We start from the raw sequence: 57,671 nt of genomic DNA on the forward strand, positions 1-57,671 counted from the left end.
ACCTTTCATCGTTTTTTCTGACGGAAGTGCGCGGTAGGTTCCCACCAACAGTCGCAGGGCATTGTTTGCCTGCGCCAGATCGCCTTCTCGTTTGGCTATCTCAGCGCGGGTACTTTCGATTTGTCCCCTGGCCTGTTCAAGCGCCAGAACGTTCGTACTCCCGGTCACCAGCTGTTGCTCAACGAAAGCATAAGACTGTTGATAATTTTTCAGCGTTTCCCGCGCAATACGGAGTTGTTCGTACGCCAGTTGCTGGCTGAAATAGCTCTGTGAAACGTTGGATACCAGCAGGATGTGTACGGCCCGACGGGCTTCTTCGCTGGCAAAATAGTTCTGGCGGTCAGCTTCACTCATGTTCTTAAGCTTGCCGAAAAAATCGAGTTCATAGCTGAGCTCCAGACCCGCGTCGTACTCCTGTGCGGTCGGCTTGTCATCTTTCAGACCAACGCGGTAGGTGATCCCGGATGAGGCATTCAACTGGGGATAACGGTCTGCATCCGTGACGTTGAACTGGGCCCGGGCCTCTTCAACCTTCAGGGCGGCCATTCTCAAATCACGGTTGTTTGTCAGGGCTTCATCGATCAGCCGGGTAACCTGGGGATCGACAAAAAAAATACGCCAGCCCGTATCCTGATAGCCATTTACCGCTGGCGTCAGGCTGTTGCGTGACAAAGAAAACTGCTGTGGTACTGGCGCTGCCGGCCGCTGATAGTCAGGTGCCAGCGAAACGCAGCCAGCCAGTATAAAAATCATGCTGATGCTTAATAGTTTTAATTTGAACATAACGCTTCTCTTCCAGGCAGGCCTGGTAAATGGTTCAAATGAAGTCCAGAGTATTGATAGGGGGATGTTACAGAATGCTCTCTGTTTGCCAGGTGACTGGATAATGACAATGCTGTCATTTTTAACGTAAGCCGTTGATTACATGCTTAGGCTAAATAGAATGAATGGCACGGGTAGTCAGCCAGGGGAGCAAGATGAAAATACTGATCGTTGAAGATGAAGTAAAAACTGGTGAGTACCTCAGTAAAGGGCTTACTGAAGCGGGATTTGTAGTTGATCACGCCGATAATGGTCTGACCGGATATCATCTCGCCATAACAGCCGAATATGATTTACTGATTCTGGATATCATGCTCCCGGATGTAAACGGCTGGGATATTATTCGTATGCTTCGTGCCGCAGGTAAAGGTATGCCTGTTTTGCTGCTTACGGCTCTCGGCACCATTGAGCACCGGGTTAAAGGACTTGAGCTGGGCGCGGACGATTACCTGATTAAACCATTTGCGTTTGCTGAGCTTCTTGCCCGAGTCAGGACACTTTTACGACGGGGTAACACAGTCATCACGGAAAGCCAGTTTAAGGTGGCTGATCTGATGGTAGACCTTGTTTCAAGAAAGGTTAGCCGCGCAGGGAAACGTATCTTGCTGACGAGTAAGGAGTTCTCTCTACTGGAATTCTTCATTCGTCATCAGGGAGAGGTGCTGCCCCGTTCGCTGATTGCATCGCAGGTCTGGGATATGAACTTTGACAGCGATACTAATGCTATAGACGTGGCAGTAAAACGCCTCAGGGCAAAGATAGACAACGATTATGAGCCTAAGCTGATCCAGACGGTCCGCGGCGTGGGATATATCCTGGAGGTTCCGGATGCGTTTTAATTTCTCAGGGCGCCCTTACTCTCTCGCACTGAGACTAACCTTCTTTATCAGCCTGTCCACCATAATTGCGTTTTTTGCTTTTACCTGGTTTATGCTGCATTCCGTTGAAAAACACTTTGCAGAGCAGGATGTGCGGGATCTGAAACAAATCAGTATCGCGATGAACAGAATACTGCAGACACCTGTAGCTCCGGACCAAAAAAAAATAAGTAAAATCAAAGAATCCATATCAGATTACCGCAACGTCGCTGTTCTTATTTTGACTGATGGGGGTGACGTGTTGTTCAGTTCACCACAAGGAGCGACGTTACGTTCTGTGGTCAATGCATCAAACTTTACAGCGCATAGTCGGGCCAGGGAAATATTCCTCTGGACAGTAAAAGAGCCAACTTTACTTATGCGCAACGGCTCTGACATGAAAATGGAGACTTACAGAATCGTTGCATCTTCAGGCAAAGCAACGCTTAACGGAAAACCACAGACGTATCAGATGATAATTGGGCTCTCGATTGACTTTCATCTTCATTACCTTGAAGCACTAAAAAAGAATTTAATTGCCATTGCCTTCGTAATCAGCCTGTTGATAATTTTCATTATCCGCATAGCGGTTCGCCAGGGTCATCTTCCTCTCCGCAACGTCAGCAAGGCCATTAAAAATATTACCTCGGAGAACCTGGATGTGAGACTGGAACCGTCCAAAGTTCCCATCGAGCTGGAGCAACTGGTGATATCGTTTAACCATATGATTGAAAAGATTGAGGATGTATTTACGCGACAGGCAAATTTCTCTGCTGATATCGCCCATGAAATCAGAACGCCCATAACCAATCTGGTTACACAGACTGAAATCGCGCTAAGTCAGCACAGGACGCAGAAAGAGCTGGAGGATGTGTTGTATTCCAGCCTTGAAGAGTATAACAGAATGACAAAAATGGTCAGCGATATGCTTTTTCTGGCACAGGCTGATAATAATCAATTGATCCCCGAACGGATAATGTTTGATCTCCGCACAGAAGTGGTCAAGGTGTTTGATTTTTTCGAAGCCTGGGCAGAAGAACTCAATGTTTCTCTGCAGTTAAACGGGTCGTGCTGCCTTATTAAAGGAGACCCACTTATGTACCGAAGGGCATTAAATAATCTTCTGTCTAACGCTCTGCGTTATACGCAGTCAGGGAAGACAGTGACTGTAACCATTGCGGGGAATGAGAATAGTGTTCAGCTTATAGTTGAAAATCCAGGGAAACCGATACCTGCAGAACACCTGCCACGTTTGTTTGATCGGTTTTATCGCGTCGATCCATCGCGGCAAAGAAAGGGAGAAGGCAGTGGGATTGGTCTGGCGATTGTAAAGTCAATCGTAAACGCTCATCACGGGAAACTGTGGGTCGAATCAGATACAGTTTCGACACGATTCATATTGCTATTACCCAGAATGGCTGCATAGTGTCCCGAATGTCTCCAGTTTTTTCGATGAATAATAAATATATTACAGAGATGTCATTAAGCTGTCATGCCTTCAACAGAATTAAGCAGGTAGAATCGTCCTCACTAAGCAGGCGGAACAGTCTTTATGGATCAATATCAACGGAATACAGGCACTGAGTTACGCATATTATCTTTTTTTAAGATGAAATCAGTCTGGCTTGTAAGTTCTTTAGTTGATGACATCTTTGACAGTCCGTTATTTATTCCATTATCAACGGGAAACTTATTATGAAAAGTTTAATCTTCGCTTCCTCTGTCGGACTTAGCTTAATTCCTTCAGCCTGGGCGGATGGAAATATCAACATTCATGAGCATGTTAATAATGCCCAGGCGGCAGCGCATCAGCAACAGTTTTCATCCGTTCCTGAATCTGTCAGGGGGGAAGTATTACAAATGAAGAGTATGGATCAGCATGAACAGGCCCTTAATGTTCATAATTCCATGAAAAATGGTGCTTCTGATGCCCATCAGAAAATGGCGAAGAACCATCAGAAAATGTCAGATGATATGGCCGGCATGAAATCAAGTACCGCGCCATCTTTTGCAGAAATGGATGAACATGAAAGCGCCGCCGTTGCCCACGAAAATATGAGTAACGGCCAGTCAGAAGCACACCAGTCAATGGCTGCAATACATCGCGGTATGAAGTAAAACTGACGGAAGCGGGTTGCTATATCAGTCCTTAATGTTTTTGCAGATGTAGATATTCTTACCTTAAAGATACGATCCCTTTATTCAAATTAGCCCCTATATGGGGCTTTTTTGCAACGCTTACAAAAAATAAACATCTTTTTTATAAGATTTAATTTTTATTTTCCTGCTGCAATTGAAGATGTTATCGCTTTGAACTAATGGCGAGGAGTTCTGTTGAAGCTGTTTCAATCAGCTTAGTTTTTTTACATGGCTGAGTGTGATGTTTCTCAATAAATAATTTGCTTAATGTCGCTTGTTTTTTGAGTGATGCCAAATCACATTAATCAATTCCTCTGGCAATTATTTTAAATATTCACGACTGAAGCAAGAGCACACCTTTCTGAACGGTTTAGAGTTTTTCATTATGCATAATAGCGGCGTATACGACATGAAATGTAAAAAACTGACTTACAAAATCTATAGGCTCTGATGATATCCTGTAAGCGGTTGTATATTCATTTTGATGCTTTCTACCGTTTCAACATGAGGCCTTTCAGGCTTAACCTGAAGATAAATCGCAGATTGCAGTGCAGGTTAGGGCGATTAGCTGGCAGACAAGACCTGAACCGGGTGAAAAAAGGGAAATACAGTTACACCTTACTGCACGTTGAGTAAACCGGGGGCTGCGGTAAAAAGAATGTTTAAAATATAAAAATGTAGCCCGCCACAGTCAGCGGGCCGGCTGAAATCAGCCTGAAAGAAGATTTACCGGAAATACATTAATGATGAGGGTAATACACAACACATCCCGGATGCAGTGGCAAGGAAGAACAGAAAACTCCGGGCGAATTTTCTGTCCACATACTATCCGTTATTTCTCTTCCAGCATCATTTTACGGTGCATATCGATAATGCTCTGATGCGCAGCTGAGTTTGCATTATCCATGCTCTCATGCGCAAGAATGGCACGTTCATGCTCATTCATCGCAGAGACAGAAACACGGTTATCAGTGTTATCTAGTACTGTTTCAGGATGCTGCTGTGCCCATGCGGACGAAGCGGAAATCAGGATCACAAGAGGGATAAGCTTTACTTTTTTCATGGTGGCAGTCCTTAACGTTGAATGTAAAATAAGAATAAACAATTACCGGCCGGGTTTACCTGTGGCCTTAGTGATGTTCATCGTACAGAAGAAAAAACGTTACGGCGAAAAATGACAGAAATGTAATTTATAAACAGTGCGTTCCAACATTACACAATTGTAATCACACAAAGTCTGTAGCTGTGGTAGCTTTCCGGTAACAAAAAACTTTTCATCCTGAACGGTAAGCACGGCTTGTGCTTCCGGAGCGGAGAGAGCCATTCTCCCGGGATAACAGAAAATTGCCGGAGTTCAGTCATGCAGCTTAAAAGTTCACGACGTAATTTCATTAAAGGGATCACTGCCGCTGGCATTGTGGGCGGACTGGGCCTGCGAACATTCGATGCATTCTCGGCGGTAAGCCTGATGCAGTCCCGCACACTTACCGGCACAGACTTTGATCTGTTTATTGGCGAGACGCCGCTAAATATCACCGGTAAAACCCGGTATGCAAAAACCATTAATGCCGGCCTGCCAGGCCCTCTGTTGCGCTGGAAAGAAGGCGATACCGTTACATTAAGAGTTAAAAATCGCCTTTCTGAACCGACATCAATTCACTGGCATGGCATTCTTCTGCCGGCGAATATGGATGGCGTACCGGGACTGAGTTTTCATGGTATTGAGCCGGACGATACCTATGTTTACTCCTTTAAGATAAAGCAGAACGGTACATACTGGTATCACAGCCATTCCGGCCTGCAGGAGCAGGAAGGTGTCTATGGCCCGATTATTATTGATGCAGCTGAACCAGAACCGTTTGTCTGGGACAGCGAACACATAGTCATGCTTACCGACTGGTCTGATGAAAAAGCATCAGACATTCTCGCCAAACTGAAAAAGCAGTCCGATTATTACAACTTTGCGAAACCTACCGTTTCTGACTTTTTCCGTGACGCCAGGGAAAAAGGTCTAGGCAGTACGTTGTCCGATCGGAAAATGTGGGCGGAAATGAAGATGAATCCGACGGATCTGGCTGACGTCAGTGGTGCCACATATACCTATCTCATGAACGGGCAGGGCCCTGGAAAAAACTGGACAGGGCTGTTCCGTAAAGGCGAGAAGGTACGCCTGCGTTTCATTAACGGTTCCGCCATGACCTACTTTGATGTGCGCATTCCGGGGTTGAAAATGACGGTCGTGGCGGCTGATGGCCAGTATGTCACGCCTGTTGCTGTTGACGAGTTCCGCATCGCTGTGGCCGAAACTTACGATGTAATCGTGGAGCCGGCTGAAGATGCCTACACTATTTTCGCGCAGTCTATGGACAGAAGCGGCTACGCTCGCGGCACGCTGGCTGTCCGTGAAGGGCTTTATGCTCCGGTACCGGCTCCCGATCCTCGCCCCTGGCTGACTATGGACGATATGGGTATGGGCGGCATGGATCATGGCAGCATGGGCGATATGGATCACAGCCAGATGCAGAGCATGAATAACGACACCATGACGGGCATGGATGGTAATGCTATGCAGGCTATGGATGGCTCTGGTGTCTCCGGAGCAGCAGAAAGTATGCCGGAAATGGACCATAGCGCCATGGCCGGGATGGATCACGGCAGTATGAGTGGCATGGGGGACATGCAGAAACATCCTGCATCTGAAACAGACAATCCTCTGGTTGATATGCAGGCCATGATGCCGGCGCCTAAATTAAGTGACCCGGGCATTGGTCTGCGCAATAACGGCAGAAAAGTCCTTACGTATGCCGATCTGAAAAGCACATTTGACGATCCGGACGGGCGTGAGCCATCGCGTACCATCGAGCTACATCTCACCGGACATATGGAAAAATTCGCCTGGTCATTCAACGGTATTAAATTCTCCGATTCAGAACCGGTTACGTTGCGATATGGCGAACGCGTGCGTGTGGTGCTGGTTAACGACACGATGATGACGCACCCCATTCACCTGCATGGTATGTGGAGCGATCTGGAGGATGAGGACGGTAATTTCCTGGTACGCAAACACACTATCGATATGCCTCCGGGTACCCGCCGAAGCTATCGGGTAACTGCCGATGCACTCGGGCGGTGGGCTTATCACTGTCATCTTCTTTTCCATATGGAAACCGGCATGTTTCGTGAAGTCCGGGTTACAGAGTGAGGTAGCGATAATGTCAGTTTCAGGATGGAATGATATGACAAAGTATTTTTCACGTTCCGCTGCAGGTTTGCTGGCCTGCACTGCGTTTGCCGGAGCGATAGTGATGCCCGCGTTTGCAGCACCTACGGGACCATCTGACAATTTACAACAGCATGATATGTCAGGCATGGACCATTCTGCTATGCAGGGAATGGATCATGCGTCTATGGAAGGAATGACGCCTGGGACATCCGGTATGGGGGGTATGGAATCCATGCAGCCCGCGGCGCCAGCAGAAAGCCGTACACCCATTCCGCCGGTTACGGAGGCGGACCGTAAGGCAGCATTCCCGGACGTACATGGGCATAAGGTTCATGACAACAGCATAAATTACTTTGTGCTTGCCGATCAGCTTGAATGGCAAAAAAACAACGATCCGGGTGGCTTCAGCTGGGATGTAAGCGGCTGGGCTGGCGGGGATATCAATCGACTCTGGTTACGTAGCGAAGGTGAAACCACCCGAGATAAAGCCGAATCCGCAGAAGTTCAGGCTTTATGGGGACATGCTCTGACACCCTGGTGGGACGTGGTTGCCGGTGCCCGGCAGGATTTCAGGCCCGGAAAACCGCAAACCTGGCTGGCTGCTGGTTTTCAGGGCATGGCGTTGTACAACTTTGAAAGTGAGCTGACTGCGTTTGCCGGCGAGCAGGGACGGACAGCGCTCAGGCTGGAAGCCGAATACGATGTGCTGCTGACCAATCGCCTGATCCTGCAACCTTCCTTTGAGGCGAATATTTACGGGAAAGATGATGAGGCACGGGAAACCGGTAAAGGCCTTTCCAGTACCGAACTTGCTCTTCGCCTTCGCTATGAAGTGAAAAGAGAATTTGCACCTTACGTAGGGGTTTCGTGGAGCCAGCTCTATGGCAATACTGCTGATATGGCTGCCCGTGAAGGTGAAAAAGATAACGAAGTGCGCTTCCTCCTCGGGGCTCGCATGTGGTTCTGATGCAGTTAATTCAAACAAAACAGGTATTATTATGAAACATTCATCTGCCAAATATTTCTTCGCTTTAATTGCTTCTGGCGCGGCTTTTGCTGCACAGGCGCATCCGGAACTGGCGTCTGCTGTCCCTGCTGATAAGTCTCAGATAACGGCACCGTCTAAACTGGAACTGCATTTCACCGAAAATCTGGTAACGAAATTTTCCGGCGCCCGTCTTGTAATGACCGCCATGCCGGGCATGTCTTCTCATGCGCCAATGCCGGTTGCGGCTAAAGTCTCAGCGGGCAGCGATCCGAAAACGATGATTATCACACCGGCAAAAACTCTGCCTGCAGGAACCTATAAAGTGGAATGGCGGGCGGTATCTTCTGATACTCACCCCCGGACCGGCAACTACAGTTTCAGCGTGAAGTAATACCATGAACGATCAGACTTTTATTATCATCCGTTTTTTTCTTTACCTTGATCTTATGCTTCTTTTTGGCCTGCCTTTATTCGAAATTTATGGGGTAAAGGGAGTATTGAAGAAATCGGTATCGTTGTTCAGCGTCTGGTCGTTCTTTTTTACGCTCATCTCTGCTGGCATGGTTTTGTCCCTTGCAAATATGCTGCTTGTCGCTCAGGCCATGAGTGGCGTCAGTGATCCCGGCGAACTGACTCTCCATATTATGGAGATGGTTGTCGGGGAAACTGCAGTGGGCATGAGCTGGGTTATCCGCTTCGCTGCACTGGTCATGGCGTTTATCGGGCTTGGCCTGCGGCTCAGGCATGTCGGGCTGTCACGTTATGTGCTTACCCTGTCCGGCGGTATAGCACTTGCTACACTGGCATGGGGCGGGCATGCGGCAATGAATGACGGCATCAGCTACTATCTTCATCTTCTGAGCGATATCATTCATCTGACAGCGGCCGGGGCCTGGATCGGTGCACTGGCGGCTTTTACTCTGCTCTTATGCATCAAAAAGGCTGAAAAGGCTGTCTATGCCAGCCAGCTGGCCGCAGCGTTGTCGGGTTTTGCCCGTGCCGGCACGATCATTGTGCTGAGCATTGTCATCACCGCCGTGGTTAACTTCGTATTTATCGTTGAAAAGCCTCTGAGTACCCTGCCGGGCAGTGACTATGGTCTGCTGCTGCTGATAAAAACTGTTCTGTTTTTTCTGATGCTGCTGCTGGCCGCCGCCAATCGCTTCCGGCTTACACCGCGACTGGAAACGGCCCTGCTTCAGGGCCAATATAAGATGGGTATTTACCTGATGCGTAAAAGCATTATCACGGAATTTACTGTTTCGGTACTGATACTGGCAACCGTCGCCTGGCTGGGCACGCTATCGCCGGGTACCGGTATGGAATAACGACTAACCGTAGCCTGCAGGAAAGCTGCCCATGACCACTATGCTGATCGTTGAGGATGAACTGAAAACCGGTACCTACCTGAAACAGGGGCTTCTGGAAGCGGGATATGATGTAACCCTTGTAAACGACGGGCGTCAGGGACTGGAGCATATCCTGCGACAGCATTATGATCTCATTATTCTGGATGTAATGCTGCCCTCAATGGACGGCTGGGATATTCTTCAGCAGATGCGTATGGCCCGGCACGAAGAGCCCGTGTTGTTTCTGACTGCCCGGGATAACGTCAGTGAAAAGATTAAAGGTCTCGATCTTGGCGCGGATGACTATCTGCTCAAACCCTTTGATTTTGCCGAGCTCCTGGCGCGTATCCGCACCCTGCTCAGACGCAACCGTACGCAAACGTCCGGTACGCACCGCATTGCTGATTTGGTTATGGATGTCACCCGCCGGAGTGTGAGCCGTTCCGGCAAAAAGATACATTTGTCTGCTAAAGAATTTGTGCTGCTTGAGCTACTGTTACAGCGGACCGGAGAGGTGCTGCCAAGGAGCCTGCTTTCATCTCTGGTCTGGAATATCAATTTTGAAAGCGATACCAATGTGATTGATGTGGCCGTCAGACGACTTCGCAGTAAGGTGGATGATGACTTTACACCAAAGCTTATTCACACGGTACGGGGTATCGGATATGTGCTGGAGATACGGGAAGAGTGAAGCGTAACTGGTCCCTGACATCACGACTGAGCATAATCTTTGCCGGCGTGATGATGTCCGTCTGGCTTCTTTCGAGTGTGCTGCTTGTAGCCGCCCTCAGCAGTTATTTTCGTCATCAGGATGCCACATTGCTGACCGGAAAGCTTGAACTTGCCACAGAGCTTCTTGAGGGCGAGGTGCACGCCGGAAAGCTCGACAGCGCATCGCTTGCACGAAAGCTTTCGGATGCCATGGTTGGTCACAGCGGACTTTATCTTTCCGTTAAAACAACTGATAACCAGATGCTGGCCGACTATTCATCACCCGGTTTTTTGGTGCCTTATGAGCGCTTTAGCGGCGAAGCTACCCGTCCGGGTATTATGCAGACGGTAGAGGAAGATAGCTGGCGTTATAACGTTATGGTCAGAAAAATTAATGCGAAGAGCGCAGGAAAACTAAACGATGTACTGATTACGGCCGCCTATGATACCAGCCTTCATGATGAGTTTATCGGTCAGCTTAAAAAATGGCTGGTCTGGTTTAATGTCGCCCTGATATTTATCTCCGTTTTTCTGGGATGGCTCGTCACCCGGATGGGACTCAGGCCTCTGAATGAAATAAACCGGCTTGCCTCAGCAATTACGATTAACAGCCTGAGCAAACGTCTCCCTGGCCATAATCTGCCAGCCGAACTAAAGGTAACAGTAGCTGAATTTAACAGCATGCTTGAACGGCTGGAAGATTCATTCTGTCGTCTGTCTGAGTTCTCTTCGGATATCGCGCATGAACTGCGTACCCCTGTCAGTAATCTGATGATGCAGACTCAGGTTGCGCTGTCCCGTGAACGTGATGCCGAAAGTTACCGTGAGGTACTTTTTTCAAATCTGGAAGAGCTGAGCCGGCTCGCCAGAATGAGCAGTGATATGCTTTTCCTGGCTAAATCTGAAAACGGGCTGATGCCTCTGGAGAAACAGGACGTTTCGTTAAACGCAGAGCTGGAAGAGCTCCTCGATTTTTTTGAACCGCTTGCCGGTGACAGCGGCAAAACGCTTTCTCTGCAGGGGGAGGCAGTTGTCAGAGGCGATCGCCTGATGCTGCGTCGTGCAATGAGTAATCTGATAACTAACGCCATAAAATATTCATTACCGGGATCAGCTATTAATGTGCTGGCTGAACACCACGCCGGCAGGGTTTTTATACATATCTCTAACCCCACAGAAAATATCAACCGGGATAGTCTGAACCGGCTTTTTGACCGCTTTTACCGGGGCGACGCTTCCCGTCAGCATAATACGGACGGTGCCGGGCTGGGGCTGTCCATCACCCGTTCTGTTTTACTGGCTCATGAGGGCGATCTGCAGGTTTCCATGAACGATAATGTAATTACGTTCACGGCCATGATGCCGGCTCCCCGGGAGGTGTTTTAACGTTTTACCGGCAGGTCGGCAATTTTCATGGCCTTGTACTGCCTTAGTATCAGTAATAGGTTTCCCGGCACATTAAAGGATATCGGGAAAATCTGAAGTCTGAATCCAATACATGAAGGAGTGACGTTATGAAAAAAACGCAATTTGTTTTTGCTTCACTGATTTTTGCCCTGCCGGCTGCCGTTATAGCCCAGCAGCCGGACTCAAAGATGTCCCAGGATATGAATATGTCCCCGGCTTCAAAAGAGTACATGTCTGGCATGCAAAAGATGCACAGCGGCATGATGAATGCCATGAAGGAACAGGATGCTGACAGAGCGTTTGCCAGGGGCATGATTGAGCACCACAAAGGGGCTATTGCCATGGCCGAAACGGAACTGAAATACGGGAAAGATCCGGAAATGAAGAAGATGGCAGAGGACATTATCAAAGCGCAAAAAGGTGAAATTGAGCATATGGAAACGTGGCTGAAAAAATAATCATCTTCCGCTTTGGGGTCTGTTAACGTAAAGCAGGTTTCTGGCGGAGGACCTCTGGGAATCTTTAATGAGAAAGTAATATAACCTGTCTGAACCTTCGCCCCGGGTCCAGCATTCATTTTTCAGGCAAAATGCTTCTCCGGGGCGAAACAGGGTGCCTTACTGTTTTTTCAATGCATAATCCAGTTTTTCCATATCGTTAACGACAATTTCTTGCTCGTCAGCTGTCAGCGGAACTTCCTCCAGATAACGCTTCACTGAAGCCTTACTTTCCAGCAGCAGGCCTCTGGCGCTTTCTTTAGGTAGGTTAAAATCGCACCCGATACAGGCCATACGGTGAGGGCAGCTGCTCCAGAATGGGTTCGTACAGAAAGAATCCCCTAAATCGTAATAGGTTGCCGGTCCGGTCAGGCTGACAGCCTCCGGATCATGATCGATTAGCACGCTCATCATATGCGCCACCCGGTCCGCCTTCACAAAAGACGCAGCCAGCTGGGTAGGACGTATACGAATATAATGCATGGTGGACTGAGGCGTAGAATGACCTGACCACTGCATCAGCTCATACAAAGTCATGCCCTGTGGAACACTGGCCAGGGCTGTAACTGCTGAAGCGCGCCCCCGATGGCTGGTAATTGGCCCCCGGCTGTCTTGCGCAGGCACACCCGCTCTGGCACAGAGAACCGGGATGACAGTCCGGTTTATGACATCCCTGCCGACAGGTTTGCCCCGAAACTGAAACAGGAAGCGGACTTTTTCACCGGTACGCTCATCCGTAAGAGCTGCCTGTTCCTGTGGACGTTCGCTGAGCCAGATATCAACGTACTTTTTCACGACGGCAGAGATAGGTTTTACAAAGGCTTTAGACGTTTTTCCTGCCGGTACGCTGAGGTAGCAAAGCGTTCCTGCCGGAATGATGTTGCCATCCTCCCGCCTGATATCATCCGCCTGCAGAGTGATGCAGCCAGCAGTAAGACGCATTAACTCGTTCTGGCGCAGCCCGGCATGTGTCCAGATAACGGCCATCGCCTGCAACATGGACAGAGGATAGTGAATGTCACTCAGGAGATCTTCATGGCGCAGATTGAGGCTTGCCCAGATCAGCTTCAGCCAGACCGGATCATCAATGACGCGGGGATTTACACTCTGACGGAACAGTGGAGTGCCAGGCGTAGAGAGATGTCGTGCCGGACTGAATTTCAGTCGCCCCCAGCCCCAGTTTTCATAATCGATCATGAAACGGCGAACCGCATAAACAAATCCACTACGGGAATTCGGCAGCAAGGGCTCACCTATCCGGGCAGATTGCCGGGCACCTCCTTCGGTGCCCAGTGACAGCTCGCCCACCTTCATTCGTCCAACTGCCGCAATAAAGCTGGCACAGGTTTCCATTGTCCAGTCGGCCGGTTCGTGAATATCCGGATATTCACGGGCAAGCCACAGCCCACAGCGGAGAATAAAACTGTACTGGTTCTCCCGCGATCGGGGGCGAAGCACTGACGTATGCCTCCATTTCCGGCACCACCTGACCCAGTCTGCCGCGATACCTTGCGTGGGTTTTTCATGCCATTCTTTATAATTCCGCATACGCACAGAATTTTTTATGATGCCCATTGCGGCAAGTGCGTGTGAAACCCTGCCAGCTGTTTTTGCTATTCCCCGGTCGTGATAATTCTGCGCCCGCCACAGCAGATCGATCGTAAAGCTTTCAAGTTGAGGATTTTTATTCATCAGCATCAGTACGCCGAGTATGGCTGACAGAGCATTTTTCTGGTTCTGACTTTTATACCCAAGCGAAACCAGAACTTCAGTCAGACGGCTGAGCTCCTGACTGAAAATGTTCTGTCCAAAAATGGCTCGGGCATACAGCGACGGCGCGCCCTGATGCGGCAAACTGAACGGAGAAGAAAATGGGCCAAGATGAAAGGCAAAAGCGGCAAGCAGCGGCCTGCCTGATTCATGCTGCTGTAACAGATAAATCCATTTTTCCTGCGGCCACTGCCAGCAGGGTTTCCCTGTCCGGTGTGTTTCTGCCAGAACGGAAAGAATTATGATTCTGATCAGCCTGTCACTGGTTCCACTGCGAGTGGCAATATCCTGCAAAGGCATCAGTAACAATGACAAAGAATCCGGCTGTTCGAGAGCGGCTGATCTGCGATGGCCTGTACTTAGCGCTGCCCGTTCTTCAGCAGTGAGCACATCATTCAGCTGATAATCTGTACGTTCAAAGGGGCTATAAGTACACATGATTATTTCTTCTTTCATCAGCGAGTCTCCGTCTGAAAAATAAGGCCGGCAACTTTTCGATCAATTTCAGCTACTGCAGCGGCCATCCGACCAGCCAAATCAGAACCTGAAAGATGGATGTAAATCTGGGTAGTACGCGGATCGCGGTGTCCTGCGTATGCGGCTAGTTCATGGAGTTTCCATCCAAAGCGTGCCAGGTGCGTCAGACGAAGATGGCGGAAGGTATGTGTGGTGATTTGTGGAAGGCCGGCATCAAGTGCCCATTTCCGGACAGTTTTACTCCAGTTCCAGAAAGACAGGGGGGCACCGTGGTTACGATCAGAAGCCGAGCGAAACAATGCACCTTCTCGGTAACCCGCGAGCCGTAACTGCCGGAAATGATTTGTCAGCACCGGTGTTACGGCGGAACTGTAGCAGACTATCCTTTCCCGCCTGTTTTTCGTCGTTTCGGCGCGAACACGAATCAGACGATGAGCAGGATCAATATCTTCAAGCATGAGGGAGGCTACTTCTGCGCGACGAAGCGCACCGTAATACGCCAGGGCTAGCATCAGTCTGTCACGCAGGGAGGCGGCAGAGACATGCATCAGGAATCTTAGCCATTGCTCATCATCAGGAATAACGGGCAGACGTGTGATACGGGGAACCAGACCGCGTCCCGTATAAGCGCTCCCCGGCAAACCCGAACGGGGTAACGGGTTGAGACTGCAGATATCCTGATAAACCAGAAAGTCATACCAGAGACGGATCGCAGAAAGGCGCAGCTGGAGCGTGGCGCTGGCCGCGGGAAAAGGCATGCCGGGTAGCTGAGGGCTGATGTAGGCGGCCAGGTCTTCAAACCGGGCCTTTTCAGGTTCAATGCTGTTCTGGCTGCAGAACGCAAAATAATGGCTGAGGGCACTGCGGTAGGCGGAGAGTGTGGCCTGAGCCCTGCCCAGGTCGGACAGCAGTTTCAGCCAGCGCTCCGCCAGTACCAGAACGTCCTGATTTGGTGGAATCATCATTGTGTTTACCTCTGACAGCAGCATTGCTATTCAAAGTTTACCCAGTCAATGTTGCATTCCACTTAACTTACTACAATGCATAGTTAGACGAGAACACCACCACTTTATGGCGCATCAACTCTTCGCGATGTTTGAAGTAGGGCGCGCCCATCTTGATGCCCAGCGCCTTGGCTTCTCTGCTCAGGGAAATAATGCAGCCGTCGTTATTCGACAGCACCACAATCGGTTTGCCACGCAGATCCGGGCGAAACACCGTTTCACAGCTGGCATAAAACGAGTTCACATCCACCAGGGCAAACATCAGCGGCCTATAGTTTTAATCACGTGTTTAACGATGCCGAAGACTTCGAACTCATCGGCATCAGGAATGGCAATAACCGCATGCGCGGCATTCATCGGTTTGAGATGCAGGTAAGGCTGCAGCATCAGCTGTTTCACGGTGAACTCGCCGGAAAGCGAAGCCACCACAATGTCACCGTGTTTGGGTTTCAGCGAGCTATCCACCACCAGCATGTCGCCCTCATTGATACCAATGTCGATCATCGAATCACCGCTGACTCGGATGAAGTAGGTTGAGCTGGGGTGGTCGACTAAAAAGTCGTTGAGGTCGATGCGTTGTTCAACGTAGTCCTGCGCCGGGGACGGGAAGCCGCAGGGCACGCGGCTGATGAACAAGGGTAAGGCGAGAATGGCGCGGATTTCCGCGGGTTGATAAAACTGCATGGCTGCGATCTCAAATCATTACTGTATATGTATACAGTAATGTCGATTGGGCAGTTTGATCAAGCCAGAACCCGCAATGATTTGCAAAACAGTTGGCAACAAAGGAAATTTATTTTGTGCCAAAGGGCTTGCCGCTGCGCTTAAATCATCATTCCCATGATCTGCATCGTGCTCTGCTGCGAAGCGGTGACAAACGGAATGTCTTTGATGTGCTGCATACCAAAGGCTTCATAGAATTTACGTGCACGCACGTTATCGCCTAACACTTCCAGCCACAGATAGCCTTCACGCTTGTCGCGCGCCTCATTGATGATGCTCTCGAACATCCAGCGACCGTAGTTTTTGCCGGTTTCTTCCGGATTGAGATACAGCTTATTCAGCAGCGCGCCGCTCATGCCGGAATCCGGTACCGGCGTGTTCCAGGTGACTTTGGCAAAGCCAATCGGCTTGTCGGTCTCGGCGATCAGCCAGCTCTCGTTGGGCGCCGCCAAGCTGCTATTCAGTTCCGCCAGACCGTATTCCTTGTCGATAAAGGCATCCAGCTCTTCTGCGGAAACCCACATATGTTTAAAATGCGCGCTGTAGGTCATGCGGCCCAGCAGGTGCAGCAGCTCTGCATCCTCTGCCTTGGCTTTGCGTATGGTGAACTCCATGCCAGATTTCCTTGCTTCATTCTTGTTATTAATCACATCGTCGGTGCGAGCAGAGGCCACCGAAGGGCAGTTACCATAACGTGTTAGTAACAAAAACCCAAGATAACCAGAGCTTTCTGTTAACAAGGCACCACGCTGATGATCTATAGTGAGTAGTGAGAAGCAAGCGTAAGCCCATATTCTCAGGAGGTAGAAGATGTCAGATTCGCAACCTAAAATTATCGGCGAAGCGGCCTATGCGTTACTGCTACGTCGTGAGGATGTCAGCGTCTCCTCACTGCTGGCAGAACTCGCGTGCATGGCGAGAAAAGAGCAAAACACGCAACAGCAGCAGCGCATTAGCCAGGCTCAGCAATGGCTGCTCACGCACCGTCAACCGGCGGGCAGCGATAACCGCGTCCATTCCGCGTTGCGCGGGTTGAGTCGTCAGGAAGGCAGCGTCAGAATGCCTTCGGCCGATGCCGACGACAGTTGACTAGCCCAACAGGCTCACGCGTCGATGACTTTCGGCGCTGAGCGCACGGATTTGGAAACAAAAGCTTTCCAATTATCCTAATTCACCTTTATTAGCACTTTTTGCAACAAATCCCGCCTGCTAACTTGAGTAAGCTCCTTGTACAGCTTTTTGCTATCTGTACAACTTTACTTAGGTCAAATGACCTAACTTTTTTAATTATTGGGGTCAATTATGCGTCAGAACGGATACACGCCGAGTTCAGTCGAGGCCATTGCCAACTACTTCAGCAAAGCGTCGCTGCCATCGCAGCAGGAAACATTGGGTCAGATCGTGGTTGAAATCTTACGCGAAGGCCGTAATCTCAACCGCAAATCGCTCTGCACTAAGCTGCTGCGCAGACTGGAACTGGCCGCCAATGCCGAAGAAGAGCATCATTATCATCAACTGATTGGCTTGTTATTCGAACGCGAAAGCTGAGAGCCTGTCAGACGTCAAACTTGTACAAGTATTAAAATTTTACTCTGAATACGCTCCCACACTGGCTTCGCCCCGCACCGGGGCGAAGCGGCGATCAGAGATTCGTTATGAATGATTCGTTATGAATAGAAGTGAACAGCAGAAAATAATCGATGAAATTATTGGCGAAGCCGCGCTGGCGTTGCTGCAGCAGCCGGGTCCCGTTAATACTCAGGCGCTGATGGATCAGCTGACGCTGATGAAACAGCAGAGCACCGATGACGAACAGCGTGCAGCGATTACTGCCGCCATCACCGATGTGCGCAACAGCATTTCGGCGGGGAAAAAACTGCGCGAAGAGCAGCCGCAAAGAGATAACGTTCTCCAGCTGTTTGGTCATAACCAGCAGTCTGGCAACAATCGTAAACATTGACCGATTGGCTCGCGTTTAGGACATAGCAATGCGGGCACACACGCAATCACGGGACTGGAATCATGTCGGAAAATCACAACCTCTATGCTGCACTGCCTGATACCGAGTTGGCAGAGCATTTTCGCAATGCAGACAGTACGTTAAGAAACGAAGCTGCCGTATTGGATAGGGTTATCCGCCACGTGCTGGCCACGGAAGGGCGCGTCAGTAATAAATCGATTATTCTTTGTCTGATTATGGCGCTGGAAACCGCAGAAAGTGATGCTGAAGCCGATGTGCTGCGCAAAACGCTGGAAATTGTGGTGGGCTATACGCCTGACGACGCCTGATATTTTCCGCTGTCCCCCACGCGGGGACAATGTCATTACTCCTTCCCTGAGAGAGCCAACCGGCGTTTTGCTTTACCAATGTTAATTCTGTGTAACCAAGTGCGAAACTGTTTTAACTGAATATGTGACGCAATCTCAGTAGAAAGCGTGCAAATATAAAGTTGACTTTGGGTATGATTATTGGTGCCGGTGGCGTAAATTTCGCTTTTATTATCACGCTGTTGTAATTCTATTCCTGTGAAGTGTAAATCCCCCCACAGCTGAAGAGTGGCCTCGAACTTTTTAAAGTCCATCATGATTACCTTATTATTTTGACTTATTATGGAGTATTGCTGGCTCGGTACAACATAAATAATTAAGCCAGCATCTTTGATTATTAAATTATGGATAGTCGCGTTTAGGCGCAGACTTCCGGATCCATTTGCGTTTATTACCGCTTTGCTTATCCATGGCTAATGCGCTGGCGCTAGCCGGATCAAACAGCGACAAACTTTCTATTTGATGCACCATAATCACTTTGCGAAACTCAAGGGCACTTTTCGGTGACGAAGAGAAATCGATGTCGTGATTGTGGTACCACTTGCTGTAATTATGCTCGATCGCCAGATTGAGCGTGCGTGAATCGCGATAGCCGCTCAGCATCGGGATCAACACAATATTGGCGGTATTGGCATACTCAAAGGTCGCCGCGTGAATCATGCCGATATAGATACGGCGCGATTTCAGCGTAACCCACGCCAGTTCGCCTTCTTCCATACACTGCAGCAGCAACTGTTCGATGCCGTTGGAGCGTGAAAGGCGCTGATACAGCTCTTTGCGCCCACCGGCGTTGAGCCGGGCGCTCACCGCCCAATTGGAGCGATACATACAGAACAGAATGGCAAAGGCCAGCATCAAGACCACCGGCGCCTGAATGCCTAAAAAACTCCACGTCATGAAATCGACGTTCCAGTGCACATTTTCTGCCGAAGTCAGGGCAAAGGCATTGTTCACACCGGATGCGGCCAGCAGAATTAGCCAGATAATGGCGGTTGCCAGCACGCCTTGCAGTACAAATATGCAGCCATACAGTGCAATAAGAAAATAGACATCCCAGCCAAAAGAGCGCTTAATTTTCAAACGGCTCGACATGTCGCGGCTAGTATACCAATAACCGCATACCATCATTACCATAAATATCGCCGTGCCCATTTAAATATCCTTTAATGTGCTGACATGATGGGCAAAATCGCGCTGTACTTCAGGACTCAATGGATTAACCGAAGCGTTACCGTCTTCATCAATAATAATTCTGTCACCTTCCTCAATCGATTCCTGAATGTCCTGGCGCGTCATGACTTGCACTAATGATTCTGGACTACCAAAAAGAGAGGTTAAAAAGCCAAACATAGCAGGATCCTTTATATTTCATATCAACATGAACTATGGCACATCCTGCAAAGAGAACGCCTCACAACCGAATATTAAGCAAAATTTCCAGATTTATCTGCCGATAGAAGTCGCGTGATTGGCGATAAACAGGGAATAACCGATGCGGCTAATAACAGGCAATGCTGTTCATGCAGCATTGCCTAATTAACATTAATCAGAACAGTTCACGATAAAGCGATCTAATCATCTCAACGCTGCACTCACGTGGATTGCCCGGCGTACACACATCAGCGAAGGCGGCGGCGGCGAGCGCATCCACATCCTGCTCCTGCATACCGATATCACGCAGTCTGAGCGGAATACCGATATCGTGGTTCAGGGTGATCACCGCATCAATCGCCAGCGCACGTGCGTCGGCTAATGAACAGGCATAGGCACCTTCCATGCCAAGCGCATGCGCGATAGCGCGGTACTTCTCGCCGGTATGCTCAGCATTGAACGCCATGATGTGCGGCAGCAGGACTGCATTGGCGATGCCGTGCGGCGTGCCATAAAACGCGCCCAGCGGATGCGCCATACCGTGCACCAGACCTAATCCGACATTCGAGAAGCCCATTCCGGCGATGTACTGACCCAGCGCCATATCGGCAACGCCCGCCGGCACGCCTTTGACCGAGTCACGCAGCGAGCGGCCAATAATTTCGATTGCCTTGAGATGGAACATGTCGGTGAGCTCCCACGCACCGCGCGTGATGTAGCCTTCAATGGCGTGGGTCAGCGCATCTACACCGGTCGCCGCTTTCAGGCTGGCGGGCATGCTGGCCATCATGTCGGGATCGATGATGGCAATCGCCGGAATATCGTGCGGGTCGTAGCAGACGAACTTGCGCTTCTTCTCTTCATCGGTGATGACGTAATTGATGGTCACTTCCGCTGCGGTACCCGAAGTAGTCGGTACCGCAATGATCGGTACGGAAGGATTACGTGTGGCAGCACCGCCTTCCAGCATGCGCACATCGCTGAACTCGGGATTGGCAATCATCATGCCGATGGCTTTGCAGGTATCCTGCGGCGAGCCGCCGCCCACGGCGATCAGATAATCGGCACCCGAACGACGAAAAGCATCGACGCCCGCATGCACCACATCAACGGTGGGATTAGGAATCACTTCATCATAGATTTCGAAACTGAGGTCGTGCTGCGCCAGCAGATCGGTAATGCGGGTGGCGACCGAAAACTTGATCAAATCCTTGTCGGTGACCACCAACGCTTTAGTAAAACCGCGTTTGTGAATCTCATCGACAATCGAATTAATCGCGCCCGCACCGAAATAAGCGGTCTCATTGAGGATCATTCTGTTAATCATGTTAATTACCTTCACGTAGATGCCAGATTTAAGTTTTTTCGATTAAATTCATCAAGATAAGAAGATTTAACCTGATCTAGATCTACGGGGTAATCGGCGGGCAGGTATTGAGATTTCTCAATAAAAACGTGGTTTCCGCAGGGCTGGAATTTCGCGGGCAAACTTCCCCCAACGCGAGATCAGGGGAAGGGGAGAAATTAACGCATCAGAACAAATAGCGTACGCCCAGCGTAAACTGGTTCTCAACCAGATGGGCTTTCATTTGCTCATCCTTATAACCACGGGCATTGACGAAGTTGTTATAGCCGCTCTCAATCTTGCCCATATCTACGTAGCGATAGCCGACGTCGATGGCGATGCGATCGATCGGTGCGTAACTCAAACCGGCACCAATGCTGTAGGTGAGATTGTTTTGCGTGCTTGAGGCGTACTCACGCGATGGCACGCCTTGCCAGCCGCCCGCTTTGATTTTGCTCACGCCCACGCCAGCGGTGCCGTACAGCGAAATGTTATAGCCGAGCTCGATATCACGATAGAGGTTGAACATCAGGCGCTGAACGTCAGTTTGCAGATGGTTATAGCTGGTGGCGAAGGTGGATGAACCGCTGGTGAACTCCGCGCTTTGGCCAAAGGTGTATTCACCTTCGGTGCGCCAGCCGTTGCCCCATTGATAACCGAGCGCCAGCGCGGCAGTGGCCTGATGCGCCTTCTCGTTACCCGCAACAAACTGGCCCACGCCCGGACGCGCGCTGGTGTTCATCTCTTTAGCATTCTGTTGATTTTGCAGATATTTCGCCGAAGCGTAATAGCCTTGATTCACATCCGCCGCTATGGCCGAACCGGCGATGATCATCAAGGGCAGCGCGCAGCATAGTTGTTTTAATTTCATCTGAATCCATTCTCTTCGTCAGGTGGAAAGGAGGAACGTGGCTGTTCCTGATGACGAATCATAGGTAATGCGAGAGGGGGAAAACATGCGGTTGAATACGCAGGGAAATAGGTAGAACTACGCAGGAAACGCGCCGGCGAACCGGCGCAACAATCACAAACCTAAACGCAGGGTCTCGGCACGCTTTGCGGTGTCGTAGACATATTGCAGCATCGGTTCCAGATCGGTGTCGGGCCCGGAGCTGATGATCTTGGCGCGCAGCCACTCAATCTCGCTGGTGATATCCGGCGGGAAAATGGTGTTGTTCTGCGCATTACGCAGCCATTTCAGCAGGAAATTATTCTTGCCGCGCACGCCGCCAGACTTCTTAGTTTTGGCGTTGATTTTCAGGGCGACCAGAATGCAGTAATAGAAGTGAACGCGTTGGCTGTAACTCTGCGGGATCATCGTCGTTCACCCGCCATGACATATGAAAAATGTGATGTCGATCGGTTTTCCATCATCCGGATTCCTGCCTGAATGGATCTAAAAGCCGTGATCTATGCGGTTCAGGGCTCTATTTCCGCGCTGTAGCCGCACGGTAAACGCACCATATGATAATCCGCGCGGCGGATGCAAGTCGGCATAATCCGGGAATTGAGGCGGGAGAAGGGCGTAATACTGCCACAAATAAGCGAAGCGGTTGAAAAACCCGTGAGGCGATTCTTTTGCGGCATAACCCCTAAAACTGCCACTTATCCTATAGCGAAGCCGCATGAATCTGGCAATATCGTGATCTGCGTCTACACTTAAAGCTGACGATGTTCGCAGTCAGCCTGGCGAGTGAGTTCAAATGATGTTTGTTTGTGGAGAGTTATCTATCGAAATTCCGTGTTGTCTGCAAAACCTCCTCGCACACACTTCTGCGGTTGTAACCGCCTCGATCGCCCAGCCAGCCTCCGAACATCCTGTGATGGTAAATTCCACAAGACAGGAGAAGAGTCGTGACCCCCGCGGTTAATCAGAACAGCACCTTGCCGTCGTTAAGTGGCGGACTTTATGCCTTCTTTTTTGATGTCGACGGCACGCTGGCAGCGATTCAGTCGCAGCCCGAGTCGGTCTCCATTCCCGCCTCGGTACGCCAGCTCCTGCAACAAATTTCCAATCTCAGCCACGGCGCAGTCGCGCTGGTTTCCGGACGTCCGATTGCGCAACTTGATGCCTTAGTGGCACCGCTCGAAGCACCCGCCGCTGGCGTGCACGGTGCAGAACGCCGTGATGCGGCGGGACGTGTACATCGCCATAGCTTGCCGGGCGATGTGGCGCAAACGCTGCAAACCGAACTGCAGCAGACGCTGGATCAATGGCCGAATACGCTTTTAGAAGTGAAAGGCATGGCGTTTGCGCTGCACTATCGCAATGCGCCGCAGTATGAAAACGCCATCATGCAGCTGGCCGAAGACGCCGTCGCACGCTTTCCCGAGCTGGCGCTGCAGCCAGGCAAATGCGTGGTGGAACTGAAGCCGCAAGGCATCGATAAAGGTGCCGCCGTGCGTGAATTTATGCAGGAAGCGCCCTTTGCCGGACGCATTCCGGTATTTGTGGGAGACGACCTGACAGACGAAAAAGGATTCCTCGCGGTCAACGCCATGCAGGGCATTTCTGTCAAAGTCGGTGAAGGGGCCAGCCATGCACGTTATCGCCTCGACAGCGTTGAGGCCGTATGGCACTGGCTTGAACAACTATTATTACAACTAGAACATGACAATGTGGGTAAGGAGTTTAGGTTATGAGTCGTTTAGTCGTCGTATCTAACCGTATCGCGATTCCCGATGGTAGCAAGGCCAGCGCAGGCGGGCTTGCTGTCGGTATTTTGGATGCTCTGCGAGATACCGGAGGATTATGGTTTGGCTGGAACGGAGAGATCAGCGAATTCTCGGGCGAAGAGGAAGATGAAGAACTTTCGCAGATCGAAAAAGACGGCATTACCTATGCGTCACTGCCGCTGAATCAAAACGATTACGATCAATATTATCTCCAGTTCTCCAATACCGTGATTTGGCCGGCTTTCCACTATCGTCTCGATCTGGTGCAGTATCAGCGCGAAGCCTGGGATGGCTATTGCCGCGTCAACACCTTGCTGGCACAGCGCCTTAAACCGCTGCTCAAGCCTGACGATATTCTGTGGATCCACGATTACCATCTGCTGCCGTTTGCCGCCGAGCTGCGCAAACAGGGCATTAATAACCGCATCGGATTCTTTCTGCATATCCCGTTCCCAACGCCTGAGATCTTCAACGCGTTGCCGCCGCATCAGGAACTGCTGGAGATGCTGTGCGACTACGATCTGCTGGGTTTCCAGACAGAATCCGACCGCGTTGCCTTCCTCGATAGCCTGAGCCAGCTGACGCAGTTGCAGAATAAAGGAGAGAAGAAGCATCGCGCCTTCGGTAACACCTTTATGACCGAGGTCTATCCGATTGGTATTGAGCCGGACACCATTAAAGAGATGGCGGAAGGGCCGTTGCCACCGAAAATGGCGGCGATGAAACGTGATTTGGGCGATCTGCAGAACATCATCGCCTGCGAGCGTCTGGATTACTCCAAAGGATTGCCGGAGCGCTTCCTCGCCTTTGAAGCCTTGCTGGCGAATTTCCCGCAGCACCGCGGCAATGTTCGCTACTCGCAAATTGCGCCCACCTCGCGCGGCGACGTGCAGGCTTATCAGGACATCCGTCACCAGCTGGAAACGGAAGCGGGGCGCATCAACGGTAAATACGGCACGCTAGGCTGGACGCCGCTCTATTACCTCAATCAGCACTTTGATCGCCGTCTGTTAATGAAGATCTTCCGTCTCACCAACGTGGGCTTGATTACGCCACTGCGTGACGGCATGAATCTGGTGGCGAAAGAGTATGTGGCCGCGCAGGACCCGGATAATCCTGGCGTGCTGGTATTGTCTCGCTTTGCCGGTGCAGCCAATGAGCTGACGTCGGCGCTGATCGTTAATCCATATGATCGTGATGAAGTGGCAGCGGCGCTGGACCGCGCGTTGACCATGCCGCGTACCGAACGTATTTCGCGTTATAACGACATGATGGCGGTGTTGCGCAAACAGGATATTTCGCACTGGCGCGAAAGCTTCCTGAAAGATTTAAATACATTGCCGGTACGCAGTGACGATCACGGCACGGCAAATAAAGTCGCTACCTTTCCGAAATTAGCGTAACGCGCACTCAACAAGTAGGGTCGCCATTAATGGCGACCTTTTTTCCAAAAACTCCCAGCCATCAATGACAATCTCCTCACCAAAAAACTTCCCGCCATTACGCCACCGATCGCCACCGCATTTCTGCTTCACTGCACAGCGTTTTCACGCGCCATCCTAACTTCACGAAATCGATTTCATTTCTTTAAGCGCTAATGCGCTGACTCATCAGCAAAAAGCGCACATTTTGGTTAAAAAGCACGCAATCGAAAGGCCAAAAAAGCTTTTTTTCATCTCAACCCTAAAGATCTCAGGTGGTACGCCGATAGTAATCGCGTAGCAAACCGAAAAAACACCGATTCATTCATTTCTCTAATGTAACGCTCTGTTACATCCCCTGCCGTGCGCTAAACACTCCCTACAATCCATTGACAGTTCCCAGGCGCTCTACGCCCAGTCTTCACGCTTCGCTAGCGTCTCGCTTTACGGCACATGGGCAATATTCCCTGTAAGTGATTAATTTAGAAGCGAATAGTTTCGCGCTAATTCAGAGTATTATGCTGCATATAATTCTTTATATGGCGCGTTATAGCACTCTAATTCCAACAAAACAGATATCTGATCGTGTGGTAATGACAATCTTCCGCAGAGCCTAAAATCCGCCTTACTTCAGCAAAATATTAAAGAAATAATCAGAAATCGCGCAAAAAACAGACAACAGAAAAGCGATGCTGAAGGGTTAGCGAAAAAATTTGCCTTAAAAGTGTGACGCAGATCACACTTTATCTAAAATTTCGCGCCACTCACGTTGTATGTCGAAATCAGACGATATAGATTTGCCTTGTTTTCAGATTAGTCTTAAAAAACTGTAAGCAGACGTCACGGAAGATGGTTACTACTCAAGCAAAGAATGGCCTGGAGTTTTGATTACTACTGATCAGTGTCCTGACGGGAAGTGAAACAGTTAGGTACGCGTTGGCTCAAGCCTGATTATTTTTTGCCATCTTTAGATTTACCAACCAGCAGCCCGAACCATAGAACAATTTAATTCTGTGGCCGTATATGTGTCGCGTCTATCAGGATGGAAAAAAATGGGTACATCAGAATTACTAAAACATATATATGACATCAATCTGTCATATTTGCTTCTTGCTCAGCGTTTAATTAACCAGGAAAAAGCTTCAGCAATGTTTCGTTTAGGCATCGATGAATCGATGGCTGATGCATTGTCGCAATTAACCTTACCTGAAATGGTAAAATTAGCGGAAACCAATCAACTGGTTTGCCAGTTCCGTTTTACCGATCACAACCATATTAATCGTCTGACTCAAGAGTCACGCGTGGATGACTTGCAGCAAATCCACACCGGTATTTTATTATCCAGCCGCCTGCTGCGGAATGCGTCTAAAGATGACGTCTCCGCGAAGAAGAGGGCAGTTTAATGACCGAAAAAAGTATTGTTCAGGAAGCGCGCGATATTCAGCTGGCAATGGAGCTGATTACGTTGGGCGCACGACTGCAAATGCTGGAGAGTGAAACGCAGCTGAGCCGTGGTCGCCTGATTAAACTGTATAAAGAACTGCGTGGTGCTCCACCACCGAAAGGCATGCTGCCATTCTCTACTGATTGGTTCATGACCTGGGAACAAAACATCCACTCTTCTATGTTCTGTAACGCCTGGCAGTTCCTGCTGAAAACCGGCTTGAACAGTGGCGTTGAAGCGGTAATCAAAGCTTATCGCTTGTATCTTGAGCAGTGTCCGCAATCGGACGAGGGCCCGCTGTTGGCGCTAACGCGTGCATGGACCCTGGTGCGATTCGTTGAAAGCGGCATGCTGGAACTTTCTGACTGTAAGTGCTGTGGTGGAAGCTTTATTAACCACGCGCACCAGCCCGTCGGCAGCTTTGTCTGCAGCCTGTGCCAGCCGCCATCACGTGCCGTAAAAAGACGTAAACTTTCTGCAGATTCTGCCGATACCTTTCCACAACTGCTGGATGAACAGGTTAAACGCGCCGTTTAAGTTTGTTCGCATCGTGGAAAACATCCAGCAGCGGTTAATACCGCTGCTTTTTTTTTGCCTGCGATAAACGAATAACACCTGCGGCTCTCTGGCTTAACTTCCATCAACACGTTACGGACGTAAGGATTTTTTGTGCTGATAATTCTGGGTTATATCGTGGTCGTCGGCTCCGTGTTGGGCGGCTACGCGATGGTCGGCGGACATTTAGGCGCGCTATATCAACCGGCGGAGCTGATCATTATCGGCGGTGCCGGTATTGGTGCTTTTTTAGTCGGCAATAATGGCAAATCGATTAAGAAAACATTAAAAGCGCTGCCATTGTTAATGCGCGGCTCGAAATATAACAAAGCGGTATACATGGATTTAATGGCGCTGCTGTATCGCCTGATGGCGAAATCGCGTCAGCAAGGCATGTTGTCATTAGAACGCGACATTGAAGATCCCAGCCAGAGTGAAATTTTCGCTAACTATCCGCGTATTTTGTCCGATAAACAGTTAGTCGATTTTATTACCGATTATTTGCGTTTAATGGTCAGCGGAAATATGAACGCTTTTGAAATCGAAGCGTTGATGGATGAAGAGATCGAGACCTACGAGCACGAGTGCGAAGTACCAGCGCAAAGTATATCGGCGGTAGGTGATGGCTTACCGGCTTTCGGTATTGTCGCGGCGGTAATGGGCGTGGTGCACGCACTGGCATCAGCCGACCGTCCGGCGGCCGAACTGGGTGCGTTAGTAGCCCACGCGATGGTCGGTACCTTCCTCGGAATTTTGCTGGCTTACGGCTTTATTTCTCCGCTGGCGTCGGTGCTGCGTCAGAAATGTGCCGAAACCACCAAGATGATGCAGTGCGTGAAGGTGACGTTGCTCTCCAGCCTCAATGGTTACGCGCCGCAAATCGCCGTGGAATTTGGTCGTAAAACGCTGTACTCCGCCGAGCGTCCATCGTTCTCAGAGTTGGAAGAGCACGTGCGTAACGCCAAGAACCCGGCGAAACAAACTTCGGATGAGAATTCATGAAAGCAGGCAATCGCCCCATTGTGCTGGTTAAAAAGCGCAAACATAAAGGTCACCATGGGAGCCACGGTTCGTGGAAGATTGCCTATGCCGACTTTATGACGGCGATGATGGCGTTCTTTATGGTGATGTGGTTGCTCTCCATCTCCAGCCCCAAAGAGTTGGTCCAAATTGCGGAATACTTCAAAACGCCGTTGAAAGTGGCGTTAACCGGCGGTCAGCGCAGCAGCGACAGCGAAAGCCCGATCCCTGGCGGCGGAGACGATCCGACGCAGCAGAAGGGTGAAGTAAAGAAGATTGTCGATATGGATGCGCAGAAGAAGAAGCTGGAGGAGATCCGTCTGAATCGCCTGCGTGAAAAGCTCGACCAGTTGATTGAAGCCGATCCGCGTCTGAAAGCGCTGCGTCCGCACCTGATTATCAACATGGTGGAAGAGGGACTGCGCATTCAGATTATCGATAGCCAGAACCGCCCGATGTTTAAAACCGGCAGCGCGGACGTGGAGCCTTACATGCGCGACATCCTGCGCACTATCGCGCCGGTACTGAATGATATCCCGAACAAAATCAGCCTCGCGGGTCACACCGATGATTTCCAGTATGCCAACGGCGACCGTGGCTACAGCAACTGGGAACTGTCGGCGGATCGTGCCAATGCCTCACGGCGCGAGCTGGTGATTGGTGGCCTCGACGGCGCCAAAATGCTGCGTGTGGTCGGTATGGCCGACACCATGAAGCTGAAAAACCGTGGTGCTAATGATGCAGTCAACCGCCGCATTAGCCTGCTGGTGTTGAATCACGACACCGAAGCGGCGATTGAAAAAGAGAATGCCGAGAGCGATGCCGTTCAGGTAAGCGACCCGGCGCAAATTATTCCCGACATTACCGCACCCGCTGTACCGGCTGCGTCGACTGCCCCAACAGGTTCCACTGCGACACCGGCTGCGCCGGCTGCTGCAACGGCACCTGCGGCAGCGGCGACGCCCGCGGCGAGCGCGGTGACACCAGACCAACCCTCACAGCCGAGGTGATCCCGTGAGCATGGACATCAGCGATTTTTACCAGACGTTTTTCGATGAAGCCGATGAGCTGTTAGCGGATATGGAGCAACACCTGTTGGGACTTGATCCCCAGGAGCCCGATTCCGAGCAGTTGAATGCCATCTTCCGCGCCGCCCACTCCATCAAGGGCGGAGCCGGTACGTTTGGCTTTACGGTTTTACAGGAAACCACCCACATCCTGGAAAACATTCTGGATGGTGCGCGCCGCGGCGAGATGCAGCTCAGCACCGATATCATCAACCTGTTTTTGGAAACCAAAGATATTATGCAAGAACAGCTCGATGCCTATAAAACGGCGCAGGAGCCGAATGCAGAAAGCTTTAAATACATCTGCGAAGCGCTGCGTCAGCTGGCACTGGAAGCGAAAGGCATTGCGCCTGAAGTACCGAAAGTGGCCGAAGTGGTTGAGATTGCTGCAGCCGTTGTCGCCAGCGGTCTGCGCCTGCAACTGGTTGACCTGAAAGAGAAAGAGCCGGAGCTGATGCTGGAAGAGCTCGGCAATCTTGGCACCGTCAGCAACGTGGTGAAAGGCGCCAATTCGCTGGAAGTCACCATTGATGGCGTCGGCAAAGATGACATCGTAGCGGTGCTGTGTTTTGTGCTGGATGAAGCACAGATTCACTTCCCGACAGGCGCAGCGGCAGTTACCGAAGCGCCGGTAGCGGAAGTGGCTGCCGAAGCGGTGCAAACCGCCACCGTGACCGATATTACGCCAGCGGTGAAACGTGAACCTAAGCGTGCCGCCGCACCGGCTAAAGGCAGCGAATCCAGCAGCATCCGCGTGGCCGTGGAGAAAGTTGACCAGCTGATTAACCTGGTTGGCGAACTGGTGATCACCCAATCGATGCTGGCGCAACGCTCCGGCGCGCTGGATCCGGTGGCGCACGGCGACCTGCTGAACAGCATGGGTCAGCTGGAGCGTAATGCCCGCGATCTGCAGGAATCGGTGATGTCGATTCGTATGATGCCGATGGAGTATGTCTTCAGCCGCTTCCCGCGTCTGGTGCGCGATCTGGCCAGCAAGCTGGGCAAAGAAGTGGAACTGACGCTGCTCGGCAGCTCGACCGAACTGGATAAGAGCCTGATTGAGCGCATCATCGATCCGTTAACGCATCTGGTGCGTAACAGCCTCGATCACGGCATCGAAACCCCGGAAAAACGTCTGGCCGCGAATAAAACCGCCGTCGGCAACCTGACGCTGTCTGCGGAACACCAGGGTGGCAACATCTGCATCGAAGTGATCGATGACGGTGCCGGTCTGAACCGCGAACGTATTCTGGCGAAAGCGCTGTCGTCTGGTCTGCCGGTCAGCGACAGCATGAGCGACGAAGAAGTCGGCATGCTGATCTTCGCGCCGGGCTTCTCCACCGCCGAGCAGGTCACCGACGTGTCGGGCCGTGGCGTGGGCATGGACGTAGTGAAACGTAATATTCAGGAGATGGGCGGTCACGTCGAAATCTCTTCGAAGCAGGGCAAAGGCACCACCATTCGCATCCTGCTGCCGCTGACGCTGGCGATCCTTGACGGCATGTCAGTGCGCGTGGCTAACGAAGTGTTCATTCTGCCGCTCAACGCGGTGATGGAATCGCTACAGCCGACCGCCGAAGAGTTGAAACCGCTGGCCGGTGGCGAGCGCGTGCTGGAAGTGCGTGGCGAATATCTGCCGCTGGTGGAGTTGTGGAATGTGTTTGAGGTGCAGAATGCTAAAACCGACGCCACGCAAGGCATCGTGGTGATTCTGCAAAGCGCAGGCCGTCGCTATGCGCTGCTGGTCGATCAGCTGATTGGTCAGCATCAGGTGGTAGTGAAAAACCTTGAAAGCAACTATCGCAAAGTGCCGGGCATCTCTGCCGCCACCATTTTGGGCGATGGTAGCGTGGCGCTGATTGTGGATGTCTCAGCACTGCAATCGTTGAACCGTGAAAAGCGTGTGGCCGGTGCCGCAGCGTAATAGATAACGAAAGGGTAAAAAAATGACTGACATGGCAACCGTGACCAAAATCGCTGGCGAAACCGTGGGCCAGGAATTCTTAGTTTTCACACTGGGTGACGAAGAGTACGGCATCGACATTCTGAAAGTGCAGGAGATTCGTGGTTACGATCAGGTAACCCGCATCGCTAACACGCCGGAATTCATCAAAGGCGTGACCAACCTGCGCGGCGTGATCGTGCCAATCATCGACCTGCGCGTGAAATTCTCGCAGCCGGATGTGGTGTACAACGAAAACACCGTGGTGATCGTGCTGAATCTTGAGCATCGTGTCGTGGGCATCGTGGTCGATGGTGTTTCTGACGTGCTGTCGCTGACGCAAGAGCAGATTCGCCCTTCACCGGAGTTCGCCGTCACCATGTCCACCGAGTACCTGACCGGTCTGGGTGCGTTGGGTGAACGTATGCTGATTCTGGTCGACATCGAAAAGCTGCTGAGCAGCGAAGAGATGGCGCTGGTGGATAACCTGCGTACCGCATAATCCCCGCAACGGGCCGCGCTGCTGCGGCCCGTTATCATCACGCGAGTGAATTAATTCCTTACAAATCAACAACAAAACCGCCAAAAACCTCTGCAATACCCCTCAATATTCTCCGCCTTTGGTCGATAACTGATCTGTACCATTTTTCTTCATTTTCCAGGGCAAACTATGTTTACGAGAATCCGCGTGGTCACCAGCTTATTGCTGGTGTTGTTGGTGTTTGGCTTTTTACAGCTGGCATCCGGCTCACTGTTTTTCAAAGCGTTAAGCGATGACAAAAACAGTTTTAACGTTTCACAACTGGCGAGCAAAAACACTGCCGCCATCAACGACGCCTACATGAGCCTCAATCAGAGCCGTGTGGTGTTAACCCGCATTCAGCTGCGTATGGCAACCAGCAAACTCACCGGCAGCGAAGCGGATATCGCCGGTTTATATGACGACAGCAAAGCCTTCCAGAAAGACGCCGCCGATAACTACCAGCTGTTTAAAGCCACGCCGGACACGCCGGGACAGAATGCCGCGCTGAATAAACGTGTGGATGAAACCTATACCGCCTATGCCAGCGCGCTGGGCCAGTTGCACGATGCGCTGGTGGCAAAAGATCTCGATCAGGCAGCCAAAGCGCCGGTTGCGCCGAGTCAAAATGCCTTCCTGAAAGAGTATCGCCAGTGGCGTGCCGATCAGGATCGCCTGACCGCTGCGGGCGTCGAAGCCAACAGCTCAGCCTACGAACACATGATTTGGCTGCTAGGCGCGGTGTTGGCGATTGTGGTGGCGGTGATTGTGCTGTGCTGGTTTGGCATGCGCAAAATCCTCATCAAGCCGCTTAATGAGAACATCCAGCATATTCAGCACATTGCGCAGGGCGATTTGACGCAGAGCATCGCGGTTGAAGGGCGCAACGAAATGAGCCAGCTAGCGGAAAGCCTGCATGAGATGCAGCAGTCGCTGGTGCGTACGGTAAGTGATGTGCGTGACGGTTCGGATGCCATCTTTACCGGAGCAAGCGAAATCTCTGCGGGCAACAACGATCTCTCGGCACGTACCGAAGAGCAGGCGGCTTCACTGGAGCAAACCGCCGCCAGCATGGAACAGCTAACTGCCACCGTGAAGCAGAACGCCGAAAACGCGCGTCAGGCGTCGCAGCTGGCGCTGAGCGCCTCCGAAACCGCACAGAAGGGCGGCGACGTGGTGCAAGGCGTGGTGCGCACCATGAGCGACATCGCCGGCAGTTCGAAGAAGATCGCCGACATCACAAGCGTGATCGATGGCATCGCTTTCCAGACCAATATCCTGGCGCTGAACGCGGCGGTAGAAGCGGCGCGTGCCGGTGAGCAGGGCCGAGGCTTTGCGGTGGTCGCCGGTGAAGTGCGTAATCTGGCGCAGCGCAGCGCGCAGGCGGCTAAAGAGATTAAAGGGTTGATTGAAGATTCCGTCCAGCGTGTGAACAGCGGATCTGAACTGGTTGGCACCGCCGGTGAAACCATGAGCGATATCGTTAATGCGGTGACGCGCGTCACTGACATCATGGGCGAAATTGCCTCGGCGTCGGATGAGCAGAGCCGTGGTATCGATCAGGTCGGTCAGGCGGTAACGGAGATGGATCGCGTGACGCAGCAGAACGCCTCGCTGGTGGAGGAGTCGGCGGCGGCTGCAGCATCGCTGGAAGAGCAGGCCAGCCGCCTGAGCCAGTCGGTGGCAGTGTTCCGCGTACCGCGCGCGGCGCAGGAGCAGCCGCAGGCCAAAGCCGGCGTACGTCATCCGCAGATCGCACCACCAACGCTGGGCACACCGCGTAAAGCGGTGACTGCGGCGGCGGGGGACAGCAACTGGGAGACGTTTTAAGTTTTGGAGTTGTCGGTCCCTCACCCTAACCCTCTCCCACACGTGGGAGAGGGAACTGTCCGAGCCAGCATGTGGCAGCGTCTCCCTCTCCCGCCTGCGGGAGAGGGCCGGGGTGAGGGACAACCCACAACACCCAATGCGCCTTTATCGCTAACCCGATAAAAGGCGCATTTTTTTTACTGTTAATTTCTTTAGTTATAAAACACTGCAATCATGCTCAAACGCAGAGTTTTAATTCGTAAAGTAGCTTAAGCACCCTGAAATATTCAGATTACCGGTCGATAACTGGGGGAGCCGAAACGCATCCCTGGAGAACCCATGTTAAAACGAATCAATGTAGTGACCAGCCTCATCGCCGTATTGCTGGTTTTTGGCGCTTTACAATTACTGTCGGGTGGCCTGTTCTGGTCCGCCTTACAAAAAGATAAAGAGGCGTTTGCGGTAGCGCAGATCTCCTCCAACAACGTCGGCGCGATGTCTGATGCCTGGATTGAACTGAACCAAACCCGCACGGTGCTCAACCGCGCCATGTTGCGTATGCAGGGCACCATGGCCGCGCAGGCGAATGGCGGCCAGCTGGCGGCGTTAATTGCGCAAACTGAAAAGCAGCTCAATGTGGCTGCCGGTCACTATCAACGCTACTACGACTTACCGGCCACGCCGGGCTTGCCGGAAGCGCTGCGCGATAAGCTGGAAGCGAACTACGCTGCCTTTAACGACGGATTGAAAGCCATGCTGGATCGCCTGAAAGCCAACGATCTGCAAGGCATGTTTGCGCAGAACATCGAAGCGAAACAGGTGGCGATGAAAGCCACTTACGAAGAGTGGCGGACTGAGCAAAGCAAACTGGCGGCAGAAGGCGTGGCGCAAAACCAGCGCGCCTTCCAGACCATGATGTGGTTGCTGGCGTCCGTGGCGCTGGTGGTGGTGGCGGTGATTGTTGGCTGCTGGTTTGGTCTGCGTAGCGTGCTGATTCAGCCGTTGCATCAGCTGCTGGCGCATATTCGTCATATCGCTGCTGGCGATCTCACGCAACAAATCGTGGTGGAAGGGCGCAATGAAATGAGCCAGCTGGCCGGTAGCCTGCATGAAATGCAGCAGTCGCTGGTTAGCACCGTTGGTAATGTGCGTGACGGTTCCGATGCGATTTTCACCGGCGCCAGCGAAATCGCCGCCGGGAATAACGATCTCTCTGCGCGTACCGAAGAGCAGGCCGCCTCACTGGAGCAGACTGCAGCCAGCATGGAGCAGCTCACCGCGACGGTGAAACAGAACGCCGAAAATGCGCGTCAGGCATCGCAGCTGGCGCTTAGCGCGTCCGACACCGCGCGCAAGGGCGGCGAGGTGGTCGATGGCGTGGTGCGTACCATGCAGGATATTGCCGGCAGTTCGAAGAAGATCGCCGACATTATCAGCGTGATTGATGGCATCGCTTTCCAGACCAACATCCTGGCGCTGAACGCGGCGGTTGAAGCGGCGCGCGCCGGTGAACAGGGCCGTGGTTTTGCCGTGGTGGCAGGTGAAGTGCGTAACCTGGCACAGCGCAGTGCGCAGGCGGCGAAAGAGATCAAAGGCTTGATCGAAGACTCGGTGAACCGCGTCAACAACGGTTCGCAGCTGGTTGGCACCGCCGGAGAGACCATGAATGATATCGTCGGTGCCGTCACGCGCGTCACCGATATTATGGGCGAAATCGCCTCGGCATCGGATGAGCAGAGCCGGGGTATCGATCAGGTAGGACAAGCGGTGACCGAGATGGACCGCGTCACCCAGCAGAACGCCTCGCTGGTGGAAGAGTCCGCTGCTGCTGCTGCATCACTGGAAGAGCAGGCGAGCCGCCTGAGCCAGGCGGTATCGGTGTTCCGCATTCCACGCGCCGCGCAGGCGCAACCGAAGGCGAGCATGGTACGTCAGATCGCCAGCGCACCGCGCAAAGCGGCTGCCGCGCCGGTGAGTGACGGCAACTGGGAGACGTTTTAAGTTTTGAGTCGTTTGTCCCTCACCCCGGCCCTCTCCCGTAAACGGGAGAGGGAGACGCTGCCATATGTTAGCTCGATCAATTCCCTCTCCCGCCTGCGGGAGAGGGTTAGGGTGAGGGACAGCGAGCACCCATCTAACCCAAGCTGGTCCAACCCCTGCGAACACACATAAAGATCCCTCTTTGAGCGCCGATAACAGAGGCGATCCGCCAACCAATGAGGTGTTTATGTTTAGTCGTATTCGTGTTGTATCCGGCCTGCTGTGCGTGCTGGCGCTGTTTGCCTTACTGCAGCTGTTCTCCGGTGGAGTGTTCTACTCCACGGTCAAAGCCGATAAAGATAATTTTGCCTATAACCAGCGTCTTAGCACGCTGCAGCGGGCGATGGGCACCTCATGGGTATCGCTGGTTCAGGCGCGTAACACGCTGAACCGTGCGGGGATCCGTTACCTGCTGGACAGTCAGCAGGCTGGCTCAGGCGCAACCGTGAAAGATCTGGTGGCGCTGGCGAGTGAGGAGTTGAAGAACGCCGATCAGGGTTTTGCCGAATTTAACGCCAACCTGTCTGAAAAGGGCAAAAAGGCCGAGAACGTGCTAACGCTGCAGGCCAACTACAACGCCTATCGGGGTGCATTGGGTGAGTTGATCGATTTCCTCGGTAGCGGAAATTTCAAAGGATTTGTTGATCAGCCGACGCAGGGATTCCAGGACAAATTTGCCAAAGATTACAACGCGTGGCTGAGCTACAACATTGTGCTCGCCAATCAGGGCATTGAAGCCAATGACGCGGCGTATACCAAGTCCATCATGCTGGTGGTCGGCACGCTGCTGGTGACCTTGCTGGTGATTGCGCTGGTGTGGAGCGGCATGCGTACGGTGCTGATCCGTCCGCTGAAGCAGAGCATCGAGCACATTCGTCACATCGCGCGTGGCGATTTGACGCAGCAGGTCGACATCACGGTACGCAACGAAATGGGCGAGCTGCTCACCTCGGTGCAGGAGATGCAGCAAGAGCTGGCGCGGACGGTGCGTACCGTGCGTGACGGTTCCGATGCCATCTACACCGGTGCCAGCGAAATCGCCATGGGCAACAACGATCTCTCCTCGCGTACCGAGCAGCAAGCGGCCTCGCTGGAAGAGACCGCTGCCAGCATGGAGCAGTTGACCGCCACCGTGAAGCAGAACGCCGAAAATGCCCGTCAGGCGTCGCAGCTGGCGCTCACCGCCTCGGAAACCGCGCAGCAGGGCGGCAAAGTGGTAGATGGCGTGGTTACCACCATGAAAGAGATTACCGGCAGCTCGAAGAAAATCGCTGACATCATCAGCGTGATCGATGGCATTGCCTTCCAGACCAATATCCTCGCACTGAACGCCGCGGTAGAAGCTGCGCGCGCCGGTGAGCAGGGACGTGGATTTGCTGTGGTAGCGGGCGAGGTGCGCAGTCTGGCACAGCGCAGCGCACAAGCGGCGAAAGAGATTAAAGGATTGATCGAAGATTCGGTTAGCCGCGTCAACACCGGTTCTGTGCTGGTGGAGAGCGCCGGGAAAACCATGACCAACATCGTGAATGCGGTTACGCGCGTCACCGACATCATGGGCGAAATCGCCTCGGCGTCGGACGAGCAGAGCCGTGGTATCGATCAGGTCGGTCTGGCGGTGAACGAGATGGATCGCGTGACGCAGCAGAACGCCGCGCTGGTCGAAGAGTCTGCGACTGCGGCAGCGGCGCTGGAAGATCAGGCCAGCCGACTAAAACAGTCAGTTGCGGTGTTCAATATCGGTAAAGAATTTGTCGTTCAGGCCGTTAACGTATCTACAGCGGCAAAAAATTTGCGTTCCGGCACGCCAAAAGCACTGGCACCGGCAGGCGCACGTAGCACTGACGATAACTGGGAAACCTTTTAATCCTTATGGCCGCCGCAAGGCGGCCCATAAGAATGGCGCGACTGGCAGCACAGTAGCAACCGCAGTATCACAATTTAAACAGTTTGTTGCCGGGTGACCTGAAATGAAGAAATCGACGTTATTGGATCAAAATGAAGCGACCACGCTGCTGTCGCAAATGGTGCAGCGCTTACCGCTCTCAGATACGCATTTTCGTCGCATTAGCCAGCTGATCTATCAGCGCGCGGGTATTGTGCTGGCCGACCACAAACGCGAGATGGTTTACAACCGTTTGGTGCGTCGTCTGCGCATGCTGAATATTGATGACTTTGGCCGCTATCTGGCGCTGCTGGAGCAGGACCAAAACAGTGCGGAGTGGCAGGCGTTTATTAACGCGCTGACCACCAACCTGACCTCTTTCTTCCGCGAGGCGCATCACTTCCCGATCCTCGCGGATCATGCGCGTAAGCGCACGGGTAATTACAGCGTCTGGAGCACCGCCGCCTCAACCGGCGAAGAGCCGTACTCCATCGCCATGACGCTGGCGGAAACGCTGGGCACCGGTCCGGGTAAATTCCAGGTCCATGCCAGCGATATCGATACGCAGGTGTTAGAGAAAGCCGTGGCGGGCGTTTATCGCCAGGAAGAGCTACGTACGCTCTCGCAGTCACAGCTGCAGCGCTTTTTCCTGCGCGGCACCGGTCCGCACGAAGGCATGGTGCGCGTGCGTTCCGACCTCGCCAACATGGTGAACTATACGCAACTGAATTTACTGGCTAACGACTGGGCGTTGCCGGGTCCGTTCGACGCAATTTTCTGTCGCAACGTGATGATCTATTTCGATAAAGAGACGCAGGAGCAGATTCTGCGCCGTTTCGTGCCCCTGCTGAAACCCGGCGGTCTGCTGTTTGCCGGGCATTCCGAGAACTTTAGTCAGATCAGCAAAGAGTTCTGGCTGCGTGGACAGACAGTCTATGGACTGAGCAAGGAAAGACGATGAGCAAAATCACCGTGATGTGCGTGGATGACTCTGCGCTAATGCGACAGTTGATGACGGAAATCATCAACAGCCATCCCGATATGGAGATGGTCGCGAGTGCGCCAGATCCGCTGGTGGCGCGGGATTTAATCAAACAGTACAACCCGCAGGTGTTGACGCTGGATGTGGAGATGCCGCGTATGGATGGTCTCGATTTCCTCGAGAAGCTGATGCGCCTGCGTCCAATGCCGGTGGTGATGGTTTCTTCGCTGACCGGTAAAGGCTCCGAAGTGACGCTGCGCGCGCTCGAGTTAGGTGCGGTGGATTTTGTCACCAAGCCGCAGCTCGGCATCCGCGAAGGCATGCTGGCGTACAGCCAGATGATTGCCGATAAGATCCGCGCCGCCGCGCGCGCCAAGCTGCATGTGCGTGCCTCCACGCCGATGCCGGTGACGCTGAAAGCGGGTCCGCTGCTGAGCAGTGAAAAGCTGATCGCCATTGGCTCTTCTACTGGCGGTACCGAGGCGATTCGTCATGTGCTGCAGCCGCTGCCGGCGACCAGCCCGGCGCTGCTGATTACTCAGCATATGCCGCCTGGCTTTACCCGCTCGTTTGCCGAGCGTCTGAACAAGCTGTGCCAGATCACCGTGAAAGAAGCGGAAGACGGCGAGCGTATTTTGCCGGGCCACGCCTATATTGCGCCAGGCGCCATGCACATGGAGCTGGGCCGTAGCGGTGCCAACTATGTGGTGAAACTGAATGACGGTCCGCCAGTGAACCGACACAAGCCATCGGTGGATGTGCTGTTCCGTTCGGTGGCGGTGCACGCAGGACGAAATGCGGTGGGTGTAATTCTGACCGGGATGGGTAACGACGGCGCGGCCGGGATGCTGGAAATGCATCGCGCGGGCGCCTGGACCATCGCGCAGGATGAAGCCAGCTGCGTGGTATTTGGTATGCCGCGCGAAGCGATTGCGATGGGCGGCACCAGTGAAGTGGTCGATTTAGGCCACATCAGTCAGCACATGCTGGCGAAAATTAGCGCCGGACAGGCATTGCGAATTTAACGAGCCCGTCCTGCTGGACGAGACAACACGGGAGTAGATATGGCTGATAAAAATATGCGCTTTTTGGTGGTGGATGACTTCAATACGATGCGTCGTATCGTCCGTAACCTGCTGAAAGAGCTTGGATTCAATAACGTCGAAGAAGCAGAAGATGGCGTCGATGCCCTGACCAAACTGCGTGCCGGTGGCTTTGATTTCGTGGTTTCCGACTGGAACATGCCGAACATGGACGGTCTGGAGCTGCTGCAAACCATTCGTGCTGACGCCACGCTGAACAAACTGCCGGTGCTGATGGTGACCGCGGAAGCGAAGAAAGAGAACATCATCGCGGCCGCGCAGGCGGGCGCCAGCGGCTACGTGGTGAAACCGTTCACGGCGGCCACGCTGGAAGAGAAGTTAGGCAAAATATTCGAAAAACTGGGTATGTAAGGAGATGTGATGAGCGACCTTCCGAAATCAACCGAAGAAGCCTCGGCACACGACATTATTACCCGCATCGGCTCACTGACGCGCATGTTGCGTGACAGCCTGCGTGAGCTGGGGTTAGACCAGGCGATTGCTGAAGCGGCGGAAGCCATTCCTGATGCGCGCGATCGTCTGGATTATGTTGTGCAAATGACGGCGCAAGCGGCAGAACGTGCGTTGAACTGCGTTGATGCAGCGCAGCCACACCAGGACCAAATGGAAGCCGGCGCCAACCAGCTGAAAGGCCGTTGGGATGCGTGGTTTGAAAATCCGATTGAACTGACTGATGCGCGCGAGTTGGTTTCGGATACGCGCCAGTTCCTGACTGACGTTCCGGGACACACGTCGTACACCAATAAGCAGTTGCTCGAAATCATGATGGCGCAGGATTTCCAGGACCTGACCGGTCAGGTGATCAAGCGCATGATGGATGTGATCCAGGAGATCGAGCGTCAGCTGTTGATGGTGCTGCTGGAGAATATGCCAGAAGCCAACGCCGCGGCGCGTAAAGAGGGCAACAGCCTGCTGAACGGTCCGCAGATCCACGCCAATGCACCTGGCGTGGTGGCGAACCAGGATCAGGTTGATGACCTGCTGGATAGCTTAGGGTTTTAACGGTTAGTGAGCGGTCGGCATGAATGCCGACCCTACAAAACCGCGTAGGGTGGGCATTGATGCCCACCTGGTTTTACACCGCGCGCTTCTGCGCCAACGCCAATTGCGCCACCAACACTTCCACGCCTAAAGCCTCAAACGCCGCAACCTGCGCCGGAGAAATGCCGCTGTCGGTAATCAGATAGTGAATATGGCTCCAGTCACACGGCAGCGCGAACATCGACACCTTATCGATCTTGCTGGAATCCGCCACCACATACACGGTGTTGGCTGACTTGATCATCGCCATTTTCACCTTGATATCGGTCTCGCTGGGAAAGCTCAAACCCAGACGCGGCGAGATACAGGCCGTGGCAAGAAACAGCTTTTCCGCCAGCACGTTTTCGAAAAACGAAGCGGCTTTCTCGCCCGAGGTCGAAAGCGTCGGGAACTTGAACGTCCCACCGGTCAGCAAAATATTAATGCCCGGCTCGCCGCCCAGCTTCAGCGCAATATTCACCGCCGTAGTAATCACCGATAAACGACGAATATGGTTAATCGCCTCGGCAATCGCCGTGGTGGTGGTACCGGAATCGAAAATCACCGTATCGCCATTTTCTACATGCTGCGCGGCGAGTCGGCCAATCGCCTGTTTTTCTTCAAGATGCGTCTGACGCTCCAGCAACATTGCGCCGGTATTCTGCTTGCCGGTCATCAAGGTGGCGCCGCCGTGATAGCGCTGCACGTGCCCCTCTTGCTGCAACATGCGCAGGTCGGTGCGAATGGTGGCTTCGGTCAGGCCGAAGGTGTCGGTTAGCGCTTTAACCGTGACTGTGCCGTCTTCGCGGATCATCTCCAGAATCTTCTCACGGCGCTGCTGCATATCAGCCAGCTGCTCAGTTTTGCTTTTCAATCGAAATGCTCCCTCTTTCCAATCACGGTCTGGTTTCGCCAATAAGGAAACCCGAGCTGATTTTACTCTGCGTTTTGGGCATTTGCGAGGCAGCTTCCACAATCATTCATTTTCGAACGAAAATAATCATCTGCTATGCGATTGATTTCGCAGAAAGCCACTAGCAGCTCTCTCCATGTAATAAATTCAGTGATTTGCACAAAGTTAATAAAATCATGAGGATAATTTTTCTTGTTGCGATTTGTATGAAATTTGATCTCCTCCACAAACCATTATTAAACGATAGCTTATATTTTTGTTCGAAAATGATATTTACCAAAACGATAACCCGGCCAGCCGTAACCAGAGCCGCCGTACACCATTATGGAGAGAGACGATGAGTGGGGAATATGACGTTAACCTGCGCTACGGCGTGAACATTGAGCAGGATTTAACCGGCAAAGTGGCGGTGGTCACCGGCGGGCTAGGCGGGATTGCGATGGCCAGTAACGCCATGCTGCTGGAGAAGGGCGCACGGCTGGCGCTGCTCTATCCGCCCTTCGAAAGCGACAAAGTGGCTGGCGTGCAGGATCAGTTTGCTGCCGATCGTGTGCTGCTGGTGTGCTGCGACGTGACCGATCCAGCCTCGGTTGAAGCGGCATTTGATAACGTCGAACAGCATTACGGCAAGATTGATATCCTGGTGAACTGCGCGGGCTACGTGATGTTGCAACCGGTGTTAGAAACCGATTTTGCCGAGTGGCAGAAGCAGATCGACGTCAATCTTACCGGACCTTTCCTCTGCTCACAGGCGGCCGGTAAACGCATGGTGCGCGCCGGTAACGGCGGCAAAATTATTAATATCGCCTCGCAGGCCGCTTCCATCGCGATCGATAACCACGTTGCCTACACCTCGGCCAAAGCCGGTCTGCTCGGCATGACCAAAGTGATGGCTAAAGAGTTCGCTCCCTATCGCATCAACGTTAATACCTTATCGCCCACCGTGGTGCTGACGCCGATGGGTGAAAAAGCCTGGCGCGGCGAGAAGGGCGAGCAGATGAAAAAGCTGATCCCACTCGGACGCTTTGCCTATACCGACGAAATCGCCGCCGCAGTGCTGTTCTTCGCCAGCAACGGTAGCGACATGATCACCGGCGCAGATTTAATGATCGACGGTGGCTTTACCATCTGGTAAGCCGCGCCAACACCAGAACGGCTGACCCTGCGTGACCCAATATAACAATGAGAGAACCTCACCATGAAAAAACGTACCCTGCTGTTAACTGCCATTGCCAGTTGCATGATCTCCCAAGCCAGTTTCGCTGCCGATAAAGGCACCATCATGATTCTGGTGAACTCGCTGGATAACCCGTATTACGCCTCCGAAGCCAAAGGTGCCAACCTCAAAGCGCAGCAGCTGGGCTATAAAACCAGCGTGCTGTCGCATGGCGAAGATGTGAAAAAACAAAGTGAACTGATTGATGCCGCCATCGGCAAAAAGGTGCAGGGCATCGTGCTGGATAACGCCGACTCCACCGCCAGCGTGGCCGCCATCAAAAAAGCCAAAGATGCCGGCATTCCGGTGGTGCTGATCAACCGTGAAATTCCGGTAGACGACGTGGCGCTGGCGCAAATCACCCACAACAACTTCCAGGCCGGATCTGACGTGGCCAACGTGTTTGTCGAGAAGATGGGGGAAAAGGGCAGCTACGCGGAACTTACATGTAACCTCGCCGACAACAACTGCGTGACGCGCTCTAAATCCTTCCATCAGGTGCTCGACCAATATTCAGACATGAAAAGCGTCGCGCGTCAGGATGCCAAAGGCACGCTGATTGACGGCAAACGCATCATGGACAGCATTCTTCAGGCGCATCCGGATGTGAAAGGGGTGATCTGCGGTAACGGTCCGGTGGCGCTGGGCGCGATTGCGGCCCTGAAAGCGGCGGGCCGTAACGACGTCATCGTGGTGGGCATTGACGGCAGCAATGATGAACGTGACGCGGTGGAAAAAGGCGATTTGAAAGCCACGGTGATGCTGCAGGCCCAAGCCATCGCCGCGCAGGGCGTGACCGACCTCGACAACTTTATCCAGAAAGGCACCAAGCCTGAGAAGCAACGCGTGATGTTCCGCGGCATTCTCATCACGCCAGACAACGCCAAAGGCGTGCAGGACTTTAACTTCAAGTCGTAATCAATGCGGTGCGCCCGTCTATCGGGCGCCCAGGAGAATGTGATGCACAGACGACTCTGGTTACTGCTTCCTGTCGTGATCCTTAGCGGTTGCCGCATTGTGTCGCAGCAGGAGCTGGCCGACCTGAAAAATCCTCCCAATCCCAAAATGGGCAATATTGCCCAAACGTGGCAACAGAAGCTGGTGCCGCAAGTGCAGCATGATGCGAAGCCGGTGGCTGAGTTGTTGAATGCGCTGAAGTCCGCCAAAGATTTTGATAGCGCCTGTAAAACCTACGGCTATCGCAGCCAGGAAGAGAACCCGTGTGTGTTCAGTGTCAACGTGAGCGGCGAAGTTACCGCCGTCAACACCACGTCGCGTAATGGCCGGATGACGGTGAAGGATGTGTCCGGTGACAACATCACGGTGCAGGTCGGCCCAATATTTCCCGGCACCGTGTTACGCGATGCCTACAAAGGTGCCAGCTATCAGGACTTTAACGATCAGGTGCTGTTCGGCGACTACAGCCGCGCGATCAATCAGCAGGCGGCGAACATGATGAGTGCTTTCAAGCCCAAAGTGGGTGACAAAGTGCAGCTTGCTGGCGTGTTTAGCAGCTTCGATACGCCGGAGCAGGTGCCGAATGTGACACCTGCGGCGATTACACGTCAGTAAGGAGCGGATATGCAACAGCCTCAACATGACGTGATTATTGAAACCCGCAACGTGTCGCGCATCTATCCCGGCGTCACCGCGCTGGATCAGGTCAATTACCGCGTCTATCGCAACAAAGTGAACGTGCTGATTGGCGAAAACGGCGCGGGAAAATCCACCATGATGAAAATGCTGGCGGGCGTGGAGATCCCCTCATCGGGCGAGATTCTGCTGGACGGCGCGGCGGTGTCGCTAAGCTCCACACATCAGGCGGAAAAACAGGGCATCAGCATTATCTTTCAGGAGCTGAACCTGTTTCCCAACATGAATGTGATGGACAACATCTTCATGGCAAATGAGTTTTTCCAGCGCGGCGTGATCAACGAGAAGTACCAATATTCACTGGCCAAAGCGCTGCTGGAACGGCTGGAGCTGGATGTCGATCCCTACGCGCCGCTGGCTGAACTCGGTATTGGCCATCAGCAGCTGGTGGAGATCGCCCGCGCGCTATCAAAAGACACGCGCGTGCTGATCATGGATGAACCGACCAGCGCGCTCAGCCAGTCAGAAGTGAAGGTGCTGTTCAACGTCATCGACCAGCTCAAACGGCGCGGCGTCACCATCATCTATATCTCACATCGACTGGAAGAGCTGATGGAGATTGGCGATCACATCACCATCTTCCGCGACGGACGCTTTATCAGTGAACGCGAAGTCCGCGACGCCTCGATTCCGTGGATCATCGAGCAGATGGTGGGCGACAAGAAGAAACACTTCGACTACCAACCGGCGACCCAGGGCGAAACGGTACTCAGCGTCAGCGGGCTTACCGCGCTGCATCAAAACGGCGGCTACAAACTCAATGATGTCTCTTTCTCGCTGCGCAAAGGCGAAGTGATTGGCATCTACGGCTTGCTGGGCGCCGGGCGCACCGAGTTGTTCAAAGGGCTGATTGGCATGATGCACTGTCAGTCGGGCAGCGTCAGTCTAAATGGCGAAGCGCTGGAGAAACGCAGCTTCCAGCAGCGACTGAAAAAAGGCATCGCGCTGGTTCCAGAAGATCGTCAAACCGAAGGCGTGGTGCAGCTGATGTCGATCACCGCCAACATGACGCTCAGCGATCTCAGTCTGCGCGGCTTCCGCCGCTGCTGGCGCATGCTCAATCCGCACAAAGAAAAGAGCCGCGTAGATGAAATGATTGGTCATCTCGCCATCAAAGTCAGCGATGCCGAATTGCCGATCACCTCGTTAAGCGGTGGCAATCAGCAAAAAGTGGTGCTGGGCAAAGCCCTGATGACCGGGCCGCAGGTGGTGCTGCTGGATGAGCCGACGCGCGGCATCGATGTGGGCGCCAAAACCGACGTCTATCACCTGATTGGCAGTCTGGCGCAACAGGGATTGGCGGTGATGTTCTCCTCGTCCGAGCTGGATGAAGTGATGGCGCTGGCTGACCGCATTTTGGTGATGGCGGATGGTCGTATCACCGCCGATTTACCGCGCGCGGCGGCCACGCGCGAAGCCCTGATTAGCGCCTCAACGCCGCATGATTGAGCCCGCTGGAGAGTAAAACGATGAATCAAAAATACCTGATCTACATGTACCTGCTTAAGGCGCGCACCTTTATTGCCTTATTAATCGTGGTGAGTTTCTTCAGCTTTATGGTGCCTAACTTTCTCACCACCTCCAACTTGCTGATCATGACGCAGCATGTGGCGATCACCGGCTTGCTGGCGATCGGCATGACGCTGGTGATTTTGACCGGCGGCATCGATCTGTCCGTGGGCGCGGTGGCGGGCATATGCGGCATGGTAGCGGGTGCGCTGCTCACTAACGGCGTTCCGCTGTGGGGCGGCAACGTGCTGTTCTTCAACGTGCCCGAAGTGATTCTGGTGGTGGCGCTGTTTGGCGTAGCGCTGGGGTTGATTAATGGCGCGGTGGTCACGCGACTCGGCGTAGCGCCCTTTATCTGCACGCTCGGCATGATGTATGTGGCACGCGGCGCGGCGCTGCTGTTCAACGATGGCAGCACCTACGCTAACCTCGTCGGCACGCCAGCGCTCGGCAACACCGGTTTCGCCTTGCTCGGTTCCGGTTCGGTGCTGGGCGTGTTTATCCCGATATGGATGATGCTCGGCTTCCTGCTGCTGGGTTTGTATCTGACTCGCAAAACGCCGCTCGGTCGTTACATCTACGCCACCGGCGGAAACGAATCGGCGGCGCGCCTGGCGGGTGTACCGATCATCAAGGTCAAAGTGTTTGTCTACGCCTTTTCCGGTTTGTGCGCCGCGCTGGTGGGTTTGATTGTGGCGTCGCAACTGCAAACCGCGCACCCGATGACCGGCAATATGTTCGAGATGGATGCCATCGGTGCCACGGTGCTGGGCGGCACGGCGCTGGCGGGTGGACGCGGGCGGGTCTCGGGATCGATTATTGGTGCCTTTGTCATCGTGTTTCTTGCCGATGGCATGGTGATGATGGGCGTCAGCGATTTCTGGCAGATGGTGATTAAAGGCTTGGTGATTGTTACTGCGGTGGTGATCGACCAGTTCCAGCAAAAATTACAAAGTAAGGTGGTGCTGCTGCGCAGACATGAAAAAAAGCAGCAATCGGCCGCCCTGCCTGAAGCGACACATGGATAACAGGAGGCAATATGACACGCGATTTTAGTGGAAAAACGGTGGTGATTACCGGCGCATGCCGCGGCATTGGCGCGGGCATTGCGGCGCGTTTTGCCCGCGACGGCGCGCGGTTGGTGATGGTGTCGAACTCGGAACGCGTCTTCAGTACTGCGCAGGCCATCGAACAGCAGTTTGGTAGTGAGATTCTGGCGCTGCAGGTCGATGTTACCGATGAAGCTGAGGTTCAGCAGCTCTATCAACAGGCGGCTGAGCGCTTCGGCAGCATTGATGTGTCGATTCAAAATGCGGGCGTCATCACCATCGATCGTTTCGACTCGATGCCGAAAAGCGATTTCGAGAAGATCCTTGCGGTGAACACCACGGGCGTGTGGTTGTGCTGTCGGGAAGCGGCGAAATATATGGTCAAGCAGGGCAGCGGCAGCCTGATTAACACTTCGTCCGGCCAGGGACGTCAGGGCTTCATTTATACTCCGCACTATGCCGCCAGCAAGATGGGCGTGATCGGGATTACCCAAAGCCTGGCGCTGGAGCTGGCACCGTGGCATATCACGGTGAATGCCTTCTGTCCGGGCATTATCGAGAGTGAAATGTGGGACTACAACGATCGCGTGTGGGGCGAGATCCTCAGCAGCGATAAAAAGCAGTATGGCAAAGGCGAGCTTATGGCGGAGTGGGTGGAAAATATCCCGCTTAAGCGCGCGGGGCAGCCGGAAGATGTCGCTGGTTTAGTGGCCTTCCTCGCGTCTGACGATGCACGCTATATCACCGGGCAGACCATCAATGTGGATGGCGGTTTGATCTTCTCCTGATAGTTCACCGTAGGGTCGCCATTTATGGCGACCTGGCTTCCAGGTGCCCATAAATGGGCACCCTACGAAACAGCGATTACCTCCGTAGGGTCGCCATTTATGACGACCTGGTTTCCAGATGCGCACGAATGCGCACTCTACAAATCCGAAAATACCCGCCAATGTCTTAATCGAAACCAGACATTTCCGGCACTTGCATCAGAATATGCTAGGGTAGACTTATGCACTTTTGTGAGCCACCTCAAATTCTGAACTGGGTCGAACCCTATTTTTAGCTATGTTATCTACTTTGTTATCACTCAAAAGCGTGCGATATCTCTCTGGTTTTTCATTACTTGCTGCAGCCGCGCCTGCGCTGGCGTTGATTTCTGACACTAAACTCGCCGATGCGCCGTTTAGCGATCCCACACGTTTCCAGAAAATGGCCGATCAGTTACCTGCGTTGGGCTATCAGGACGAAACCGAAGCGTTCAACAAAAAGCTGGCGACCATTGCCAAAAGCATTGGCGAAGCCAGCCAGAACAGCACGGACGACAATTCGTTAAGCCAGCAGGCCGGACTTTGGGCCTTTAATCATTTCCGCGATGAAGTGGGAAATCGTCTGGTCAATGAAGGTCAATCATTGCTGTCGCCGTATGGCAACGCGCAGATCGATTTCAACGTTGACATCGATGGCAACTTTAACGGCAGCGGTGCTTCGCTGCTGACGCCGTGGGCAGATAACTATCGCTATTTGACCTTCAGTCAGGTGGGTTTCCATCAAACCGATGATGGGCTGGTGGGCAATGTGGGTCTCGGCCAGCGTTGGATGGCGGGCAAATGGCAGCTGGGCTATAACGGCTTTGTGGACCGCATGTTCAGCAGCGGCCTGCAGCGCGCCTCGCTGGGTACCGAAGCGTGGGGCGATTATCTGCGCTTCTCCGCCAACTATTACACGCCGCTCTCAGGCTGGCAGGATCGCAATCCTTTCCAGCAGCAGCGTATGGCGCGCGGCTACGATTTCACCACCCAAGGCTATTTGCCGCAGTATCGCCAGCTCGGTGCATCAGTGAGCTGGCAGCAATATCTTGGCGATAACGTCGATCTGTTTAGCTCCGGCAATCGCTACCACAATCCGTCGGCGTTGACCTTTGGCGTCACTTACACGCCAGTGCCGCTGGTGACCTTATCCGCCAGCCACAAAACCAGTGACAGCGGTGAGAGCCAGGATCAGCTCGGTTTGCGTCTCAACTACCGCTTTGGCGTGGCGCTCAGCCAGCAGCTGAGTCCGGATAACGTGGCGGCGGCGCACTCGCTGCGCGGCAGTCGCTATGATAACGTGACGCGCAGCTATACGCCGGTGCTGGAATATCGCCAGCGTAAAACGCTGTCGGTGTTTCTCGCCACGCCACCGTGGCAGCTGAATGGCGGAGAAAGTTTGCCGCTGAAACTGCAGATCCGCAGCACCAACCCAATCACTAAAGTGATGTGGCAGGGCGATACGCAGGCGCTGAGCCTGACACCGGGTGCCAATCCCAACGATCCGCAGGGCTGGAGCGTGATCATGCCAGCCTGGGATAGCTCGCCGGGCGCGCATAACAGTTATCGCTTGTCGGTGGTGTTAGAAGACAGCAAACAGAATCGCGTCACTTCGAACGAAATCGTCCTGCAATTGCAACCGCCGTTCTCATTGGATCAGGGTGATGATAATCGTTTTGATTTGATGGCGCCGTAATCGCATCACGCCAATAAAAAAGGGCAGCTTTCGCTGCCCTTTACGCATATTCAGCCGACACTAGCCGAATAGCAATGAGGGTAAAGCAACTTAGAACTGGTAAACCAGACCTACTGCGGTGACATCATCAGAAGCGATGCCCAACGCATTATCGTCTTTCAACAGGTTGATTTTGTATTCAGCATACACAGACATGTTTTTGTTGAAGTAGTAGGTTCCACCGACAGCAACATATTTGGTGAGATCGACATCACCAATATTTTCAATCTCTTTGCCTTTCGATGAAACGTAACCGATTGAAGGACGCAGGCCGTTCAGGAACTGATACTGCGCCACAGCTTCAAAGTTAATCGCTTTGTTAGCAAAGCCACCAATGATTGGGGTAGCGTTCAGCGTTTCGCCGTACATGGTTGCCAGATAAATCTGGTTAGCATCGTATTTCAGGCCAGTAGTCCAGTGCTGTGCTTTCTCGCCATCGCCACGTAAGGCCTGGTTCTGCGTATTGGTACGAGCCAGGCTAGCGTAAGCGCCAACCAAGCTCAGACCGAAATCGAAGTCATAGGAAGTCGAGAGCGCGAAGCCATCACCATTCGAACGGCGTACCGCAATGTCTGAAGCGCTGCGATCGTTTTTACCTTCGTACTGAGCCGCAACGTTCCAGCCTTTCACCAGACCAAAGAAATCTTTGTTGCGCCAGGTGAGCACGCCACCTGAGCGGCTGGACAGGAATCCATCAGAGTAACCTTGATCGCCACCGAAGAATGGCAGCATATCGGTGTAACCCAGCACGTCATAAATCAGGCCGTAGTTACGACCGTAATCAATTGAGCCAAACTGACCGAACTTCAGACCGGCAAAGCCCAGACGGGTCTTGTTACCGTTGTTAGCATCGCTGCCTTCAGAGTTGGTCAGGCTGTACTGATACTGCCACTGGCCGTAACCGGTCAGTTGGTCATTGATCTTGGTTTCGCCTTTAAAACCCAGACGGGTATAAGAGGAGGTGTCGCCATTAGACGCATCGTTATCGGAGAACAGATGCGAGACGTTAATTTTGCCAGTCAGGTCCAGCTTGTTGCCATCTTTGTTATAGATTTCGGCGGCCTGAGCCGAAGAAAGTCCCAGCAGTAAAGGCATCACTGCTGCCAGTAAGGAGCGCTTCATCATTTAATTTTTACCCTGTGATATTTTTTAATTTTGTCCCCTTATTCGGGGTGAAAAGAAAATGACACAAAAGGTTCAAGATCGACAGTGCAATATATGTAACTAAATATTTCTCGTTAACTTTTTGTGTGATTTTTAATCTTAAATTCCATTATGTGGAATTTTGTATTGGTTAAACTTATCCCTAAAACAACAAGGGATATGAATGTTTAAATAGGTATCTTAATGATTTTATACGATAATTTAAAAATTAAAGATGCGTAAATAAAGTAACTAGCTTGTTCGTGAAATAGCACAAGCCTATGCATAATTGTTCAATAGCAAATATCTGAATCCAGCTAATCGTTAGCATGGTAATTATCTGGTTCATGGCTTTGTGTCTGTTTATTTCTGTTCTGATAATAACCTTGGTCACAAAATGTTATTTAGGTTTCGTTTAATAACGAACTGGCGAAATAACATTCAATTTGAACATGTAAATGTTAAAAACCGATTAATCCACTCCATGCTAAATCTGCACCGCGCTAACACTTTCCTGCACCAATCAGGCACATCTCGCCCCAAAAAAGTGCGTATATCGCATTAATTTGGCGAAATATTTCCTGCCCGATCACAAAAGCAATATTTCATTTTGCCAATGCATAAATCCGCTAAATAAATTGCTGCTATTCAGCCTGCATCAGACTGGTATTCACTTTTTATGCAATTAATGTGAATACTAGCACTGGTTAAGTTATTGATATTTCGTGGTGGCAAGACGTTTATGCATTTTTGCGGCTGGCTGGCACGCTATCTGCAAGATACAGTAGAGCTGCCACTTAACATTTTTAACAATTTCAAAACAAAGGCTTCACCGGGTGTGGAGCAGGAGAAAGGGCTATGTCACAGCAGGTTTCGCGTCAAAATTTTGATCAATGGATGATGCCAGTTTATGCACCCGCGGCTTTTGTACCGGTTCGTGCTGAAGGTTCTACGCTGTGGGATCAGCAAGGCAAAGAGTATATCGATTTCGCCGGTGGCATTGCCGTTAACGCCCTGGGTCATGCGCATCCCGCGTTGCAGCAGGCGCTAACCGAACAGGCGAGCAAACTGTGGCATACCGGTAACGGCTACACCAATGAACCGATCCTGCGTCTCGCCAAACAATTGATTGATGCCACCTTTGCCGACCGCGTGTTCTTCTGTAACTCCGGCGCCGAAGCGAATGAAGCCGCGCTGAAGCTGGCGCGTAAAACCGCGCACGACCGTTTCGGCGCTGAGAAAAATGGCATAGTTGCCTTTAATAACGCCTTCCACGGTCGCACGCTGTTTACCGTGACAGCGGGCGGACAACCGGCTTATTCCCGTGATTTTGCGCCGCTGCCGCCAGCAGTTGAGCACGCTAATTTCAACGATCTGGCCTCGGCAGCCGCGCTGATCAATGACCAAACCTGCGCGGTGATCGTCGAGCCGATTCAGGGTGAAGGCGGCGTACTGCCAGCCGATCCGTCTTTCCTGCGCGGATTGCGCGAACTCTGCGATAAGCATCATGCGGTGCTGATTTTTGATGAAGTGCAGAGCGGCGTGGGGCGTACTGGTTCGCTGTACGCCTACATGCATTATGGCGTGACGCCGGATGTGTTAACCACCGCCAAAGCGCTGGGTGGCGGCTTCCCGATTGGCGCCATGCTGACGCGTGAAGATTTAGCGCAGGTAATGGGCGTCGGCACGCACGGCACCACCTACGGCGGCAACCCGCTGGCAGGCGCAGTGGCGGGCAAAGTGATGGAGCTGATCAACCAGCCAGCCTTTATGGCGGGCGTGGCCGAGCGTCATCAATGGTTTGTTACTGCGCTGCAGGAACTGAACCAGCGTCTGCCGGTGTTTAAAGAAGTACGCGGATTGGGGCTGCTAATTGGCGCGGTGCTAAACGACGATTTTGCTGGCAAAGCCAAACAGTTCAACCTCACTGCAGCCGAAGAGGGCGTGATGGTGCTGATTGCCGGCGCTAACGTGGTACGTTTCGCGCCAGCGTTGAACATCAGCGAGCGTGAAGTAAAAGAAGGCCTGGCGCGCTTCGAACGTGCCTGTGAACGCGTGCTCAAAGGAGCCACATCATGATGGTGATTCGCCCCGTCGAACGTGACGATCTTTCGCAGTTGTTGTCGCTGGCGGGCAAAACCGGGGGCGGCTTAACCTCGCTGCCTGCGGATAGCGATACGCTCAAAGCTCGTATTGAGCGTTCGCTGCTCACCTGGCAAGGTGCGCTGCCGCCTGCCGAACAAGGCTATGTGTTTGTGCTGGCCGACAGCGCAGACAATCGCGCCGTCGGCATTTGCGCCATCGAAGCGGCGGTAGGTTTGCAGGATCCCTGGTACAACTTTCGCGTTGGCACGCAGGTGCACGCTTCGAAAGAGCTGAATGTGTATGCCAGCCTGCCGACGCTGTCGCTGAGCAACGATCATACCGGCAGCAGCGAGCTGTGCACGCTGTTCCTCGATCCTGATTACCGCGATGGCAAAAACGGCCATCTGCTGTCGAAATCGCGTTTTCTGTTTATGGCCAACTTCCGCGACCGCTTTATGAAACACGTGGTGGCGGAGATGCGTGGCGTCAGTGATGACAATGGACACTCGCCCTTCTGGGACAGCGTCGGCAGCCGCTTCTTCTCGATGGAGTTCAGCAAAGCCGATTTCCTCAGCGGCACCGGCCAGAAAGCCTTTATCGCCGAGCTGATGCCCAAACATCCGCTCTACATTCATTACCTGTCTGAAGCCGCGCAAAAAGTGATTGGCGAAGTCCATCCGAAAACCGCACCGGCGCGTGCGGTGCTGGAGGCGGAAGGTTTCCGCTATCTCAACTATGTCGACATCTTCGACGGCGGCCCGACGCTGGAGTGCGAAATCGATCGCATCCGTGCCATTCGCAAGAGTCGCCAGTTAACCGCTGAAAGCGGTGCCGCCGATGAAAGCTGGCCGCTGTGTCTGGTGGCGAACGCCGATTACCAGCATTTCCGCGTGGCGCTGCTGCCGGTGGATATGGCATCCGGTACGGTAAAACTGACTGAAAGCCAGCGCGCGGCGCTGCACTGCAACATTGGCGATCAACTGCGTGTGGTCACGCTGTGTCGCGAGGAGAAAAAAGCATGACGCATTTTATTCAAGGTCAATGGTTGACCGGCGGCGCTGATGCCCTGAGCAAACACAATCCGGTAACCGGCGAAACGCTGTGGCAGGGCAAAGCGGCATCGGCAGCACAAGTGGCTACGGCCTGTGAAGCGGCGCGCGCGGCGTTCCCGCAGTGGGCGAAAAAACCGTTTGTGGAACGTCAGGCGCTGGTGGAAGGTTTTGCCCGTCTGCTCGAAAGCCATAAAACCGCGCTGGCGGAAACCATCGCCCAGGAAACCGGCAAGCCGCGCTGGGAAACGCTGACCGAAGTGCAGGCGATGATCAACAAAATCGCCATTTCGATTAAAGCCTATCACAGCCGCACCGGCGAACAGGCCGACGGCGAGAGCTCGCTGCGCCATCGTCCGCACGGCGTGCTAGCAGTGTTTGGTCCGTATAATTTCCCCGGTCATCTGCCGAACGGCCACATCGTGCCGGCTCTGCTGGCGGGGAACTGCGTGGTGTTTAAGCCGAGCGAGCTGACGCCGCTGACGGCAGAGAAAACCGTGCAGCTGTGGGAGCAAGCCGGTTTACCGGCGGGCGTGATGGCACTGCTGCAGGGCGGTCGTGAAACCGGCCAGGCGCTGGCGAATGCATCGCAAATTGATGGCCTGCTGTTTACCGGCAGCGCCGCCACCGGCTATCACCTGCATCGTCAGTTCGCCGGGCAGCCAGAAAAAATGCTGGCGCTGGAGATGGGCGGCAACAATGCGCTGATTGTCGAAGATCCTTCCGATCTCGATGGTGCGGTACATATCGCTATTCAGTCGGCCTTTATTACCGCCGGACAGCGCTGCACCTGTGCGCGTCGCTTGCTGGTGAAGCGCGGCGCGGCGGGCGATGCCTTCCTGCAGCGTTTGATTGAGGTCAGCGCGCGCTTGCAGCCTGGCGCATGGAATGCCGAACCGCAGCCGTTTATGGGCAGCGTGATTTCACCCGTCGCCGCCGGACATATTTTTGCTGCCTGGCAGCAGCAGGTGGAAAAGGGCGGGAAAGTGTTGCTCGGCATGCACTGGCCGGATCGCGACAGCGCCATCATCACGCCGGGCATCATTGATGTGACGGAAGTGAAAGATTTAGCGGATGAAGAGGTGTTTGGTCCGCTGCTGCAGGTGATTCGCTACGACAGCTTCGAGCAGGCGATTGCCATCGCCAATAACACCCGTTACGGCTTGTCATGCGGCCTGATTTCGCCGCAGCGCGCGCAGTTTGATCAGCTGTTGCTGGAGGCGCGCGCCGGTATTGTTAACTGGAACAAACCGCTGACCGGTGCCGCCAGCACCGCACCTTTTGGTGGCATTGGCGCCTCGGGGAATCATCGTGCCAGCGCGTGGTACGCCGCTGATTACTGCGCGTGGCCGATGGCGTCGCTGGAGAGCCCAAGCCTGGCGCTGCCGGGCAGCTTATCGCCGGGCCTCGATTTCTCCGCGCAGGGAGCGAAATAATGAAAGCGTTTGAAGCTAACTTTGATGGGCTGGTCGGCCTGACACATCACTACGCGGGATTGTCGTTTGGTAACGAAGCCTCGACGCGCAATCAGCTGCAACCTTCGAACCCGCGTCTGGCGGCCAAGCAGGGCTTGCTGAAGATGAAAGCGCTGGCGGATATGGGTTACGTGCAGGGCGTGATCCCGCCGCACGAGCGTCCTAATCTGCCGCTGCTGCGCCAGCTCGGTTTTAGCGGCAGCGATGAGCAAGTGCTGGCGCAGGCGGCGAAGCACGCGCCGCAGCTGCTGTCGGCGGCCAGCTCCGCCTCAGCAATGTGGGTGGCCAATGCCGCCACGGTGTCGCCGTCGGCGGATAGCGCCGATGGTCGCGTGCATTTCACCGTTGCCAATCTGAATAACAAATTCCACCGCGCCATTGAGGCGCCGGAAACTGCCGATCTGCTGCGCGCCATTTTCCGTAACCCGCAGCACTTCAGCGTGCACGATGCGCTGCCGCAGGTAGCGCAATTCGGTGATGAGGGCGCGGCCAATCACAATCGCTTCGGCAGTGATTACGGCGATGCGGGCGTGCAGCTGTTTATTTATGGCCGCGATGGTCAGCAGCAGGGCGCAACACCGGCACGTTATCCGGCGCGCCAAACGCGGGAAGCCAGCGAAGCGGTGGCGCGTTTGCATCAGCTCGATGCGCAACGCACGCTGTTTGCGCAGCAAAATCCGGCGGTGATCGATCAGGGCGTGTTTCATAACGATGTGATTGCGGTGAGCAATCAGCAGGTGCTGTTCTGCCATCAGGATGCCTTTGTTAATCAGCCGCAGTTGCTCAATGACCTCGCCGCGCGCGTCAACGGTTTCCAGCCAATTGAAGTACCGCGCGATAAAGTCTCGGTGACCGATGCGGTCAATACCTATTTGTTTAACAGCCAGTTATTGCAGCGTGCCGACGGCGGTATGCTGCTGGTGCTGCCCGAAGAGTCGCGCCAGCATGCGGGCGTGTGGCGTTATCTCACCGAGCTGGTGGAGAGCGGCGGGCCGATTCGTGAACTGAAAGTGTTCGATCTGCGTGAAAGCATGTTTAACGGCGGCGGCCCGGCCTGTTTGCGTCTGCGCGTGGTGTTAACCGAAACCGAGCGTCAGGCGCTGAATCCGGCGGTGCTAATGAACGATCGTCTGTTTGCCACGCTCAACGATTGGGTGGATCGCCACTACCGCGATCGCCTAACCCAGGGCGATTTAGCCGACCCGCAACTGCTGCGTGAAGGGCGCACCGCGCTGGATGAGCTGACGAAGCTGCTAGACTTAGGCAGTGTCTACGCGTTTCAGCGTTAACGCCGGGGTGAGAGGTTCGCCCCACGTCGTTAAAAAGGAGTGAACATGCAGGATTTTTTACAGCAGACCTTGTCTGGTGAGCCGCCACAGCAAAGAGAGGGCAGCAACGATCATCTGAGTTGGCAATGGCATAACGAGGGACTTCTGTCCCTCACGCCGCACACGCCCACGCAGCAGGCGCTGGTGCTCTCTGCGGGCATTCACGGCAACGAAACCGCGCCGGTTGAGATTCTTAATCTGTTGCTGACGCCACTGTTAAAAGGCGAGAAACCGCTGGCGGTGCGTTTGCTGGTGATTTTGGGTAATCCCGCCGCGTTGCGCAGCGGCAAGCGCTACCAGCAATACGATATCAACCGCCTGTTTGGTGGCCGCTGGCAGCAGGTGACCGATGTCCCCGAAGCGCAGCGTGTGTTGCAGCTGGAGCAGGAGCTGGAGAGTTTCTGGCGCGCCTGTCTCGATCACGAAGTGCGCTGGCACCTCGATCTGCATACGGCGATTCGCGGCTCGTATCATGCGCGTTTTGGCGTGATGCCGCTGAATCCCAATCCGTGGCCCGAACAGTTTATGCACTGGCTGGCGGCGGCAGAAATGGAAGCGCTGGTGTTCCATCGTTCACCGGGCGGCACCTTCACCCATTACAGCTGCGAGCACCATAATGCGGCGAGCTGCACGTTGGAACTGGGCAAGGCTTTGCCGTTTGGTGAGAACGATCTGAGTCAGTTTAGCGGCGTGCAACGGGCGCTGGCGGCGTTGCTGTATGGCGAGACCTTGCCGGAGGTGCGCGAGCAGCCGCGCCATTATCGTGTGGCGCAGCAGTTGACTCGCCACGGCGATAAGTTTGTGTTGCACATGGGGCCAGAGACGCTGAACTTCACCGCTTTCCCGCAGGGCACGCTGCTGGCGGAAGAGGGCGATCGGCGCTACTACGTGCAGCAGGCACGCGAGTATGTGCTGTTCCCGAATCCGAATGTCGCGCCGGGATTGCGCGCCGGGCTGATGTTGGTGGAGGAGAATGAACAGACGCAGGCGCTGGCGTTGTGATCTTTATGTAGTTGGTCGCCATGAATGGCGACCCTACAATGAGCGAGGTGCGTAACGGGATTAATCGCCGACATTTCCCTTCCTGAAAACCGACAATACCGTTACACTCCTCCTTAATTCCTGCGTTTTTCCCTTGATTGTCATAAACTTTTGCAATTCCTCACGCATTTCTTCTCTTTCTCTCCATGATTGCCTGATCTCTGTCTTTTATGCTTT

55 protein-coding genes and 1 pseudogene (1 of these 56 cut by a window edge) are annotated in these 57,671 nt (G+C 53.2%); 41 read left to right on the plus strand and 15 right to left on the minus strand.

Annotation, left to right across the window (positions count from 1 at the left end; translation table 11 throughout):
- A protein-coding gene (silC, locus tag ACXIZX_RS07500; protein ID WP_479403872.1) for a Cu(+)/Ag(+) efflux RND transporter outer membrane channel SilC crosses the window boundary here: on the minus strand, positions 1-783 show its 5' portion. 603 nt of this gene lie to the left of the window's left edge; the window shows 783 of its 1,386 coding nt (coding positions 1-783); its start codon is at positions 781-783; the stop codon falls past the left edge of the window.
- 194 nt (positions 784-977) lie between these two features.
- Here silC and ACXIZX_RS07505 point away from each other — a divergent pair, with 194 nt between their 5' ends.
- From ACXIZX_RS07505 to ACXIZX_RS07515, 3 genes are all read left to right on the plus strand, one after another.
- On the plus strand, positions 978-1,661 hold the full coding sequence (locus ACXIZX_RS07505) for a copper/silver response regulator transcription factor (protein WP_039389857.1): 684 nt from the start codon (positions 978-980) through the stop codon (positions 1,659-1,661).
- A complete protein-coding gene (locus tag ACXIZX_RS07510) occupies positions 1,651-3,105 on the plus strand; it encodes a Cu(+)/Ag(+) sensor histidine kinase (protein ID WP_050680614.1) in 1,455 nt (484 codons plus the stop codon). Before ACXIZX_RS07505 ends, ACXIZX_RS07510 begins: the two co-directional genes overlap by 11 nt.
- Positions 3,106-3,374: 269 nt before the next feature.
- Complete coding sequence (locus ACXIZX_RS07515; protein WP_479403873.1) at positions 3,375-3,797, plus strand: copper-binding protein; 423 nt, start codon at positions 3,375-3,377, stop codon at positions 3,795-3,797.
- A gap of 853 nt (positions 3,798-4,650) precedes the next feature.
- Here the strand turns inward: ACXIZX_RS07515 and ACXIZX_RS07520 are convergent.
- Complete coding sequence (locus ACXIZX_RS07520; RefSeq protein WP_050680615.1) at positions 4,651-4,881, minus strand: hypothetical protein; 231 nt, start codon at positions 4,879-4,881, stop codon at positions 4,651-4,653.
- A gap of 297 nt (positions 4,882-5,178) precedes the next feature.
- Between ACXIZX_RS07520 and ACXIZX_RS07525 the strand changes: the two genes are divergently transcribed.
- The 7 genes from ACXIZX_RS07525 (at position 5,179) to copM (ending at position 11,954) form a co-directional block, all read left to right on the plus strand.
- Positions 5,179-7,020 (plus strand): copper resistance system multicopper oxidase, encoded by a 1,842-nt coding sequence (locus ACXIZX_RS07525; protein WP_039389849.1) that lies wholly within the window; start codon positions 5,179-5,181, stop codon positions 7,018-7,020.
- Positions 7,021-7,123: 103 nt separating this feature from the next.
- Positions 7,124-8,008: a copper resistance protein B gene (locus ACXIZX_RS07530; RefSeq protein ID WP_479404857.1), complete on the plus strand. Its 885-nt coding sequence runs from the start codon at positions 7,124-7,126 to the stop codon at positions 8,006-8,008.
- A 31-nt stretch (positions 8,009-8,039) separates the two neighbouring features.
- Positions 8,040-8,420, plus strand: a complete 381-nt coding sequence (copC, locus tag ACXIZX_RS07535) for a copper homeostasis periplasmic binding protein CopC (RefSeq protein WP_039389843.1) — start codon at positions 8,040-8,042, stop codon at positions 8,418-8,420.
- A 4-nt stretch (positions 8,421-8,424) separates the two neighbouring features.
- The gene (gene copD, locus ACXIZX_RS07540) at positions 8,425-9,357 is read left to right on the plus strand and encodes a copper homeostasis membrane protein CopD (protein WP_050680616.1); all 933 of its coding nucleotides are present in this window, start codon (positions 8,425-8,427) and stop codon (positions 9,355-9,357) included.
- 31 nt (positions 9,358-9,388) lie between these two features.
- Positions 9,389-10,069, plus strand: a complete 681-nt coding sequence (locus ACXIZX_RS07545; protein ID WP_039389839.1) for a heavy metal response regulator transcription factor — start codon at positions 9,389-9,391, stop codon at positions 10,067-10,069.
- The gene (locus ACXIZX_RS07550; protein WP_039389837.1) at positions 10,066-11,475 is read left to right on the plus strand and encodes a heavy metal sensor histidine kinase; all 1,410 of its coding nucleotides are present in this window, start codon (positions 10,066-10,068) and stop codon (positions 11,473-11,475) included. Before ACXIZX_RS07545 ends, ACXIZX_RS07550 begins: the two co-directional genes overlap by 4 nt.
- A gap of 128 nt (positions 11,476-11,603) precedes the next feature.
- The gene (gene copM / locus ACXIZX_RS07555) at positions 11,604-11,954 is read left to right on the plus strand and encodes a CopM family metallochaperone (protein ID WP_039389835.1); all 351 of its coding nucleotides are present in this window, start codon (positions 11,604-11,606) and stop codon (positions 11,952-11,954) included.
- 159 nt (positions 11,955-12,113) lie between these two features.
- Here the strand turns inward: copM and ACXIZX_RS07560 are convergent, their stop codons facing one another.
- From ACXIZX_RS07560 to ACXIZX_RS07580, 5 genes and pseudogenes are all read right to left on the minus strand, one after another.
- Positions 12,114-14,219, minus strand: coding sequence for a tyrosine-type recombinase/integrase (locus ACXIZX_RS07560; protein WP_479403874.1), 2,106 nt, complete (start codon positions 14,217-14,219; stop codon positions 12,114-12,116).
- A complete protein-coding gene (locus ACXIZX_RS07565; RefSeq protein WP_061717563.1) occupies positions 14,219-15,205 on the minus strand; it encodes a tyrosine-type recombinase/integrase in 987 nt (328 codons plus the stop codon). The genes ACXIZX_RS07560 and ACXIZX_RS07565 overlap by 1 nt, the downstream gene beginning before the upstream one ends.
- 73 nt (positions 15,206-15,278) lie before the next feature.
- A pseudogene (locus ACXIZX_RS07570) lies at positions 15,279-15,506 on the minus strand (Y-family DNA polymerase); the annotation flags it as partial.
- A complete protein-coding gene (umuD, locus tag ACXIZX_RS07575) occupies positions 15,506-15,928 on the minus strand; it encodes a translesion error-prone DNA polymerase V autoproteolytic subunit (RefSeq protein WP_061716746.1) in 423 nt (140 codons plus the stop codon). The pseudogene ACXIZX_RS07570 and the gene umuD, both read right to left, overlap by 1 nt.
- Before the next feature lie 140 nt (positions 15,929-16,068).
- Positions 16,069-16,581 carry a GNAT family N-acetyltransferase gene (locus ACXIZX_RS07580; protein ID WP_061716745.1) on the minus strand — a complete coding sequence of 171 codons (513 nt, stop codon included), beginning with the start codon at positions 16,579-16,581 and terminating at the stop codon, positions 16,069-16,071.
- Between the two features lie 196 nt (positions 16,582-16,777).
- Here ACXIZX_RS07580 and ACXIZX_RS07585 point away from each other — a divergent pair, with 196 nt between their 5' ends.
- From ACXIZX_RS07585 to ACXIZX_RS07600, 4 genes are all read left to right on the plus strand, one after another.
- Positions 16,778-17,056 carry a hypothetical protein gene (locus tag ACXIZX_RS07585; protein ID WP_179451181.1) on the plus strand — a complete coding sequence of 93 codons (279 nt, stop codon included), beginning with the start codon at positions 16,778-16,780 and terminating at the stop codon, positions 17,054-17,056.
- A gap of 213 nt (positions 17,057-17,269) precedes the next feature.
- On the plus strand, positions 17,270-17,515 hold the full coding sequence (ycgZ, locus tag ACXIZX_RS07590; protein ID WP_007891089.1) for a regulatory protein YcgZ: 246 nt from the start codon (positions 17,270-17,272) through the stop codon (positions 17,513-17,515).
- Positions 17,516-17,636: 121 nt separating this feature from the next.
- Positions 17,637-17,927 (plus strand): hypothetical protein, encoded by a 291-nt coding sequence (locus ACXIZX_RS07595; RefSeq protein WP_008102829.1) that lies wholly within the window; start codon positions 17,637-17,639, stop codon positions 17,925-17,927.
- 62 nt (positions 17,928-17,989) lie between these two features.
- Positions 17,990-18,256 carry a biofilm development regulator YmgB/AriR family protein gene (locus tag ACXIZX_RS07600; RefSeq protein WP_008102831.1) on the plus strand — a complete coding sequence of 89 codons (267 nt, stop codon included), beginning with the start codon at positions 17,990-17,992 and terminating at the stop codon, positions 18,254-18,256.
- Between the two features lie 35 nt (positions 18,257-18,291).
- On the opposite strand, the gene ACXIZX_RS07605 is transcribed toward ACXIZX_RS07600, so the two are convergent.
- From ACXIZX_RS07605 to ACXIZX_RS07630, 6 genes are all read right to left on the minus strand, one after another.
- Positions 18,292-18,552, minus strand: a complete 261-nt coding sequence (locus ACXIZX_RS07605) for a hypothetical protein (protein WP_061716741.1) — start codon at positions 18,550-18,552, stop codon at positions 18,292-18,294.
- A gap of 85 nt (positions 18,553-18,637) precedes the next feature.
- Entirely contained in the window at positions 18,638-19,447 is an 810-nt protein-coding gene (locus ACXIZX_RS07610; protein ID WP_008102835.1) for a hypothetical protein, read from the minus strand.
- Positions 19,448-19,645 carry a hypothetical protein gene (locus tag ACXIZX_RS07615; protein ID WP_008102837.1) on the minus strand — a complete coding sequence of 66 codons (198 nt, stop codon included), beginning with the start codon at positions 19,643-19,645 and terminating at the stop codon, positions 19,448-19,450.
- A 196-nt stretch (positions 19,646-19,841) separates the two neighbouring features.
- A complete protein-coding gene (fucO, locus tag ACXIZX_RS07620) occupies positions 19,842-20,993 on the minus strand; it encodes a lactaldehyde reductase (RefSeq protein ID WP_258144968.1) in 1,152 nt (383 codons plus the stop codon).
- A 205-nt stretch (positions 20,994-21,198) separates the two neighbouring features.
- Entirely contained in the window at positions 21,199-21,882 is a 684-nt protein-coding gene (locus ACXIZX_RS07625) for an outer membrane protein (protein ID WP_479403875.1), read from the minus strand.
- Between the two features lie 153 nt (positions 21,883-22,035).
- A complete protein-coding gene (locus tag ACXIZX_RS07630) occupies positions 22,036-22,326 on the minus strand; it encodes a hypothetical protein (RefSeq protein WP_036648001.1) in 291 nt (96 codons plus the stop codon).
- A gap of 539 nt (positions 22,327-22,865) precedes the next feature.
- Here ACXIZX_RS07630 and otsB point away from each other — a divergent pair.
- From otsB to cheZ, 15 genes are all read left to right on the plus strand, one after another.
- A complete protein-coding gene (otsB, locus tag ACXIZX_RS07635) occupies positions 22,866-23,654 on the plus strand; it encodes a trehalose-phosphatase (protein ID WP_008102845.1) in 789 nt (262 codons plus the stop codon).
- Positions 23,651-25,090 carry an alpha,alpha-trehalose-phosphate synthase gene (gene otsA, locus ACXIZX_RS07640; protein WP_008102848.1) on the plus strand — a complete coding sequence of 480 codons (1,440 nt, stop codon included), beginning with the start codon at positions 23,651-23,653 and terminating at the stop codon, positions 25,088-25,090. The genes otsB and otsA overlap by 4 nt, the downstream gene beginning before the upstream one ends.
- A 1,070-nt stretch (positions 25,091-26,160) precedes the next feature.
- Complete coding sequence (gene flhD, locus ACXIZX_RS07645) at positions 26,161-26,511, plus strand: flagellar transcriptional regulator FlhD (protein ID WP_008102850.1); 351 nt, start codon at positions 26,161-26,163, stop codon at positions 26,509-26,511.
- A complete protein-coding gene (flhC, locus tag ACXIZX_RS07650) occupies positions 26,511-27,089 on the plus strand; it encodes a flagellar transcriptional regulator FlhC (RefSeq protein ID WP_008102852.1) in 579 nt (192 codons plus the stop codon). The genes flhD and flhC overlap by 1 nt, the downstream gene beginning before the upstream one ends.
- A gap of 132 nt (positions 27,090-27,221) precedes the next feature.
- Positions 27,222-28,109 carry a flagellar motor stator protein MotA gene (motA, locus tag ACXIZX_RS07655; RefSeq protein ID WP_007891047.1) on the plus strand — a complete coding sequence of 296 codons (888 nt, stop codon included), beginning with the start codon at positions 27,222-27,224 and terminating at the stop codon, positions 28,107-28,109.
- A complete protein-coding gene (motB, locus tag ACXIZX_RS07660; RefSeq protein WP_154194782.1) occupies positions 28,106-29,137 on the plus strand; it encodes a flagellar motor protein MotB in 1,032 nt (343 codons plus the stop codon). The genes motA and motB overlap by 4 nt, the downstream gene beginning before the upstream one ends.
- Before the next feature lie 10 nt (positions 29,138-29,147).
- Complete coding sequence (cheA, locus tag ACXIZX_RS07665) at positions 29,148-31,118, plus strand: chemotaxis protein CheA (protein ID WP_179451784.1); 1,971 nt, start codon at positions 29,148-29,150, stop codon at positions 31,116-31,118.
- Positions 31,119-31,140: 22 nt separating this feature from the next.
- Positions 31,141-31,638, plus strand: a complete 498-nt coding sequence (cheW, locus tag ACXIZX_RS07670; protein WP_008102858.1) for a chemotaxis protein CheW — start codon at positions 31,141-31,143, stop codon at positions 31,636-31,638.
- A gap of 168 nt (positions 31,639-31,806) precedes the next feature.
- A complete protein-coding gene (locus ACXIZX_RS07675) occupies positions 31,807-33,486 on the plus strand; it encodes a methyl-accepting chemotaxis protein (protein ID WP_479403876.1) in 1,680 nt (559 codons plus the stop codon).
- 318 nt (positions 33,487-33,804) lie between these two features.
- Positions 33,805-35,466 (plus strand): methyl-accepting chemotaxis protein, encoded by a 1,662-nt coding sequence (locus ACXIZX_RS07680; protein WP_479403877.1) that lies wholly within the window; start codon positions 33,805-33,807, stop codon positions 35,464-35,466.
- 226 nt (positions 35,467-35,692) lie between these two features.
- A complete protein-coding gene (locus tag ACXIZX_RS07685) occupies positions 35,693-37,369 on the plus strand; it encodes a methyl-accepting chemotaxis protein (RefSeq protein ID WP_479403878.1) in 1,677 nt (558 codons plus the stop codon).
- A gap of 103 nt (positions 37,370-37,472) precedes the next feature.
- Positions 37,473-38,348, plus strand: a complete 876-nt coding sequence (cheR, locus tag ACXIZX_RS07690) for a protein-glutamate O-methyltransferase CheR (RefSeq protein WP_061716730.1) — start codon at positions 37,473-37,475, stop codon at positions 38,346-38,348.
- Positions 38,345-39,394, plus strand: a complete 1,050-nt coding sequence (locus ACXIZX_RS07695; protein WP_008102868.1) for a protein-glutamate methylesterase/protein-glutamine glutaminase — start codon at positions 38,345-38,347, stop codon at positions 39,392-39,394. The genes cheR and ACXIZX_RS07695 overlap by 4 nt, the downstream gene beginning before the upstream one ends.
- 39 nt (positions 39,395-39,433) lie before the next feature.
- Complete coding sequence (cheY, locus tag ACXIZX_RS07700; protein WP_008102871.1) at positions 39,434-39,823, plus strand: chemotaxis response regulator CheY; 390 nt, start codon at positions 39,434-39,436, stop codon at positions 39,821-39,823.
- 9 nt (positions 39,824-39,832) lie between these two features.
- On the plus strand, positions 39,833-40,474 hold the full coding sequence (cheZ, locus tag ACXIZX_RS07705; RefSeq protein ID WP_008102872.1) for a protein phosphatase CheZ: 642 nt from the start codon (positions 39,833-39,835) through the stop codon (positions 40,472-40,474).
- Between the two features lie 73 nt (positions 40,475-40,547).
- Here the strand turns inward: cheZ and ACXIZX_RS07710 are convergent, their stop codons facing one another.
- Positions 40,548-41,366, minus strand: a complete 819-nt coding sequence (locus ACXIZX_RS07710; RefSeq protein ID WP_061716729.1) for a DeoR/GlpR family DNA-binding transcription regulator — start codon at positions 41,364-41,366, stop codon at positions 40,548-40,550.
- Positions 41,367-41,742: 376 nt separating this feature from the next.
- Between ACXIZX_RS07710 and ACXIZX_RS07715 the strand changes: the two genes are divergently transcribed.
- The 7 genes from ACXIZX_RS07715 (at position 41,743) to ACXIZX_RS07745 (ending at position 49,334) form a co-directional block, all read left to right on the plus strand.
- Entirely contained in the window at positions 41,743-42,540 is a 798-nt protein-coding gene (locus ACXIZX_RS07715; protein ID WP_061716728.1) for a GolD/DthD family dehydrogenase, read from the plus strand.
- 63 nt (positions 42,541-42,603) lie between these two features.
- A complete protein-coding gene (locus tag ACXIZX_RS07720; RefSeq protein ID WP_008102877.1) occupies positions 42,604-43,539 on the plus strand; it encodes a D-ribose ABC transporter substrate-binding protein in 936 nt (311 codons plus the stop codon).
- A 42-nt stretch (positions 43,540-43,581) separates the two neighbouring features.
- Positions 43,582-44,193: a DUF2291 family protein gene (locus ACXIZX_RS07725; RefSeq protein ID WP_179451175.1), complete on the plus strand. Its 612-nt coding sequence runs from the start codon at positions 43,582-43,584 to the stop codon at positions 44,191-44,193.
- A gap of 9 nt (positions 44,194-44,202) precedes the next feature.
- Positions 44,203-45,723: a sugar ABC transporter ATP-binding protein gene (locus ACXIZX_RS07730; RefSeq protein ID WP_008102881.1), complete on the plus strand. Its 1,521-nt coding sequence runs from the start codon at positions 44,203-44,205 to the stop codon at positions 45,721-45,723.
- Positions 45,724-45,743: 20 nt separating this feature from the next.
- On the plus strand, positions 45,744-46,811 hold the full coding sequence (locus ACXIZX_RS07735; RefSeq protein ID WP_061716726.1) for an ABC transporter permease: 1,068 nt from the start codon (positions 45,744-45,746) through the stop codon (positions 46,809-46,811).
- Between the two features lie 11 nt (positions 46,812-46,822).
- A complete protein-coding gene (locus ACXIZX_RS07740; protein ID WP_179451171.1) occupies positions 46,823-47,620 on the plus strand; it encodes a glucose 1-dehydrogenase in 798 nt (265 codons plus the stop codon).
- A 277-nt stretch (positions 47,621-47,897) separates the two neighbouring features.
- Positions 47,898-49,334 (plus strand): YchO/YchP family invasin, encoded by a 1,437-nt coding sequence (locus ACXIZX_RS07745; RefSeq protein ID WP_479403879.1) that lies wholly within the window; start codon positions 47,898-47,900, stop codon positions 49,332-49,334.
- A gap of 90 nt (positions 49,335-49,424) precedes the next feature.
- Here the strand turns inward: ACXIZX_RS07745 and ACXIZX_RS07750 are convergent, their stop codons facing one another.
- The gene (locus tag ACXIZX_RS07750; protein ID WP_479403880.1) at positions 49,425-50,498 is read right to left on the minus strand and encodes a porin; all 1,074 of its coding nucleotides are present in this window, start codon (positions 50,496-50,498) and stop codon (positions 49,425-49,427) included.
- 876 nt (positions 50,499-51,374) lie between these two features.
- Here ACXIZX_RS07750 and ACXIZX_RS07755 point away from each other — a divergent pair.
- Genes ACXIZX_RS07755 through astE form a run of 5 tightly spaced genes read left to right on the plus strand, consistent with a single transcriptional unit; the run spans position 51,375 to position 57,455 of the window.
- Positions 51,375-52,595, plus strand: a complete 1,221-nt coding sequence (locus ACXIZX_RS07755) for an aspartate aminotransferase family protein (RefSeq protein WP_061716722.1) — start codon at positions 51,375-51,377, stop codon at positions 52,593-52,595.
- Positions 52,592-53,623: an arginine N-succinyltransferase gene (gene astA, locus ACXIZX_RS07760; RefSeq protein ID WP_179451167.1), complete on the plus strand. Its 1,032-nt coding sequence runs from the start codon at positions 52,592-52,594 to the stop codon at positions 53,621-53,623. The genes ACXIZX_RS07755 and astA overlap by 4 nt, the downstream gene beginning before the upstream one ends.
- Complete coding sequence (gene astD / locus ACXIZX_RS07765) at positions 53,620-55,086, plus strand: succinylglutamate-semialdehyde dehydrogenase (RefSeq protein WP_479403881.1); 1,467 nt, start codon at positions 53,620-53,622, stop codon at positions 55,084-55,086. The genes astA and astD overlap by 4 nt, the downstream gene beginning before the upstream one ends.
- Positions 55,086-56,414 (plus strand): N-succinylarginine dihydrolase, encoded by a 1,329-nt coding sequence (gene astB / locus ACXIZX_RS07770; RefSeq protein ID WP_479403882.1) that lies wholly within the window; start codon positions 55,086-55,088, stop codon positions 56,412-56,414. Before astD ends, astB begins: the two co-directional genes overlap by 1 nt.
- 45 nt (positions 56,415-56,459) lie before the next feature.
- Positions 56,460-57,455, plus strand: a complete 996-nt coding sequence (gene astE / locus ACXIZX_RS07775) for a succinylglutamate desuccinylase (RefSeq protein WP_479403883.1) — start codon at positions 56,460-56,462, stop codon at positions 57,453-57,455.
- The last annotated feature ends 216 nt before the right edge of the window (positions 57,456-57,671 follow it).

The sequence above is a fragment of the Candidatus Pantoea symbiotica genome (assembly GCF_056491525.1).

What these genes read in the sequence shown, in the direction of transcription:
- ACXIZX_RS07560 (WP_479403874.1), bottom strand. Translation starts at nt 14,219, where the DNA reads ATGAAAGAAGAAATAATCATGTGTACTTATAGCCCCTTTGAACGTACA.
- ACXIZX_RS07680 (WP_479403877.1), top strand. Translation starts at nt 33,805, where the DNA reads ATGTTAAAACGAATCAATGTAGTGACCAGCCTCATCGCCGTATTGCTG.
- astE (WP_479403883.1), top strand. Translation starts at nt 56,460, where the DNA reads ATGCAGGATTTTTTACAGCAGACCTTGTCTGGTGAGCCGCCACAGCAA.
- copD (WP_050680616.1), top strand. Translation starts at nt 8,425, where the DNA reads ATGAACGATCAGACTTTTATTATCATCCGTTTTTTTCTTTACCTTGAT.
- motB (WP_154194782.1), top strand. Translation starts at nt 28,106, where the DNA reads ATGAAAGCAGGCAATCGCCCCATTGTGCTGGTTAAAAAGCGCAAACAT.
- ACXIZX_RS07740 (WP_179451171.1), top strand. Translation starts at nt 46,823, where the DNA reads ATGACACGCGATTTTAGTGGAAAAACGGTGGTGATTACCGGCGCATGC.
- astB (WP_479403882.1), top strand. Translation starts at nt 55,086, where the DNA reads ATGAAAGCGTTTGAAGCTAACTTTGATGGGCTGGTCGGCCTGACACAT.
- ACXIZX_RS07595 (WP_008102829.1), top strand. Translation starts at nt 17,637, where the DNA reads ATGAATAGAAGTGAACAGCAGAAAATAATCGATGAAATTATTGGCGAA.
- ACXIZX_RS07695 (WP_008102868.1), top strand. Translation starts at nt 38,345, where the DNA reads ATGAGCAAAATCACCGTGATGTGCGTGGATGACTCTGCGCTAATGCGA.
- ACXIZX_RS07720 (WP_008102877.1), top strand. Translation starts at nt 42,604, where the DNA reads ATGAAAAAACGTACCCTGCTGTTAACTGCCATTGCCAGTTGCATGATC.
- ACXIZX_RS07735 (WP_061716726.1), top strand. Translation starts at nt 45,744, where the DNA reads ATGAATCAAAAATACCTGATCTACATGTACCTGCTTAAGGCGCGCACC.
- ACXIZX_RS07545 (WP_039389839.1), top strand. Translation starts at nt 9,389, where the DNA reads ATGACCACTATGCTGATCGTTGAGGATGAACTGAAAACCGGTACCTAC.
- ACXIZX_RS07715 (WP_061716728.1), top strand. Translation starts at nt 41,743, where the DNA reads ATGAGTGGGGAATATGACGTTAACCTGCGCTACGGCGTGAACATTGAG.
- ACXIZX_RS07510 (WP_050680614.1), top strand. Translation starts at nt 1,651, where the DNA reads ATGCGTTTTAATTTCTCAGGGCGCCCTTACTCTCTCGCACTGAGACTA.
- otsA (WP_008102848.1), top strand. Translation starts at nt 23,651, where the DNA reads ATGAGTCGTTTAGTCGTCGTATCTAACCGTATCGCGATTCCCGATGGT.
- umuD (WP_061716746.1), bottom strand. Translation starts at nt 15,928, where the DNA reads ATGCAGTTTTATCAACCCGCGGAAATCCGCGCCATTCTCGCCTTACCC.
- flhC (WP_008102852.1), top strand. Translation starts at nt 26,511, where the DNA reads ATGACCGAAAAAAGTATTGTTCAGGAAGCGCGCGATATTCAGCTGGCA.
- ACXIZX_RS07525 (WP_039389849.1), top strand. Translation starts at nt 5,179, where the DNA reads ATGCAGCTTAAAAGTTCACGACGTAATTTCATTAAAGGGATCACTGCC.
- ACXIZX_RS07755 (WP_061716722.1), top strand. Translation starts at nt 51,375, where the DNA reads ATGTCACAGCAGGTTTCGCGTCAAAATTTTGATCAATGGATGATGCCA.
- cheY (WP_008102871.1), top strand. Translation starts at nt 39,434, where the DNA reads ATGGCTGATAAAAATATGCGCTTTTTGGTGGTGGATGACTTCAATACG.
- astA (WP_179451167.1), top strand. Translation starts at nt 52,592, where the DNA reads ATGATGGTGATTCGCCCCGTCGAACGTGACGATCTTTCGCAGTTGTTG.
- ACXIZX_RS07725 (WP_179451175.1), top strand. Translation starts at nt 43,582, where the DNA reads ATGCACAGACGACTCTGGTTACTGCTTCCTGTCGTGATCCTTAGCGGT.
- ACXIZX_RS07585 (WP_179451181.1), top strand. Translation starts at nt 16,778, where the DNA reads ATGTCAGATTCGCAACCTAAAATTATCGGCGAAGCGGCCTATGCGTTA.
- ACXIZX_RS07520 (WP_050680615.1), bottom strand. Translation starts at nt 4,881, where the DNA reads ATGAAAAAAGTAAAGCTTATCCCTCTTGTGATCCTGATTTCCGCTTCG.
- ACXIZX_RS07675 (WP_479403876.1), top strand. Translation starts at nt 31,807, where the DNA reads ATGTTTACGAGAATCCGCGTGGTCACCAGCTTATTGCTGGTGTTGTTG.
- copC (WP_039389843.1), top strand. Translation starts at nt 8,040, where the DNA reads ATGAAACATTCATCTGCCAAATATTTCTTCGCTTTAATTGCTTCTGGC.
- ACXIZX_RS07745 (WP_479403879.1), top strand. Translation starts at nt 47,898, where the DNA reads ATGTTATCTACTTTGTTATCACTCAAAAGCGTGCGATATCTCTCTGGT.
- astD (WP_479403881.1), top strand. Translation starts at nt 53,620, where the DNA reads ATGACGCATTTTATTCAAGGTCAATGGTTGACCGGCGGCGCTGATGCC.
- ACXIZX_RS07600 (WP_008102831.1), top strand. Translation starts at nt 17,990, where the DNA reads ATGTCGGAAAATCACAACCTCTATGCTGCACTGCCTGATACCGAGTTG.
- fucO (WP_258144968.1), bottom strand. Translation starts at nt 20,993, where the DNA reads ATGATTAACAGAATGATCCTCAATGAGACCGCTTATTTCGGTGCGGGC.
- cheZ (WP_008102872.1), top strand. Translation starts at nt 39,833, where the DNA reads ATGAGCGACCTTCCGAAATCAACCGAAGAAGCCTCGGCACACGACATT.
- ACXIZX_RS07515 (WP_479403873.1), top strand. Translation starts at nt 3,375, where the DNA reads ATGAAAAGTTTAATCTTCGCTTCCTCTGTCGGACTTAGCTTAATTCCT.
- ACXIZX_RS07685 (WP_479403878.1), top strand. Translation starts at nt 35,693, where the DNA reads ATGTTTAGTCGTATTCGTGTTGTATCCGGCCTGCTGTGCGTGCTGGCG.
- ACXIZX_RS07505 (WP_039389857.1), top strand. Translation starts at nt 978, where the DNA reads ATGAAAATACTGATCGTTGAAGATGAAGTAAAAACTGGTGAGTACCTC.
- ACXIZX_RS07730 (WP_008102881.1), top strand. Translation starts at nt 44,203, where the DNA reads ATGCAACAGCCTCAACATGACGTGATTATTGAAACCCGCAACGTGTCG.
- ACXIZX_RS07565 (WP_061717563.1), bottom strand. Translation starts at nt 15,205, where the DNA reads ATGATGATTCCACCAAATCAGGACGTTCTGGTACTGGCGGAGCGCTGG.
- cheA (WP_179451784.1), top strand. Translation starts at nt 29,148, where the DNA reads ATGGACATCAGCGATTTTTACCAGACGTTTTTCGATGAAGCCGATGAG.
- ACXIZX_RS07750 (WP_479403880.1), bottom strand. Translation starts at nt 50,498, where the DNA reads ATGATGAAGCGCTCCTTACTGGCAGCAGTGATGCCTTTACTGCTGGGA.
- ACXIZX_RS07625 (WP_479403875.1), bottom strand. Translation starts at nt 21,882, where the DNA reads ATGAAATTAAAACAACTATGCTGCGCGCTGCCCTTGATGATCATCGCC.
- cheW (WP_008102858.1), top strand. Translation starts at nt 31,141, where the DNA reads ATGACTGACATGGCAACCGTGACCAAAATCGCTGGCGAAACCGTGGGC.
- flhD (WP_008102850.1), top strand. Translation starts at nt 26,161, where the DNA reads ATGGGTACATCAGAATTACTAAAACATATATATGACATCAATCTGTCA.
- copM (WP_039389835.1), top strand. Translation starts at nt 11,604, where the DNA reads ATGAAAAAAACGCAATTTGTTTTTGCTTCACTGATTTTTGCCCTGCCG.
- ACXIZX_RS07580 (WP_061716745.1), bottom strand. Translation starts at nt 16,581, where the DNA reads ATGGAGTTCACCATACGCAAAGCCAAGGCAGAGGATGCAGAGCTGCTG.
- ACXIZX_RS07530 (WP_479404857.1), top strand. Translation starts at nt 7,124, where the DNA reads ATGCCCGCGTTTGCAGCACCTACGGGACCATCTGACAATTTACAACAG.
- cheR (WP_061716730.1), top strand. Translation starts at nt 37,473, where the DNA reads ATGAAGAAATCGACGTTATTGGATCAAAATGAAGCGACCACGCTGCTG.
- ACXIZX_RS07605 (WP_061716741.1), bottom strand. Translation starts at nt 18,552, where the DNA reads ATGATGGACTTTAAAAAGTTCGAGGCCACTCTTCAGCTGTGGGGGGAT.
- ycgZ (WP_007891089.1), top strand. Translation starts at nt 17,270, where the DNA reads ATGCGTCAGAACGGATACACGCCGAGTTCAGTCGAGGCCATTGCCAAC.
- ACXIZX_RS07610 (WP_008102835.1), bottom strand. Translation starts at nt 19,447, where the DNA reads ATGGGCACGGCGATATTTATGGTAATGATGGTATGCGGTTATTGGTAT.
- ACXIZX_RS07615 (WP_008102837.1), bottom strand. Translation starts at nt 19,645, where the DNA reads ATGTTTGGCTTTTTAACCTCTCTTTTTGGTAGTCCAGAATCATTAGTG.